Below are 54,155 nucleotides of genomic sequence, written 5' to 3'. Positions count from 1 at the left end.
ATATTGCTCGCCATGGGGGTGCCGTTCGACACTGCGCGCGAAATCGCGAACCGACCGCTTCCCCAGCTGGAAGAAGCCGCGGGTATGTTTTGATGCTAAGTTGACGAAGTGTAAAATTTAAAATAGCTCTCCCGCTGTACGGCGCCGCGCAACGATGGCTGCCGACGGGAGAGGATGCATGTTTTCACTCGGATTGATCCGGGGAATGCCCCTGCGTGCCGTGCTGGCCGCAGCGGGCTTTGCAGGGATTGCGGGGATCGCCGCCCTGGCGGTGCCCGCCCAGTCCGCCACTGGCGACAATACCCCCGCGCCGCGCGATGCGGAACGAATCTATCGTTCCACCTGCGGCTATTGCCATGGCCATAATGTCGGCCCGATCATCCGGGGCAGGGCCCTGCCGCCCGGGGCGATCGAGGCGATGGTCCGCAGCGGCAATGGCGCCATGCCGGCCTTCCGCCCCACCGAGATCACCAATGAAGAACTGGCGGCGCTGGCCAGATGGATCAGCGCATCGAAGGCCGACCCGAAGGAGCATGGGCAATGAGCGCGATTTCCCGCCGTGACGTGCTGCGCGCGGGCGCAGCCGGTTCCATGCTGGTGGCGGCGTCCGGCGCGGTCGCCTCTCCGCTCGACGGGCCGCGCATGTTGCCGCGCGACATGGACAAGGGCGCCTTTGCCGCCGCGCTGAAGGAACTGCGCGCCATCGTGGGCGATGAATGGGTCTTCGCGGATGAGGAGAGCACGATCTCCTATCGCAAGAGCTTCATTCCCGACGTGCGGGGCGAGCATATCCCCTCGGGCGCGGTTGCCCCGGCCAGTGTGGAGCAGGTGCAGGCGATCCTGCGCGTGGCGAACAAATATCGCCTGCCGCTCTGGCCGGTCTCGACCGGCAAGAACATGGGCTATGGCTGTGCCACGCCCGCCAGCACCGGACAGATGGTGCTGGATATGAAGCGGATGAACCGCATCCTCGATTTCGATGCCGAACTGGGCACGATCCTGGTGGAGCCGGGCGTCACTTATCAGGACATCCACGATTATATCGAGGCGAACGATCTGCCCTACTGGATCGACGTTCCAACCGTCGGCCCGATCGTCTCCATGGTGGGCAATACGCTGGAACGCGGGGTGGGCTATACGCCCTATGGCGATCACTTCTTCATGCAATGCGGCATGGAAGTGGTGCTGGCGGACGGCACGATCCTGAAGACGGGCATGGGATCGGTGAAGGATTCCACCACCTGGCAGGCGTTCAAATGGGGGTACGGGCCCTATCTGGACGGGATTTTCACACAGTCGAACTTCGGCGTGGTGACCAAGCTGGGCATGTGGCTGATGCCGCGCCCGCCGGTCTACAAGCCCTTCGTGGTCCGCTATTCCGACGTCGGCGATGTGGCGAAGGCGACCGATACGATCCGGCCCTTCCGCATGAACAACCTCATCCCCAACGGGGTGCTGATGATGGGGGCGCTCTACCAGCTCGCCATGTTCAAGCGCCGGACCGATATTTTCGGTGGCGACGGTCCGATCCCGCTCAATGTCCTGCAGGCCGAGGCGAAGCGCAACGGGCTGGGCATGTGGAACACCTATTTCGCGCTTTACGGCACGGACGAGATCATCGCCGCGACCGAGAAGATCGTGCGCGCCGCCTTCGAGGCTTCGGGCGGCGAGGTGCTGACCGAGGCGGAGATGACCGGCAATCCGTGGTTCGAGCATCACAAGACGCTGATGCGCGGCGGCATGACGCTGGAGGAAATCGGCCTCGTGCGCTGGCGCGGGCTGGGCGGGGCTGTTGCCTTCGCGCCGGTCGCCCCGGCCAAGGGAGCGGAGACACTCGGCCAGACCGCGCTGGCGACCGAGATCATGAACAAATACGGCTTCGACTATGCTCCGGCCTATGCCGTGGGCGGTCGGGAGCTGCACCACATCATCTTCCTGATGTACGACAAGGGCAGCGACGAGGAAGCCCTGCGCGCCGAAGCCTGCATCAACGAGATGATCGACCGTTTCGGCGAGAAGGGCTGGTGCGCCTATCGCTCCGCCGTTTCGACGATGGACCGGATCGCGGCACAATATGGCGAGGCGAACCGCCAGGTGAATGCCCGGATCAAGCAGGCGCTCGATCCCAATCACATCATCGCCCCCGGCAAGCAGGGGATCGCCTGATGTAACGAACAGGCGCTCCCTTTTGGGAGCGCCCGGCGGCCGGAGCGCAGTCCAACCCCCCTTTTCCTGGACTGCGTTCCGGTCGCTTTCCGGCCAGAGATACAGGAGGCTGCATGACCCGCTTCGAAGGCAAGACCGCGCTCGTCACCGGCGGCGCGACCGGCATCGGCCGTGCGAGTGCCACGGCTTTCGCTGCAGAAGGCGCCCGCGTGCTGATCGGCGACATCGACGAGCGGGCGGAGGAAACGGTCGCCATCATCCGCCAGGCGGGCGGGGAGGCCGATTTCATTCGCACCGATGTCGCCGATGGCGATCAGGTGCGGGCACTGGTGGCCGGTTGCCTCAAGCGCTTCGGCGGGATGGATGTGGCGTTCAACAATGCCGGCATCCTGCCCCCGCAGCGCCCGCTTCACGAAGTGCCGGACGAGGAACTGAACGCGGCCATCGATGTCGATTTCAAGGGCGTGTGGTATTGCGTGCAGGCCCAGATCCGCCATTTCCTTGGCGCGGGCGGCGGGGCGATCGTCAACACCGCCTCGGTCGGCGGACTGATCGCGGACCCCAACATGGCCGCCTATTGCGCGATGAAGCACGCCGTTATCGGCCTGACCAAGGGCGCGGCGGTGGAATATGCCCGGCACAATATCCGCGTGAACGCAATCGCGCCCGGCTTCGTGGTCACGCCGATGACGCAGCATTGGGCGGACAGCGCGGAATTCACCTCGGCTTTCTTCCAGCACAATGTCTCGGGCCGCTGTGCCCAGCCGGAGGAGATCGCGGGCACCGTGCTGCACCTGTGTTCCGATGCGGCCAGCTTCGTGAACGGCGCGACCTTCGTGATCGATGGCGGCCAGACGGCACATTGAGAGGAGGGGGCTGGGGCGATGCTGAGCCAAAAAAAGGCGGCCCCTTTGCAGAAGGCCGCCTTTAGAAGTTGAGGCCTGCGCCATTTCTGCCGCAGCCCTTCGGGTCGCACGGTCCTGCTAGTCGGAATATGCCCGGAGAGAAAGGGTGATTTTGTAACTAACGATAAATTTCATTTTTCCTGCCAGTCACTTGCGGTAATAATCCGGGCAGAAATGGCGAGCAAAGAGTGCCTCGCAACCTCCTGAAAAACAGTCGAAGCACGAGACCCGGGTTCTGCGGCCCGCCCAGTTGCGGGGGCTCCCGACGGGCTCTTGATGGCATGTGTGAAATGCAGGGCGGCGATCAGTGCAGCGCCCCGGCAAGCGTGTCGGTGATCGAATTGAAGATATCCACCAGACTGAGCCCGAGATCGGTAAAGGCGATCACGAAGGCGAGCGAAATCAGCGCGGCGATCAGCCCATATTCGATCGCGGTCGCGCCGCTTTCTTCGGCAAGCAAACGGTACATGACAATTCTCCCTGTTCCCGCAGCGAGGTTGCCGGAACAGGGTTAGCCAGCGCTTGCCCGACAGGGTTAAGCGCCGGCCTTCGGCTTGTACGTAGCTGCCCCGTAACTAGCGGCCCCGTCAGGGTTTGCGGGCGGACACCAGCGAGTAATAGCCGCCGCCCGTGCGCTGGGCTTCCACATCCACGAAGCCCGCCTCTTCCAGAATGACGCGGAATTCGGCGAGGCTGTATTGCTTGCCCAGAGTGCCGATCAGCATCAGCAGGCTGAAAGCGGCGGCCTGATAGGGGCCGGTATAATCGTCATCCATCAGGATTTCGTTGAGGAAGATTCTGCCGCCCGAAGGCAGTGCCTCGAAGCTCTTGCGCGCGATGGCGAGGTTGGTCTCCTCGGTCCAGTCATGGAAGACGTTGGAGAAGAAATGCCCGTCCGCTTCGCGCGGCCATTCCTGTTCGAACATGTTTACGCCGGTGGTGGAAACTCGTTCGCTCATGCCCGCTGCATCGACATATTTTGCAGCCTCGAACGCCACTTCCTTCAGGTCCATCAGCACGACCTTGAGCGCCGGGTTCGCCCGCGCGATCTCGATCCCGTAGACGCCCGATCCGCAGCCCACGTCCATCAGGCAGGAAAGCTCGCCGAACACAGGCATCCGCGCGGCGCCGAGAGCGGGGGCCTGGCTGTGCGCCTGCATGAAGGCGGCGATATTGGCGGCCACTTCCTGCGGCATGGTGCCCTGTTCCCAGCCGGCGGGCCGCTGGTCTGTGCCCTGTTCGGGCCGCTTGCCGGTGCGCAACGATTCCATCAGCCGCCCGCGCAGATGCTCGTTCCGGTCGATCTGGCCGAGAAACGCACCCCAGAAGCCCTTTGCCTCCGGATGCAGCCAGGTGCGCGCCGTATGGGTCGCGCGCCATTTGCCCAGCCGCTTCTCGACGAAGCCCAATGGGCACAAGGCGGCGAGATGCATGGCAAGGGCGCGGGCATCGACACCGAGCCTGGCCGCCAGTTCATCCGTGCCCAGCGGCTCGTGCGACAGCGCCTTGAACGTCCCGACCTCGATCGCGGTGTTGACGATGGGCAGGCGGAACTGCGCCAGCCAGGTGTCCCATATCGCGGTATCGTCATTGGTCGGCGGCAAGGCGCTCATCATTATCCTCCCCAGGATAGCTGTGTGTGATCGGCCCCGCTTTATCTGGCGGTGGCGGTGTGATGGGCGCCGGTCAGCGCCGCGCGGCAGAAGCGGGTCAGCGCGGCGAGTGCCTCCTCGCTCATTGCCGGGTCGCGCTCGTCCGGGCCTAGGCGCGCGCGCGGCGGCGGGCCGAGGGCAGCGCCCGCGATGAAGCGCAGGCGCCAGCGCAATTCCTGCCGATCCAGCCCCGGCAGATGCGGGGTGAGCAGGCTGGCGAAGCGGTCCGCCACTTCGGACATGGTTTCCACCAGACGCGCGGCGGTTTCGCCTTCGCCATGGGCGGCGATTTCGTCGAGCACCACCAGCGCGCGGCCGGACGGGGTGAAGCAGGCCGGGGCGAGCAGCGGGCGCAGCCAGCGTTCGAGCAGGATGTCGAGCGGATCGCCCCCGGCCGGGATCGGATCTTCCAGACAGGCCCAGTCTTCCAGCATCGGGCCCATGTTGTGATCGCGCAGATTGGCCAGCAGCATGGCCACCGTGCCGAAGTGATAGGTTATCAATGTGGGATTGAGGCCCGAGACATCGCCCACGCGCCGCATGGTGAGGGCCATCACCCCCTCTTCGATCAATACGCGTTCCGCCGCTTCCAGCAGCCTGGTTCTGGTATCGCCCTGCATGTCCCTCTCGGGCGGCATTCGGTTCGCCGCCTATTCCCTTGCGCTGATTGGACAGATCGGCGAGTTATGCAAATGAATAAGCACCGGGCCGCCTGGCAGAGCCCGCACAGGAGAGAGACGAGAAATGGCAACCATGGCCGATGCCCCCGTTGGCGCGGATGCGCTCGAAGATGGCGCCCGCCAGACCCGCGCACTGATCCGCTTCGTCGATCCGGGCAGGTTCGTCACCCGCCGCTATGTCAGCCAGGGCAAGGAGATGAACACCGGCACCTATTCGGACCATGAAGTGACCCTGCGCGACGGCATGCCGATCCGCGACCATTTCTCGCTGGAAACCCACGGCTTCATGCTGGGCAAGAACCCCAGCGCGGTGCAGGATTTCCACGACAAGGCGCAGGTCGATGCGCTGTATGAGCGCGAGGTGGAAGAACACATCCGGCAGCTGACCGGGGCAAGCAAGGTCTTTGCCCGTGGCTGGATGATCCGCACTTCCGCCGATCTGTCCCAGCGCGCGCAGGAAAAGGTGGCGGGCTATGCCCATACGGGCGGCATCCAGCCCCCGGCGGGCGAGGCGCATGTGGACCTCAACGAGGCGACCGCGCGCCGCATGGCGGAAGCGACCTATGCCCAGAGATGCCCGGATGGCCCTGGCTTCAAGCGCTTCCTCATCAGTTCCTACTGGCGCACCTTCTCGCCTCCGCCGCAGGACGTGCCGCTGGCCGTGTGCGACGGGCGCACCAGCTTTGGCGGGGAGGAGAAATCCAACACCCTGTTCATCGTCGACGATTTTCCCAGCGAGGAAGAGGCCGTGAAGCCGATCCCCGGTGAGGAGCAGATGATGGCGGCCAGCATCTTCTCCCACAATCCGGGCATGCGCTGGTGGTATTTCTCGAACATGCAGACGGACGACGTGCTGTTCTTCAAGTTCTACGACAGCGACCATTCGGTAACCTGGCGCTGCCCGCACACGGCCTTCCGGGATTCGAGCTTTGCGGATGCGAATATCCGCGAAAGCATCGAATGCCGCTCGGTGGCGTTCTGGGAGTAGGGCGGGGCGTAGCCTTCGCGTGGGTGGGGGGAGCCGCCTCCCTGGCTCCAATCCCCGTTCGTCCTGAGCCTGTCGAAGGACACGCGCTGCCATCGGATTTGGGCCAATTCCCCTTGAGCAAATATCTCGCGCATCCTTTGACAGGCTCAGGATGAACGGATGCGGGAAGAGGCTGGTTTAGGATGGCCGTGCCGTCCCCCATGCTTCGTCATTCCCGCGCAGGCGGGAATGACGAAAGCGAGCGGTCTGTGTCCTGCACGATGGACCGCCCAACTTCGCGCGTTCTAGTCGATCGAGAAAATGGACCGGGCGATGTGGCGCACGCCGCCGCCGGCCTGAATCTTGTCGTGCTTGCTGTTGAAGTAATACAGCGTGCCGACCATCCCGTCGCCCGCGTACCAGCTGTTGGGATAGCCCAGATCCCAGCTGCCGCCATCGTCGCGCACGATGATTTCCGGGCTCTTCCGGCCGCCATGACGGGGCTTTTGCGCCTGATAGCAGCCGGGTGCGGTGCGGGTTTGCCCGGCGCGGTCCCCTGGTTTGATCCGCTCGCTGTCGCATATGGCCTGCGCAAAGGACGCCATACTTCACTTGGCGTTCAGCCGGGCGCTGGCTATAGGCGTGGCCATGCTGTTGAACCGACGCCCTGTTCGCCTGTCCGCCCGGCCGTTCATCCTTGCCGGTGCCGCTGTTGCCATTGCGCTTACCGGCGGCTGCGCCAGGGGCGGCGGACAGAAGGATACGGCCTATGTCGCCCGCGACGTGGAAACGCTCTACAGCGCGGCCCGTGCCCGGCTGGACCGGGGCGATGTCAAGCTCGCCGCCGCCCTGTTCGACGAGGTGGAGCGCCAGCATCCCTATTCGCCCTGGGCCCGCCGCGCCCAGCTGATGAGCTCGTTCAGCTATTATGTCGGCCGGAACTACAACCAGTCGATCCAGTCGGCACAGCGATTCCTGTCGATTCACCCGGGCAACAAGGACGCGCCTTACGCCTATTACCTGATCGCCCTGTGCTATTACGAGCAGATCAGCGACGTGCAGCGCGATCAGGCGATCACTCGCCAGGCCAAGACTGCGCTGGAAGAAGTGAATCGCCGCTTCCCCCGCACCGAATATGCCGCCGACGCGCGCCTCAAGCTCGATCTCGTGAACGATCACCTCGCGGGCAAGGAAATGGAAGTCGGCCGCTTTTACGAAAAGACCGGCAAGTGGCTGTCCGCCCAGCTGCGTTTCCAGAACGTGGTCGAAAACTACCAGACCACCAGCCATGCGCCCGAAGCGCTCTATCGCCTGACCGAGACCAGCCTGGCGCTGGGCGTTCCGGAAGAGGCGAAGCGTTACGCCGCGGTGCTGGGCGCGAACTATCCCGGTTCGGTGTGGTATCAGCGCGCCTTCTCGCTGATGGAAGATCACGCCCCCTGGACGACGCAGGTCGCAACTGGCGGCTGAACCGGGCGAGCGGGCGTTCCTGCCTGTTCGTAACCTCTTTCGAAGGCGGTGACGCGGCGCTTTGCATTCGTTAGAACGTAAGGCGAACCATGCTCACCGCGCTCAACATTCGCAATATCGTCCTGATCGAAGGGCTGGAGCTTGCCTTCGGCCCCGGCCTCGGCGTGCTCACTGGCGAGACAGGGGCGGGCAAGTCGATCCTGCTCGATGCGCTGGGGCTGGTGCTGGGCAACCGCGCCGAATCCTCGCTCGTCAGGGCGGGGGAAGACAGTGCCAGCGTCGTCGCCACATTCGAGTTCGGGCAGATTCCCGCTGCGATTTCCGCCGCCCTGTCCGAAGCGGAAGTGGAGGTCGAGCCGGGTGAGCCGCTGATCCTGCGCCGTAGCCTCAAGGCCGACGGCGGATCGAAGGCTCATATCAACGATCAGCCGGTGGGCGTGGCCCTGCTGCGCGAAATCGCACCTGCCCTGGTGGAAATCCACGGCCAGCATGACGATCGCGGTCTGGTCAATCCGCGCGGCCATCGCGCCTTGCTGGACCGTTTCGCCCGCGCCGATGCGGCAGGCGTGGCCGATGCCTGGAATCACTGGCGCGCGGCGGAAGAGAAACTGGCCGAGGCGAAGGAGGCCATCGAGCAGGCTCGCGCCGAGCAGGACCTGCTGCTGGCCCATCTTGAGGAACTCGCCGCCCTCCAACCGGAGGCAGGCGAGGAAGAACGCCTCGCCGAAGCGCGCGCGACGATGCAGAAGGGCGAGAAACTGGCCGGCGATCTGGAAGAACTGCGCCATGTGTGGGACGGTTCGGACAGCGCGCTCGCCTCGCTGCGTTCCGCCGCGCGGCGGCTGGACCGGATCGCGCCCGAACATCCCCTGCTGGCCGAAGCACTGGCCGCGCTCGACCGGGCAGTGATCGAGGCGGGGGAGGCCGAGGCCAGGCTGGAAGCCGCGGCCGAGGCGCTGGTGTTCGACCCTGCCGAGCTTGACCGGATCGAGACCCGCCTGTTCGACCTGCGCGGTCTCGCCCGCAAGCACCGCTGCGAAGTGGACGATCTGCCCGAGCGGATGCGCTCCTTCCGCGCCGCGCTTGACGCGATCGAGGCCGGGGACGAGGCGATTGCCGGGCTGGAAGCGGCCGCGCGCGCCGCTGGGGAAACCTATCGCCACCGCGCCGCCGCTTTGCATGAAATGCGCACCGCCGCCGCCGTGAAGCTGGACGAGGCAGTGGCGAAGGAACTCGCACCGCTCAAGCTGGATGCCGCCAAGTTCCGGACGGCGGTCACGCAATTACCGGAGGATCGCTGGGGCCCCTCGGGCATGGACAATGTGGAATTCCTCATCTCCACCAATCCCGGCGCAGATTTCGCTCCGCTCGCCAAGATCGCCTCGGGCGGGGAGCTTTCCCGCTTTATCCTCGCGCTCAAGGTTGCACTGGCCGAACAGGGCGGGGCGGCGACCGTGATCTTCGACGAGATCGACCGGGGCGTGGGCGGGGCCGTCGCCAGCGCCATCGGCGAACGCCTCGCCCGGCTGGCGAATGGCTCCGATGGCGGACAGTTGCTGGCAGTGACCCACTCGCCCCAAGTCGCCGCGCGCGGGGGCATGCATTACAAGATCGCCAAATCCTCCGAGGGCACAGTGACGCGCACCGGTGTCGTCCTGCTCGATCAGGCAGGCAGGCAGGAGGAAATCGCCCGAATGCTCTCGGGCGCCAAGATTACCAGCGAGGCTCGCGCTCAAGCGGACAGGTTGCTGGAGGGGGTGTGAACTCGTGTCCGGACCGGCACTACCCTCCGGCCCTGTCCTCTGAAGAGGAGGCGGAGCAGGAACGCGTATCGGCTAAAGCCCCTCCTCTTCAGAGGAGGGGGTTGGGGGTGGTGGAGCCACGCGCCGCACTCTGCTCGAGCGCGCTGCCCGGATGCGTTGCGACCCGACTGAGCCGGAACGGCGCCTTTGGCAGCAACTACGTGGAAGCCGCCTCACAGGTCGCAAATTCCGCAGGCAGGCGATTATCGAACACCGGATCGCCGATTTCTTCTGCCCTGCAAAAGGCCTGATTGTCGAGCTGGATGGCAACACGCATGATCGGCCGCGCGACCTCGCGGGCGATGCGGACATTGCTGCACGGTTCGGTTACAGAACCATCCGATTCACGAATGAGGATGTGATGCGGAATATGGAAGGGGTGCTGGTGGCCTTGAACGAGGCGTTGGAAAGCCTGCCGGACCGTTGGAGGCACCACCCCCCGGCCCCCTCCTCTGAAGAGGAGGGGGAGCAGTGAGCATTGACCTCACCGAAGCCGCCAATGAGCTGATGCGGCTCGCCAAGGCCATCGCGCATCATAGCCGGCTCTATCACGCAGAGGATTCGCCCGAGATTTCGGATGCGGAATTCGATGCGCTGGTCCGCCGCAATAACGAGCTTGAAGCGGCTTTCCCGCATCTCATCCGGCCGGACAGCCCTTCGCGGCTGATCGGGGCCGCCGTCGCCGCATCGCCGCTCGCCAAGGTGCGGCATGAAGTGCGGCTGTTCAGTCTCGACAACGCCTTTTCCGACGAGGAACTGGAGGAATTCGTCGCCCGCGTGCGCCGTTTCCTCAATTATCCGGCGGACCAGTCGCTGGAACTGACGGCGGAAGACAAGATCGACGGGCTCTCCTGTTCGCTGCGTTACGAGGAAGGCCGCCTCGTGCGCGCCGCCACGCGCGGCGATGGCGAGGTGGGCGAAGATGTGACTGCCAATGTCCGGCACATTGCCGCCATCCCCGAAACGCTGCGCGGGAAGGCGCCTGCCGTGTTCGAGATACGCGGCGAGGTTTATATGGAAAAACAGGCCTTTGCCGCGCTCAACGCCGCGCAGGAAGAGGCTGGCGGCAAGATCTTCGCCAATCCGCGCAATGCCGCGGCTGGATCGCTGCGTCAGAAGGACGCGAGCGTCACGGCCCGGCGTCCGCTGAGTTTCCTTGCCTGGGGCTGGGGCGATGCAAGCGAGGTTCCGGGCGAGACGCAGTGGGAGGTGATGCAGCAGATCCGCGAATGGGGCCTGCCCGTTTCCCCACTGCTCGGCAGGCATGACGACATGGCCGAATTGCTGCGGCATTATCGCCGGATCGAGGCCGAACGGGCCGAACTGCCTTATGACATCGATGGCGTGGTCTATAAGGTCAACCGGCTGGATCTCCAGCAGCGTCTCGGCTTCGTCGCCAAGGCGCCGCGCTGGGCGATTGCGCGCAAGTTCCCCGCCGAACAGGCTCAGACCACGCTGGAAGCGATCGACATCCAGGTCGGCCGCACCGGCAAACTGACGCCTGTAGGCCGCCTGACTCCGGTGACCGTGGGTGGCGTGGTCGTCTCCAACGTCACGCTGCACAACCGCGACGAGATTGCGCGGCTGGGCGTGCGTCCGGGCGACCGGGTGGTGATCCAGCGCGCGGGCGATGTGATCCCGCAAGTGGTGGAGAACCTCACTCGCGACGATCCGCGCGAGCCCTATCATTTCCCCGATCACTGCCCCGAATGCGGCAGTGAGGCGCTGGCGGAAGAGGGCGAAGTGGATGTGCGCTGCACTGGGGGGTTGATCTGCCCGGCCCAGCGGACCGAGCGGCTCAAGCACTTCGTCAGCCGCGCGGCACTGGATATCGACGGGCTGGGCGAGAAGACGATCGACGAATTCTTCGCGCTCGGCTGGCTGGAAAGCCCGGCGGATATCTTCCGCCTGCGCAAGCGCCGCAGCGAGATTGTCGGGCGCGAAGGCTGGCAGGACAAGTCTGTGGACAATCTGTTGGCAGCGGTGGAAAACCGTCGCTCGCCCGATGCCGCGCGCCTGCTGTTCGGCCTTGGTATCCGCCATGTCGGTGCTGTGACGGCGCGCGATCTGCTCAAGCGGTTCGTTTCCTTGCCTGCCCTGCGCGAGGCGGCTGAAAAGGCCTATGCCGGAGACGAAGAGGCAAAGGCCGAGTTGCTCTCAATCGACGGCGTCGGCCCGGTAGTGGTCGAGGCATTGGGCGAGTTCTTCCACGAGCCGCACAATCGCGAAGTGTGGGACGATTTGCTCAGCGAGCTTTCGCCGCCAGATTACGTGGTGGAAACGAAGGATTCCGCCGTTGCGGGCAAGACGGTGGTGTTCACCGGCAAGCTTGAGACAATGAGCCGCGACGAGGCAAAGGCGCAGGCCGAGAGGCTGGGTGCGCGTGCGGCCGGTTCGGTCAGCCCCAAGACGGACCTTGTCGTGGCCGGGCCCGGCGCGGGATCGAAGCTGAAGAAGGCTGCCGAACTGGGGATCGATGTCATCGACGAGGCGGCCTGGGCCGAGATCGTGAAGGCGGCGGGGTGACTGTACATTCGTCATTGCGAGCGTAGCGAAGCAATCCAGTGCCCGGCGCGTTGCGCCTAGGATTGCTTCGTCGCTGCGCTTCTCGCAATGACGAAAGGGAACTGGGGGAGTGACATGAGCGAAGCAGGGCAGGTGGGCAGTCCCGCCTTCGAGGCCGCGACTTATCGCAAGCTGGCCATGCGGCTCGTGCCGTTGCTGTTCCTCGGCTATTTCGTGGCTATTCTCGACCGGGTGAATGTCGGCTTCGCCAAGCTCCAGATGGCAAGCGATCTGGCGCTCAGCGATGCGGTCTATGGCTTCGGGGCCGGGATATTCTTCATCGGCTATTTCTTCTTCGAACTGCCCTCCAACCTGATCCTCGCCAGAGTGGGCGCGCGTCGCTGGATCGCGCGGATCATGGTCACATGGGGTGCGATCTCGGCCGGATTCATGTTCCTGGGCGATCTGCATTGGGGGCCGGTTCCCGCCTTGCTGGGGCTGACGCAGGCGGAATTCAGTTTCTACCTGCTGCGCTTCATTCTCGGGCTGGCGGAAGCGGGGTTCTTCCCCGGCGTGATCCTTTATCTCACCTTCTGGTTCCCGGCGGCGCGGCGGGCGCATGTGGTTGCCCTGTTCCTCGTCGCGATCCCGCTGGCGAGTGCGCTGGGCGCGCCCTTGTCGGGTGCGATCCTGCAATTCTTCGATGGCACATCGGGCATGCGTGGCTGGCAGTGGCTGTTCCTGCTGGAGGGCATTCCTTCCGTGCTGGTCGGCCTTGCCGTCCTCGCGCGCCTGCCGGATCGCCCGCGTGACGCACCCTGGCTGAACGAGGAGGAGCGCGCTCTGGTCGAGGCCCGGCTGGCACAGGACGAGGCGCGCAAGGCGGACCACGGCCAGCGCCATGCCCTGCGCGAGGTATTCACCGATTGGCGTATCTGGGCGCTGGCGCTGGCGGATTTCCTGCGCGCGATCATCAATAATGCGCTCAATTTCTGGATGCCCACGCTGGTGCAGGAAATCGGGATCGACAAGGCGGATTACTTCAAGGTGGGCGTGGTCACCGCCATCCCATGGAGCCTTGCAGCCGTGGCGATGGTGCTCTGCGCCCGCAATTCGGACCGCACCGGGGAGCGGCGCTGGCACGCCACCGGAGCGCTGCTCGTCTCCATGGCGGGGCTGCTGTTGCTCGCCTTCGCGCAAGGCGCACCGCTGGTGACAGTGACGGCGCTGACCATGATCGCGGCGGGCGCGATGGCGTGGCTAGCGGTGTTCTGGACCCTGCCGACCGCATTCCTCTCCGGCGCTGCGGCGGCGGGGGGCATCGCGTGGATCAATGCGCTGTCGCAACTGGGTGGTTATGTCGGCCCGGACATGCTCGGCCGGGTGCGAGAGGCCAATGGCGGCAACGGGGCGGATGCCTTCCTGCTGATGGCGCTGGCCGCGCTCGTCGGCGCATGGCTGACCTGGCTCCTGGCGGGTGGACCCAAAAAGCGGTCGGCCTGAGGGTTTCCTTCGGCAATCGCCTGAAACCGATCGATGGCGGGGCCGTTGGAGTTGAAACAGGGGCCGACCGGGAGAGTGATGATGGAACTGCATCGTGGACGGCTGATCGATCATGTTCAGCTGGTGGTCGCCGATCTGGAGGCAAGCCGCCGTTTCTACGAGGCGATCTTCAAGGTGTTGAAGGTGCCGGTGGAGAGCAATTCTCCGGATCATTTCTGGGCCGATGAATTGTTCGTCTCCAGGCCCGATGGTCCGGAAGCGGAGGGTGTGTTGACGGGGCGCCATCACCTCGCCTTCCAGGCCGCTGATCGCGGGATGGTGGATGATTTCCACGCCGCCGGTCTTGCTGCCGGTGGAAGGGACAATGGCGGGCCAGGAGAGCGGACGAAGTATCATCCGGGCTATTACGCCGCTTTCCTGCTCGATCCGGACGGAAACAATATCGAGGCCGTGTATCACGGCGAAGCGGAGCGCAGTGCGCCTTCAGTGAGGCTGAATTTCGAAATGCCGCCCGCCTAGGCTGCCTGCGTCTGGTCGGATATTTCCAGAATGTCCGGCGATGAGGCCGCCGCGAGTATTTCGACCACCGGCTCGTGCCCCTTCGCCTGCTTGGCGCGATACATGAGGCGGTCGGCTGCGGCGATCACACTGGTCGGGTCCGGCATGGCTCCTTGCGGCACGATGGCGACGCCAAGGCTCGCGCCGACCTGCCACGGCTCTCCTTCCGACACGGTATCGAGTTCGCGCTGGATGCGGGCGAGCACGTCCATCACCTGATTTTCGGAGCCGGCAGGGAACAGCGCGACAAATTCGTCGCCGCCCATGCGGGCGACCACGTCATCGGTCCGTAAGGCGCGGCGTAGTGCGGCCGCGACTTTCACCAGGCAGCGATCGCCTTCTTCATGGCCAAACCTGTCGTTTACCGCCTTGAACCCGTCGAGATCGAGGAAAGCGGCGGCCACTCCGTTTTGCCAGATGCCGGTAGTATCCAACGCCGTGCGCAGGCGCCGCAGCGTCCCGCGCCGGTTGAGCAGGCCGGTCAGCGGATCGAGTTCGGCATCCAGTTCCGCCGCGCGGCGAGCCGAGATGTCCTCGATCACGGAGACGAAGAAGTCCGGCTCCCCTTCCGCCGTGCGGACCAGCGAGACAGTGAGATTTACCCAGACGATCGAACCGTCATTGCGCAGATAGCGCTTTTCCATCTGGTAGCTCGATGTGCGGCCCGCGAGCAGATCTCCGGCTGCTGCCATGTCCTCATCGAGATCGTCCGGATGGGTTATGCCCTGAAAGCCGCGCGTCATCAGCACTTCGCGGGACCAGCCGGAAATGCGGCAAAAGGCGTCGTTCGCCATGATGAAGCTGCCATCGGGCGCGACATGGGCAATGCCCACCGCTGCCTGATCGAACGTCGCCTGGAAGCGGCGATCCGCCTCGGCCCGGGCGCGTTCCTCGCGGGCATGGGCGTGCCGGCCGATGCCATGCACCACCAGCCAGGCGAGCAATTGCAGCGCCAGCAGGTCGGTATTGGTGAAGGCATCCTTGGTGCGCGAATGGAGCTTGAGCTGGCCGACATAGTCGTCGTGAAACGGAATCGGCGCGGTGATCGAACTGCGCAGGCCTTCTCTGTGCTGCACTGACATGCTGCTGAAGCCGGGGACAGTGCCGGCCGTAGTCGTGCGTTCGCCGACCCTCTTGAGGCTTTCGCCGCAAGCTGCGCGGCATACCAGCTGGTGCTCTTCGCGCAGCTCGATCTCGCCGCCATCGGCGGACGGAACCATGCGCATCGCGCTTTGCAGGACCAGTCTCAAGGACTGGTCCAGATCATCCCCGGCGGCACTGACCGAACTTTCGATCGCGAGAAACTGGCGTGGCCACTGCATCAGGCGGGCCATGTCGTTTCCAATGGTTCCAACAGGTAAAATGGGCTTACGCAGTTCCGCCATAGGCTCCGTCAGTCAGGTTCCACCTCGAACGCTGAGACTAGGGACTTTCGCCTAAGAATATCTAAACAGGGTTTACCATTCGGGGCGGACAGGCGCTTACCAGCGGCGCGACCAGTCCGGCATTCTGCCCGGCCTTGTTGCCCTTACCGATACACCGCCACGCTTGCGCAGCCACAGGATCGACCAGTCGCCATTAACCATGCGCGCGGCAAGGCGGAAGCCCGCCAGACGGCAGGCCCGGCGCACGGCGGGCTCCTGCGTGGTAAGCAATCCGGCAAGCAGCATATGCCCGCCCGGCACGACGGCACGGGCGAAATCGGGCGCAAGCTCCACCAGCGGCCCGGCAAGGATATTGGCGATCAGCAGATCGTAAGGCCCACGCGCGGCGAGCAGGGGGTGGGCCATGCCGTCCGCGATGACCATGGCGAGTTCGCCCCGACCGGCACCAAGCGGAATGCCGTTCAGTTCCGCATTATCGTCGACCACGCCGGCGCAGACCGGATCGATATCGCTCGCGGTCGCAAGGGCGCGGGGCCACAGTTCAAGCCCGGCAAAGGCGAGCAGGCCGGTGCCGGTGCCAATATCGGCCAGATTGCGCACATCGACGCCGCGGGCCTTCATCGCGGTGAGCATGGCAAGGCAACCGGCGGTGGTTGCGTGCTGCCCGGTGCCGAAGGCCTGGCTGGCGGGGATCACGAAATCTTTGACGTCCGGCTCCGTGCTGGCCGGGAAATCCGGCGTGCGGACGTTGAAGCGCCCGGCGCGGATCGGCTCGACACCAAGCTGGCTCAGGGCAACCCAATCCGCTTCGGGCAATTGTTCGACGATCAGTTTCGGTTTGGTCCCGGCGAAAAGCGAGCTGACGGCTGCCTTGTCCGCCGCGGCCGGCTTGCGCGGATACCATGCCTCCAGCACCCAGTCCTCGGGCTTGTCTTCCGCAATTTCGCAGCCTGAAAGGACCACTTCAGGGTCCCAGTCCCACGCATCCTCATGTGCGACGAGCGCGGCCTGCACGGCATCCTTGGGGGCGAAGGCGCTGATCTTCCAGTTCATGGGGATGTGTTCTTTTCGCTTTCCAACCGCTTGCCGAACCGCGCCTTTGCCTGCTCGGCATAGGTGCGGCAGGCCGCGCTATCTTCCATCGTGTCGCCAGCAAGGCGTTCGCGCATCGCGCTGGCAGAAGGATGGGGGGTAATCAAGATGTCACAGGGCAGGGCGCCGATGGCGTCGAGTCCGCGCCGGACATTGGCGACGTAATCCGGATGGTCGCTGAAGCGATATTCGTCGGAGGAAATCGTCGTGGCGCTGTCGGCATAGGCAATGGTCTTGCAGGCGCTGCCTTCGCAGGATTGCCATGTCCAGCTGGACGAGCCGGGCGAATGGGCAGGGGTCGCGTGAATGGTCAGCACGCTGGCCCCGACACTCACCTTATCTCCATCCGTCAGCACCCGATCCACGCGGATTTTCGGGAATTCGGCGTCGCCCTGTGGGTCGATGGGGTTGTGGCGCCCTTGTTCGAAGGCTTCCTTCGCGCTGGCCAGAGCCGCGACCTTTGCGCCTGTCAGACGCTGCATTTCGGCAATCCCGCCCACATGGTCCCAATGTTCGTGGCTGGCGACGATCCATTTCACATCCGCGAGCCGAAAGCCCAGCATGCGGATGTTTTTCGCCACCAGCGGGGCCGCTTCCTGCGTGCCGACATCCACCAGCACCAGCCCTTCCGGGGCAACCACCAGAAGAGCGTTCATGCCACATGTGCCGACCCCATAGGTGTTGCCATAGATGTGGAACGGCGGGGCTGGATCGTTCCATTCCTCCTTGCCTTCGCATTGGGTCAGGAACGCCGAAACAGGCGCATCAGGCAGGGGTGGGAGAGGCGGCTGGGCGTCTGCCGGGAGGGCGCAAGCGGCGGTGAGCGCCAGGGCAGCGGCGGGAAGGGCGATCTTCATGCGGATGGTCACCTGATCGAGAGGGAAGGGTAGCTAGCGGACGTAGCTTGCCCCATTGGCGTCGATCACGGCGCCCGTCATGCTTGGCGGGGCATCCAGTGCACAGAATGCGGCGATTGCCGCGATTTCCTCCGGCTCTGCCACGCGGCCAAGGGGAATGTCTGCCAGCAGGCCCGATCCGCCTCGGGTGGAGAGATAATCTCCTGCCATTGCCGTATCGGTGAAGCCCGGCGCAATCGCGAAGCTCAATATGCCCTGCGCGGCATAGGCGCGGGCGATGGTCTTGTGCAGGGCGAGCATCCCGCCTTTGGACGCGGCATAGTGCCAGTGATCGGGCGAGTCGCCCCGATGGCCTGCGCGGCTGGCGATATGGACGAGTCTCCCCTCGTTCTCGCCTTCCTGCCCCCGTTCCAGCCAGTGCCGCACGGCGTAGCGGGAAAGCTGTGCGGCGGCGGTCAGGTTGATCCGCAAGGTATCTTCCCACCGGTCCAGCCATTCGATGTCGGACAGGCCAATAGGGGCGGGGTCGAAGATGCCGGCATTGTTGACCAGCACGTCGATCCGCCCGCCTGCGCGTTCCAGCGCGTCCTCCCACAGGATCTGCGGACCCAGCGGATCGGCCAGATCGGCGGGAATCGTATCGTCCATGTAATCGCGGCTGGCATGGCAGATGACCCGTGCCCCGCGCGCCTGCAGCAGTTCGACGATCGCCGCGCCGATCCCTCGGCTCGATCCGGTGACAAGGATGACGGGTCCGCTCATGCCTTCTCCTTACGGGCGGACAATGCCGCTCCCGCCGGGCGGTGTCGAGCAATCGATTCCATTGCGGTTTCTGTGGCTCTGGCGCTTGCCACGGCGGGCACAATCGCTAAGGGGATGCGCAGGCTATGCGCCGCTTACGGCGCTGTCCGCCGCGTCGCAGACCTACCGTTTCAGGAAGAACCATGGCCGAACGTCCGCTCTCGCCGCATCTCGGTGTCTACAAGTGGGGCCCGCATATGCTGGTCTCGATCCTCCACCGCGTGACGGGCGATGGCTTCGCCATTGTCGGGCTGGGCGTGCTGCTCTGGTGGCTGGGCGCAATGGCCAGCGGGCCGGAAGCCTATGCGGCCTTCACTGGCCTCGCCACCTCGCCGGTGGGCTATGTCGTGCTGGTGGGCATCAGCTGGGCCTTCTTCAATCATCTGTCTTCCGGCATCCGCCACTTCGTGATGGATATCGGCGCGGGTTACGAGCTTGAGGGGAACCGCGCGGGTTCGGTTCTCTCGCTCGCCTTTGGTGCCATTTTCACTGCCGCCTTCTGGGCGGCTATCGTGCTTCTCTAAGGAAGGCTGATCATGGGTAACGGAACTTCGATCGGGCGGGTGCGGGGCCTCGGCTCCTCGCATGAAGGCGCGCATCACTGGCTGGCCCAGCGCTATACCGCGATCGGCAACCTCTTCCTCGGCGCATGGCTGGTAACGTCCATCGTGCTGCTGCCTGACCTTGAGATGGGCACGGTTTCCGCATGGCTTTCCGGCCCGGTGCCGGGCACGGCAATGATCCTGCTGATCGTCAGCACCTTCTATCACGCGCGCTTGGGCCTGCAGGTCGTGATCGAAGATTATGTGCATGATGAAGGCAACAAGTTCGCCGCGCTGGCCGCGCTTAACCTCGTTGCAGTGGCCGGCAGTGTCTTCGCGATCTTCTGCATCCTCAAGGTCGCGCTGGGAGGTGCCGCCTGATGGCCGACGCAGCTTACAAGATCATCGACCATACCTATGACGTTGTGGTCGTCGGCGCGGGCGGTTCGGGCCTGCGCGCTACCATGGGCAGCGCCGAAGCCGGCCTGCGTACGGCCTGCATCACCAAGGTGTTCCCGACCCGCAGCCACACCGTTGCGGCACAGGGCGGCATCGCGGCCTCGCTGGGCAACAACACGCCCGATCACTGGACCTGGCACATGTACGACACCGTGAAGGGGTCTGACTGGCTGGGGGACCAGGACGCCATCGAATATATGGTGCGCGAAGCGCCGCAGGCGGTTTACGAGCTGGAACATGCCGGCGTGCCGTTCAGCCGCAACGCCAACGGCACGATCTACCAGCGGCCCTTCGGCGGCCACATGCAGAACATGGGCGACGGCCCGCCGGTGCAGCGCACCTGCGCCGCGGCGGACCGCACCGGCCATGCCATGCTGCATGCGCTCTATCAGCAGAGCCTGAAGTACGACGCGGACTTCTTCATCGAGTATTTCGCGATCGACCTGATCATGGAAAACGGCCAGTGCCGGGGCGTGATCGCCATGTGCATGGATGACGGTTCGATCCACCGCTTCCGCGCCCATGCCGTGGTTCTCGCCACTGGCGGCTATGGCCGCTGCTATTACACCGCCACTTCGGCCCATACCTGCACCGGCGACGGCGGCGGCATGGTACTGCGCGCGGGCCTGCCGCTGCAGGACATGGAATTCGTGCAGTTCCACCCCACCGGCATTTACGGCGCGGGCGTGCTCATCACAGAAGGCGCGCGCGGCGAGGGGGGGTACCTCACCAATTCCGAAGGCGAGCGTTTCATGGAACGCTATGCTCCCTCGGCAAAGGATCTCGCCAGCCGCGACGTGGTCTCGCGTTCCATGGCGCTGGAAATCCGCGAAGGGCGCGGCGTCGGTCCGCATAAGGACCATATCTACCTGCACCTCGATCACATCGATCCGGCAGTGCTGGCAGAGCGCCTGCCCGGCATCACCGAAAGCGGCAAGATCTTCGCCGGCGTGGACCTGACCCGCCAGCCGCTGCCCGTGGTGCCCACCGTCCATTACAATATGGGCGGCATCCCCTGTAATTATCACGGCGAAGTCGTGACCATCGGCGCTGACGGCAATCCGGAAACCGTGGTTCCCGGCCTGTTCGCAGTGGGCGAGGCGGCTTGCGTCTCGGTCCATGGCGCGAACCGCCTGGGCTCCAACTCGCTGATCGATCTCGTGGTGTTCGGCCGCGCGACCGGCCATCGCCTGAAGGAACTGGTCAAGCCGGGCACTGCGCATGACAGCCTGCCCAAGGACAGCGCGGACCTTGCGCTGGGCCGTCTGGACCACTTCCGCAATGCCAAGGGCGGCTCGCCCACGGCGGAAATCCGCACCGAAATGCAGCGCACGATGAGCCAGCATGCTGCCGTGTTCCGCACCGACGAGCTGATGGCCGAAGGCAAGGTGAAGCTGGCCGATACCTACAAGCGGATGGAGGACATTCACGTGTCCGACCGTTCGCTGATCTGGAACTCCGACCTGATCGAGACGCTGGAACTGGACAACCTCATTGCCCAGGCGACGGTGACCATGCATTCCGCGTTCAACCGCAAGGAAAGCCGCGGCGCCCACGCGCATGAGGACTTCCCCGAGCGGGACGACAAGACCTGGATGAAGCACACCGCCAGCTGGTTCGAAGGCTGGGGCGGCAAGGGCGGATCGGTGAAGCTCGATTACCGCCCGGTCCACGAATATACGCTGACCGACGACGTCGAATACATCAAGCCGAAGAAGCGGGTGTATTGAGGACGACGCGACTTGCGACAGGAAAGGGCCGGGGCGATTGCTCCGGCCTTTTTCGTTGGGGAACTATTCCGCCGCTTCCAGCCGCGCCATGAAGGCCTTGCGGTTGGGGGTCAGGTCCGCCAGCCGATAGGTGTCCAAATGGGCGAGGAACGCCTCAAGTGCGCCTGACAGGGCCGGTTTCAGCCCGCACACACCATTCACGACGCAATCGGGTGCACCCAGGCCCAGGCAACTGACGAAGCCGTCTAGCCGTTCGAACCGGCGGACCACGTCCCCCACAACGATGTCCTGCGGCTCCTGCGCCAGTTCCATCCCACCGTTGCGGCCGCGCGTGGTGGCGATGAAGCCTTGGGCCTGCAGTTCCTGCGCCACCTTGGCGAGGTGATTGCGCGAGATGTCGAACTGGCGCGCCACATCGTCCACCGACAGGCGGCGCCCGGACACGGCGAGGGCCATCAGGATGCGCAGGGCATAGTCGCTGTGAAGGCTCAACTGCATGAAATAGGTATTTCAGATATTGCTTTTCGAGGCAAGGCGGATAAATAGGAATTATAAATGCCTATTTATGGAGTCGGCGATGACCGAAGCCTCGGTTCAGCAGAGTGGAGCAGTACGGCAAGGCGAGGATTTCGCCCGTGCCGCGCGGGAGGACAAGCGCGCAAGGGCGGAGGCAATCGGCGTCGATGCTGATTACATCGCCAGCTTCGTGGACCGGTTCTACGCCCGTATCCGCAAGGACGATCTGCTCGGCCCGATCTTTGCCGAACGCATTGCCGACTGGGACGAACATCTGGGCCGGATGAAGCGCTTCTGGCGTTCCATCCTGCACAATAGCGGCGAATTTTCGGGCAATCCCATGGTCAAGCACATGGCGATCCCGGGGCTCGATTCCTCCCACTTCGCCCATTGGCTGGACCTGTTCTACGCCACTCTGCGCGAGGACGAGCGCGATCCAGCGGCAACGCGACTGGTCGGCGCGCGCGCGCGGATGATCGCCGACAGTCTGCTCACCGGAATTGAAACGCAGCGCAGCGGCCTTGCCGGGGCGCGAGCCGGAAAGGACCTGCCCCATGCCTGAGAAAACCGAACTCCCGGCCGATGCCCACACACCTGCACCCATCGGGCATAACCGGCCCGCGCGACCCGAAGGCTTCCAACTGCCCATGGCGATCTGGAAGACGATGTTCGCCTGTTACGGCATGTTCTTCACCGGGCTTGCGCTGGCGAGCGGCGGCAGCGGGCCGGCGCGTCTGGTGCTGGCGGTCTCGGGCCTGTTCATCCTCACCTATTTCACTTGCGGCGCCATCCTGGCCCGGCTGGCTGGAAAGGACGCTGCACAGGTCACACCCGGCAAACCGCTCCAGACCATCTACGGCCCGATGAGCGCCGGGGCGGTGTGGGCACAGGTGCTGACCGTGCCGATCGCGCTGGCCTTCTTTGGCATGGCGATCGTGCTGATTGCCGCCTCGGCCGGATTGTGACCCGGACCGTGATGATGTCATCGGAACAGCTGACGCCATCGGAACAGGCGGCAGCCGGGCGAGCGAAGGTGCTGCCGGACGGGACGGCCCCCTATCGCTCGCTCGGCCCTTTCGGACCTGCCGATCTCCCGGCGGGCCTGCTGCGCACGCACAGGCTGGCGGAGGGCGTTTGGGGCCAATTACGGCTTGAGGCCGGCCACGCCGTCTTCGTCTGGGAAGACGGCAGCGGGGAGCGGGAGGATTTGGCCGCTCCGGCGGAACTGGTGGTACCGCCACAGGTTCCGCATCATCTGGAAGTGGAGGGCGACTTCAGCATCGCGCTCACCTTCCACCGCTGACGAACCCCGGGGCCGCTTTCGCCAAGGCGGCTCAGAGGCGCCCTGAAACCTCCCTCACCTCAGGGCGCCTCAACCCTTTTTACGCTGAGAATTTTGATCGGCGCGGCGAGCAACTGGCCCTTGATGAAATCCTCGCCCTTGTCGGGGTCGATGGGCTGGCCATAGATCGCCTCGACCACATCCATCCCGCCGGTCACATGGCCGAACACGGCAAAGCCCGCGCGCAGGTCGGGGTCTTCGGATTTGAGATCGGCGTCCAGCACGGTCACATCGCCCACCATGATGGTGAAGTCCGCCGTGGCGGAACCGGGCGCATAGCGCGCCATGGAAAGCGAGCCGCGCGTGTGGGACAGGCCGGTCTTGTCGGTCGGCTCATGCTCGATCGGGGGCAGGATACGGTCCGGATCGTTCTGCGCGCCGCCCTGGATCAGCCCGTTGGGCTGCTTGCCCCATTCTAGTTTGAGCACGCGGTAGAACTCCGTCCCATCCAGCCGATGTTCGTCTGCATAGCGCAGGAAATTATTGGCCGTGATCGGCGCGCGCTCGGTCTCGACGGCGACAGTGATGGTGCCCAGCGTGGTTTCGATGGCGACGGGCACTGTCTGCCATTCGCGTTCCGGCTCCGCCGCAACAGGTGTCGGCTCGGCAGGCGCGGTGTCTTCCGCCAATGTGGGGGATGCCAGCGCCAGCAGCGGTGCCAGGGTCAGCAGGGCAAGCAGTTTCATCGCCACCTCAGATTTTCACGCGACAGGTCCGCAACGGATTTTGCGCCCATCAGCTTCATGTCACGGATGATCTCGTTTTCAAGGATCGAGACGGCACGGTCCACACCGGCCTGCCCGGCAGCGGCGAGGGCGTAGAGATAGAGGCGCCCACCTGCGACGGCCTTGGCGCCGACGGACAGGGCCTTGAGGATATGGGTGCCGCGCCGCACGCCGCCATCCATGATGACGTCCACCTTGTCGCCCACGGCGTCGACGATCTCGGCCAGCTGGTCGAAAGGCGAACGGCTGCCGTCGAGCTGGCGGCCGCCATGGTTGGAAACCCAGATCGCATCCACGCCGATTTCCGCTGCGCGCTTGGCATCGGCGACAGACATGATGCCTTTCAGCGCGAAAGTGCCGCCCCAATCCTGCCGCAGCTTGTCCGCCGCCTTCCAGTCCATCGACTGGTCCAGCATGGTGTTGAAGTAATCCGCCACGGACGTGGCGACATTGGTGCCCGCCGCCACATGCTTTTCAAGGTTGGGGAGGGAGAACTTCTCGCGGAACATATAGTCCAGCGCCCAGCGCGGCTTGGTGGCGTAGGACAGGAAGCTGGCCGGGGTGATTTTCGGCGGACTGGTGAAGCCGGTGCGCAGGCAGCGTTCGCGCTTGCCGGCCACGATCGTGTCGACGGTCAGCGCAATCGCATCGAACTTCGCCGCGCGCGCCATTTCGATCAGGGCGGCGTTCAGGCCCCGGTCCTTGTGATAGTAATATTGGAGCATCTTGGGCCCGGTAAAGCGGGCGCCCACTTCCTCCACCGAAACGCTGCCCAGGCTGGAAATGCCGAACCACAGGCCGAATTTTTCCGCCACGGCGGCCACGGCGCGTTCGCCCTGCCAGTGGAACAGGCGCTGCAAGGCGGTGGGGGAAAGGATCAGGGGCAGGGGCGTCTTCTTGCCCATCACGGTGACGGAAGTGTCCACCTCCTCCACGCCCGCCAGCACGTTGGGCACGAGGTCGCAATCGTCGAAGGCACTGGTGTTGCGGCGCTTCGTGATCTCGTCATCCCCGGCGCCGTCGATGTAGTGATAGACGGGGAAGGGCAGCTTGCGGTGGGCCAGCAGCCGGAAATCCTCGATATTGTGACAATCGGCGAGGCGCGCGACGCGGCGCGAAGGGGCGTTTACGGACATGGGACGTCAGTTAGCCGGGCGTGGCCGGAATTTCCACTAGGCTGCTGTCCGATCCCGCCCCAGCCAAGAATATGGGCGTGAGCCATCCGGTCGCCCCACGACGCGACCTGTCGCATTGTTCATCTGTGCTTCAGATTACATCTGTAGTCGTATGCTTCGTAACCGCTTGGCAATACGAGGGAGGGACTCGTGGCGGAGAATGATGAGGGCCTGGGTGCAGGCAGGCCCGAACGGATTAGCGAAGCAGAACATGCCGTGATGGAAGCGCTGTGGGAGCGATCGCCGCTTACCGCCGCCGATGTGGCGGATAAGGTAGGCGAAAGCCGCGACTGGAGCCTTGCCACGGTGAAGACCCTGCTGTCGCGCCTGGTCACCAAGCAGGCCGTGGCGACAGAGCCTGACGGGCGCCGTTTCCTCTATCGTCCGTTGCTGGAACGTGCGGATTATGTCGGCGGGGAATCGCGCCGTCTGGTCGATCGCCTGTTCGGCGGTCGCGCCGCGCCCTTGCTGGCCCATCTGGCTGAAGCCGAGGCATTGTCGGAAGAGGACATAGCCGAGATCGAGGCCCTTCTGCGGGAGATCAGGCAATGATCTCCTGGCTCACCGATACGCTGATCTACAGCGGGGCGCTGATTGCGCTGGTGCTGCTGCTTCGTGGCCCCGTGGCGCGCCAGTTCGGGCCGCAGACGAGCTATGCGCTTTGGGCGCTGCCGCTGCTGCGCTTCGTGATGCCGCCGGTTGTGCTGCCCGCCAGCCTCGCGCCCGAACCCGCCGCTGAAACGGTCGCGACCGCTTCCGGTGTGGCCGAACTGGCACCGCTGGCCGAGCTTCCCATGCACTCCGCTTCTTCGGCAATGGCGCAGCCGGTTTCCATGCCCGCCTCGCTGCCCGATTTCGCCCCGCCCTCCGCCCCCGGTTTCTGGGAAAGCTGGAGCCTGGTTCTGGGCAACGCGCTGTTGGTTGCCTGGCTAGGCGGGGCGGCGGCGTTCCTCGTCTGGCGCTGGTGGACCTATTACCGCATGCGCGACTGGCTGCTGGCCGGCGCGCGCCCGGTGGGGGAAGTGGGCCGGATCAGGCTGGTGGAAAGCCCGGCGGTCAATTCCCCCGTGGCCTTCGGCGTCAGCGACAAGGTGATTGCCCTGCCGCTGGAATTCATGGCCATGGAAGACCGCGCGGCGCGCGATCTGGCGATCGAGCATGAGCTTGCCCATCATCGCGGGCACGATCTGCTGGCCAATATCCTCGCCCAGCCGATCCTGGCGCTGCATTGGTTCAATCCGCTTGCCTGGCTGGGCTGGCGTGCCATGCGCCGCGATCAGGAGGCCGCCTGCGATGCGCGAGTGGTCTCTCGCCACGATCCGCAGGTGCGGGCGCAATATGGCCGGGTGATCGCCAGTTTCGCTGCCGGGCCGCGCCTGTCGCTGGCGGCGCCCATGGCCGGGCATCGCAATTTCGGCCCGCTGCTGGGCGAAAAAACGATCATCCATCGTTTGAGGAGCCTCACCATGACGGATGTTTCTCCGCGCCGCCGGATTGCCGGGCGCCTGTTGCTGGCCGGTGCCGTGCTGGCCCTGCCGCTGACTGCCTCGATCAGCTATGCCGAACAGGGCAATCTGCTGCCCGAACCGCCAGCACCTCCAGCGCCGCCGGAAGCTCCGCTCGCGCCCGTACCGCCGGCTCCGCCTGTTCCCCCGGTGCCCGCTGTGCCGCCGGTCCCCGATGCGCCGCATGTGTTCACTTTCCAGAGCCGCCAGACCGATGAGGCAAAGGGCGATGGCACGAAGAGTGAGCACAAGCAGGTCTATGTCTTCAGCCAGTCCAGCGACGAGGCTCCGGGCAAGGTGCGCAGCTTCGTGCTGCAGAGCGATAGGCCGCTGACGGCGGAACAGCGCAAGGCGCTGGAAGAGATGCGCGCGAAAATGGCCGCGAAGGATTGGGACAAGTTCGGCGAGGAATGGGAGCGGCAGGCCGAACAATGGGAGAAGCAGTGGGAAGCCTGGGGCAAGCAGGTCGAGGCCCGCTATGGCAAGCCCGGCTCGCCAATGGCGGTCAATGTCCGCGCTACCGGTTCCGACTTCGGTTGCGACGATGAAGGCAATCCCACCCGTGTTGCCCGCGCCACGGCTAATGGCGCCAAGGCGCAGGCTTTCGTCCTGTGCCGCACCATTGCCGCCAGCGCCAATGGCCGCGCTCGCGCCGCGTTGCAGGAAGCCCGCACCAGCATCGCCCGCGACCGTTCGCTGAATGCCGAAACGCGGGAGGAAGTGCTGGAATCGCTCGACCGGGAAATCGAACGGCTGGAAACGGACAGCTGAACGGCTGAATTCGGCGGGCAGCCTAGTCCTTGGCGTTCTTGACCGCTTCCTGCTGCTGCTTGGCCTGTTCTTCCACCAGTCGCGCCTGTTCCGCTTCCTTCGCCAGCCTTGCGCGCACAGCGTCGTCTGCCGGGCGGGCGGGGTAGCGGCAGCCCTGTTTCAGGCCGATGCCCTTCAGATAGGCGCGGCGCATCACGCCGGCCATGATCGCATCCTGAAATTCGCGTTCATGCTTGTTGGCGCCGGAGATTTCGCGGATCACGCCGCGAAAGGGGATCAGCGCGCCGACGACTGACTTGGCCACGCTGCCCACGGTCATCTTGCGCTCATCGGCAGTGGCGACGTCGAAATCGGGGCCGAGGATGGCGTCCAGTTCTTCCACTGCCACGATGATCCTGCTGCATTTGTTCAGCCCGGCAGTGGCATAGGGATCGGCCTGTGCTGCGAGGAGCAGGGGCGGAATCTCGTCCTTTTCCAGATTGAGGTCTTCGATCGGCGTGACGGCCACGTCCCGCGCGGTCACTTTGTCGTCGGTTATCGGCTTGGGCTCGTCACGCGCGGCGAGCGGAGCGGCGAGGAGGGCGCAGGCGGCAGTGGCGGCGAGTGCCCTAGCGGAGAATATCGGCGAAGGTGTCACAGCTATCTTCGTTTCCTGTTTCGAGCCCTGTTTTCAGCCACTTCATACGCTGCGCACTTGAACCATGGGTGAAGGCGGCCTCCACCGGCCTCCGTCCGGCTTGCTCCATCAACGTGTCGTCGCCGACGGAGTGGGCTGCGGCCATGCCTTCCTCGATGTCGCCTGGCTCGATCCGGGCGCGGTTATTTGCTGCCCAGACGCCGGCATAGCAATCGGCCTGAAGCTCCATCCGCACTTGCAGGGCATTGTCCTGATCGGGGTTCCGCTGCTGCAACTGGCGGATTTGCCGGGCAAGCCCGGTAAGGTTCTGCACGTGATGGCCATATTCATGCGCCATCACATAAGCGCGGGCGAAATCGCCCTTGGCGCCCATGCGCTGGGCCATCTCGTCGAAGAAATCGGTGTCGATATAGATGCCCATGTCGCTGGGGCAGTAGAACGGGCCCATCGCGCTTTGTGCCTCGCCGCAGCCGGAACTGCCGGAGCGGGCATAGAAATTGAGCGTGGGCTGCTCGAACGCGACATTCGCCGCGCGGAATTTGGGCTCCCACGTCTCGTTGAGGCTGGCGAGATGCGCGCAGGCTTCGGTGCTGTACTGGTTGACCGCGCAGCTTTCTTCCACGGTGCGACCGCCTGCCGTCTGTTCCTGCACCTGGCCCTGCTGCGCATCCTGCAATCCGCCCAGCAGCTGCGCCGGGTCTGCCCCGGTGAAATAAGCCACTGCCAGCACAACCAGCACGCCCACGATGCCGATCCCGCCGCCGGGAAGACCGCCGCCCCCGCCGCCGCCCCGCTGGTCGCGCACGCGGATATTGGCCGGGTTGAAGTCGTTGAGGCGCATCGAAGAGGCATTCCCGCTATTGTGCAGTTGCGAAAAAGGGCTGGACCTGCCGCCCGCTTGGCGCGAATTCTGCCACGGCATTCGTCAGGGAGTCGAGCATGTTCCTCAAGGGTAAGCGCGCCGTCGTAACGGGATCGACTTCCGGCATCGGGCTCGGCATCGCCCGCGCGCTGGCGGCAGAGGGTGCTGCGGTGGTGCTCAACGGCTTCGGCGATGCGGAAGCGATTGCGGCGATCCTGCACGAATTGTCGGCCATGAGCGGGGCCGATGCGATGCATGTCCCGGCCGATCTGATGCAGCGTTCCGGTGTGGAAGCACTGATGGAGGCTGCCGGAGAGGTCGACATTCTGGTCAACAATGCCGGGATGCAACACGTTGCCCCGGTAGACGAATTCCCGCCCGAGAAATGGGACGCGATCATCGCGCTCAATCTCACGGCCGCTTTCGACACCAGCCGCATTGCCATTCCGCATATGAAGGCGGCGGGCTGGGGGCGCATCATCAACACGGCCAGCGCCCATTCGCTTGTCGCCTCGCCTTTCAAGGCAGCTTACGTCGCCGCCAAGCACGGGATCGCGGGGCTGACCAAGACGCTGGCGCTGGAACTGGCCCCGTTCGGCACCACGGTAAATTGCATCAGCCCCGGCTATGTCTGGACCCCGCTGGTTGAAAACCAGATTCCCGACACAATGAAGGCGCGGGGCATGACGCGCGAACAGGTGATGCATGACGTGCTGCTGGCAAAGCAGCCGACGAAGAAGTTCGTCCAGGTGGAGGAAGTGGCTGCGCTTGCGCTGTTCCTCTGCCGGGACGAGGCGCAGAATATCAATGGGGCAAATTACTCGATCGATGGCGGGTGGACGGCGGAGTGAATTAATTCGTCATTGCGAGGAGGCGTAGCCTCCGAAGCAATCCAGGGCGGATCGCGCAAAGGCCTTGGATTGCTTCGCTTCGCTCGCAATGACGAGCAATGCGCACCGTTCCGTAACAATATTGCGCAATTCGCCCTGCATTTGATTGGCGCACCCCCTAGCGGTTCTGGCCATGTGCGGTTACATGGGCCGCCACGATTCTCCAGAGGCGAGCGAGCAGTGGCACATTTTGATATCCCGACCGGCCTGACCTTCGACGACGTTCTGCTGCGTCCGGCGGAAAGCGATATCGTCCCCTCGCAGGCTAACACCGCAACCCGGCTTACCCGGGAAATCCGCCTGAACATTCCGGTGATCTCCGCCGCGATGGACACCGTCACCGAAGCCGACATGGCGATCGTCATGGCGCAGATGGGCGGCATCGGCGTGTTGCACCGCAATCTCACCGTGAAGCAGCAATGCGCCGCCGTCCGCCAGGTGAAGCGGTTCGAAAGCGGCATGGTGGTGAACCCCATCACCATCGCGCCCGACGCCACTCTGGGTGAGGCGCAGGCAATCATGCGCGATAACCGCATCAGCGGCATTCCCGTGGTGGAACCCGGCGGCAAGCTGGTGGGCATCCTGACCAATCGCGACGTGCGCTTTGCCGACAATGCGGCCCAGCCGGTGCGCGAGCTGATGACTCATGAGAATCTTGCCACCGTCCGCATCGGCGTGGGCCAGGATGAAGCGCGCAAGCTGCTGCACCAACGCCGCATCGAAAAGCTGCTGGTGGTGGACGATGCCTATCACTGCGTTGGCCTGATCACCGTGAAGGACATGGAAAAGGCCGTGACCTATCCCGAGGCGACGAAGGACAGCGCAGGCCGCCTGCGTGTCGCCGCGGCTACCACGGTGGGCGACAAGGGCTTCGAACGTACCGAGGCGCTGATCGACGCGGAATGCGACGTCGTCATCATCGATACCGCCCATGGCCACAACAAGGACGTGGCCAAGGCAGTCGAGCGGGTGAAGAAGCTGTCCAACGCGGTGCAGGTTGTGGCGGGCAATGTCGCCACGGCCGAAGCGACCAGGGCTCTGATCGACGCAGGCGCGGATGCGGTGAAGGTGGGCATCGGTCCCGGTTCCATCTGCACCACGCGCATCGTGGCGGGCGTGGGCGTGCCGCAGCTGACCGCGATCCTGGAAGCCGCCGAGGAAGCCCGCAAGGCGGGCGTGCCGATCATCGGCGACGGCGGCCTGCGTACCTCTGGCGACGCGGCCAAGGCTCTGGCGGCAGGTGCATCGACCGTGATGATCGGTTCGCTGCTGGCCGGCACGGAAGAGGCCCCCGGCGAGACGTTCCTCTATCAGGGCCGGGCCTATAAGTCCTATCGCGGCATGGGTTCCGTCGGCGCCATGGCGCGCGGCAGTGCCGACCGCTATTTCCAGCAGGATATCAAGGACCAGATGAAGCTGGTTCCTGAAGGGATCGAAGGCCAGGTGCCCTATAAGGGCCCGGCCAAGGACGTGATCCACCAGCTGGTGGGCGGCGTGAAGGCGGCCATGGGCTATACCGGTTCGGCCACGATCGAAGAGCTGCAGCAGCGCGGCAAGTTCATCCGCATCACCAATTCGGGCCTTGCCGAAAGCCATGTCCACGACGTGACGATCACGCGCGAGGCGCCGAATTACCCGACGCGGTGAGCAATTTGATCCTCCCCGAACCGGGGAGGGGGACCATGCGTAGCATGGTGGAGGGGCTGGTGCCTCATCCCGTGCTTTTTCTTGGTCGTGCCCTTCAGCGCGTGCCCCTCCACCGCCTGCGGCGGTGCCCCTCCCCGTGCCGGGGAGGATTCTTGGCATGACCCCCGCCGCACGCGTTCAGGCCGCTATCGACCTGCTCGACCAGATCATCGAAGCCGCGCGCCGCAATGGCGCTCCGGCTGACCGGCTGATTACCGAAGGCTTCCGCCAGCGCCGCTATGCCGGATCGAAAGACCGCCGCGCGATCCGCGAACTGGTCTATGGCGCGATCCGGGCCTGCGGGCCCATGCCGGAAAACGGCCGCGCGGCAATGCTGCGCCTTGCACAAGGCGATCCGGCGATCCACGTTCTGTTCGATGGTTCGGCCTATGGCCCGGCGGAGATCGGCGCGGAGGAAATGCCCGCGCAGGGCGGGATCGCGCCCGAATGGCTGGCAGCGAAGCTGGCCGCGTCCGGGATCGCAGGCGACGACGCGCGGGCGCTGCTGGGGCGGGCGCCGCTCGACATCAGGGTCAACACGCTCAAGGCGTCGCGGGAAATGCTGGAGCTTCCGGTGGCGGGTGAAGAACTCGCCGCTCCCGATGGCCTGCGCCTGCCTGAAGGAACGCCGGTCGATCAGTGGGATGCCTATGCGCGCGGGCAGGTCGAAGTGCAGGACGGCGGCAGCCAGATCTGTTGCCTTGCCGTGCAGGCCGCACCGGGCGAGACGGTGATCGACCTGTGTGCCGGGGCGGGAGGCAAGACGCTGGCGCTTGCCGCCGCGATGGAAAACAAGGGCACGCTGATCGCGGCCGATACGGACCGGGCGCGCCTGTCCCGTCTTGCGCCGCGGGCGGAGCGGGCCGGGGCCGTAGTGGCGGAAACAGTGCTGCTCGATCCGGGCCGTGAACCTGCTGCGCTGGAGAAGTGGCAGGGCAGGGCCGATGCTGTGCTGGTCGATGCGCCCTGTTCGGGTACCGGCACATGGCGCCGCAATCCCGAAGCACGCTGGCGCCTCACCGAAGCGCAGCTGGCACGTTATGTCGAGACGCAGGCGCGGCTGGTGGACATCGCCGCAGATCTCGTCCGGCCGGGTGGGCGGCTGGTCTATGTTACCTGTTCCCTGCTCGACGCAGAGGGCGCAGCGCAGGTGGGGGCGTTCCTGAAACGCCATCCCGACTGGCGCGCCGAGCAGTTGGAACTGCCCGCCGGAACCCCGCGCGGCGGGGGAATCCGCTTGACTCCGTCCGCCGATGGCACAGATGGTTTTTTCATCGCCCGTTTATCGAGGGCATGTTAGGTCCCGTCCCGATGGCTGACCAAGGCCGAAACAGAATGTCCGCGCTCAAGGAGTTCGCGATGCGTTATTTCCCCGCCGCCTGTGCCCTTTCGCTGCTTGTCGCGGTGTCGGCCAGCGTAGGGGAGGCTGGCACCTATCAGCCTGATCCGCGCGCCGCCTCGCTCGTCTCGCAGGGCCGCTCGCAGATCGAGGCGGGCAAGGTGCAGGAAGCGATCGACTCCTTCGAAGCCGCGCTGGCGATCGATCCGGGCTATTCCTCGGTCTATCTCGACCTTGCCGAGGCTGCGCGCCTCAACGGCATGCAGGGCAAGGCAATCCATTATTACCGCTCCGCGCAAGTGCGCGACCCGAGCAATCTCGCCGCGATTTCGGGCGAGGGCGAAGCATTGGTGGAAAAGGGCGCGGTGGAGAAGGCCAAGCGCAATCTCGCCAAGCTGGAATCCATGTGCGGCGCGAAATGCACGGAGACCAAGGCGCTCGCCAGTGCGATCGAGACGGCGCCTGCGCCCAAGGTGCTGACTGCCGAAGCGGTCCAGCCGGAGCCGGTTGTCAGCAATAACTGATTTTCAGTTCGTCATTGCGAGCGAAGCGACGCAATCCAGGGCCTTATGCCCTGGGCCGTGGATTGCTTCGGACCTTCGGTCCTCGCAATGACGAAGGCAGTCGACGTTGCAGCCAAGGGGTAGCCCGGGCCGCAACATCGAGCCTCTTCCTCAAATCAGATCCCTGAACTCTTCCAGCACCGCGCGGTAGACGCGCTTCTTGAAGGGCACGATCACTTCCGGGAGCAATTCCGGATCGATCCATTGCCACTCGCAGAATTCGGGCGGGTTGTGGGCTTCGAGGTTGATCTCGCTATCCAGCCCGGTGAAGCGCATCAGCAGCCAGAACTGGCGTTGGCCGCGATATTTCCCGCCCCACAGCCTGCCAATCAGTTCATCGGGCAGATCGTAGAGCAGTTCTTCCCGGCTGCGGGCAATCAGTGCGGCGCTGGCTTCGGTGACGCCGGTTTCCTCTGCCAGTTCGCGTAGGCCAGCCGTGACGATATCCTCGCCATCGTCCATCCCGCCTTGCGGCATCTGCCAGGCATCGCCTTCCTTATTGTCGATTCTGCGGCCGACGAAAACCTTGCCATCCCCGTTTACCAGCATCACGCCCACGCAGGGGCGATAGGGGAGGTCCCATTGGGATGTAGTCATGCAATCCGTTCCAGCGTGGCCTTGATTGCCCCCAGGATAGCAAGCAGGTCCCCATGAGCGCTAGGGATGGCTTTCCTGATCTGGACGAAACCGTGGATATTCCCGGCAAGTTCCAGATAGGTCACATCGGTTCCCGCCTGGATCAGCGCGGCGGCATAGGCGCGGCCCGAATCGCGCAGCGGATCGAGCGCGGCGGTGGCCAGCACCGTGGGCGGTGTTCCCGCGATGGGGCCAAGGATCGGATAGGCCCGGCGATCGTCGGGATCGAGGGCATAGGATCGGTCGAAGAATTCGATCGTGTCCTTCGTCAGCAGATAGCCCTCAGCGAATTGCGCATAGGATGCATGCGGTGCCAGCGGATCGGCGATGGGATAGATCGGCGCCTGCAGGATCACCGGCACTGCCGCCGGTTCCAGCATCAGCGACTGGGTGACGACGATGGCGAGGTTTCCGCCCGCGGAATCGCCCAGCGGGATCAGGCCGGTCACCTCGCGGCCGAGTTCGGCGGGGCTGGCGGCCAGCCAGCGGGCTGCCGCCTCGCAATCTTCGGGCGCGGCGGGGAAGGGGTGTTCGGGCGCCAGGCGGTATTCCACCGAGACCAGCGGCAGGTCCATTTCTGCCGCGATGGTGCGGCACGTTCGGTCATAGCTGGCGATGTCGCCGGCCACGAAACCGCCGCCATGGATGAAGACCAGCAGCGGCGAAGGTCCGCGCTCGGCCCGTGCGTCATACAGGCGCAGCGGCACCGGGCCTGCCGGGCCGGGCGCGGCAATGTCCTTCACCAGTGCCAGGTCGGGGCCGGGCAGCTGCGCGAATTCCTGCATCGCCGCCATCATGGCGCGGGTCTGCTCGATGGGAACGCTGGCGATGTCGGGGCGGTTCATCCCCGCCACCATGGTGAGGAAGGCGCGCACATCGTCACGCATGAAAGGCTCGCTGGCGTTCATGGAAACTCCTCTCCGGTCTTTGCATCAGGGATAAGGGCCCTGCGCGGGGCTTTCCATACGGATTTTGCCATCCGCTATTTTGACAGGGACAGAAAAACTTGATTGCGACACGCCTTGGTGGGGCATAGGGGCCCCACCATATTGCGAAAAATGGCGCGCTTCCTGCGCCCCGAAGGACAAGACAATGGCAACACTCGCAGCCGAAAAGCCGGTCGCCGCCACTCCCGTTCCCGAAGCGGTGGTCGTGCGTTTCGCGGGCGACAGCGGCGACGGCATGCAGCTCACCGGCGGGCAGTTCACGCTGTCCACTGCGCTGGCGGGCAACGATCTGGCCACTTTCCCGGACTTTCCGGCGGAAATCCGCGCGCCGCAGGGCACTCTGTTTGGCGTTTCGGCCTTCCAGATCAATTTCGGCTCGACCGAGATCGATACGGCGGGCGACGCGCCCGACGTGCTGATTGCCATGAACCCGGCGGCGCTGAAGGTGAACCTCGCCTCGCTCAAGCCGGGCGGGCTGATCATTGCCGACACGGGCGAGTTCACGAAGCGCAATCTCGAAAAGGCGAAGTACGAGACGAACCCGCTCGAAGACGGCTCGCTTGCCAAGTGGGACGTGCTGGCCTTCGACATTTCCGCGCTGACCATGGAATCCGTGAAGCCCTTCGGCCTCGGCAACAAGGAAGCGCTGCGCTGCAAGAACATGTGGACGCTGGGCCTGGCCCTGTGGATGTTCGACCGTGACCGGCAGCCGCTGATCGACTGGCTCAAGGGCAAGTTCGCCAAGGCGCCGACCATCGCCGACGCGAACATCGCCGCGCTGAATGCCGGCCATGCCTATGGCGAAACGGCGGAACTGGCCGGGCCGCTCAAGAAGCTGCACCTTGAAGCCTATCCGCAGCCCGCGGGCCTTTATCGCACCATCACCGGCGCCGAAGCGGTTTCGCTCGGCCTCGTGGCGGGTGCGCAGCTTGCCAATCTGCCGATGTTCTTCGGCGGCTATCCGATCACCCCGGCTTCCGCGATCCTGCACCATCTGGCGCGGCTCAAGGAATTCGGCGTCACTACTTTCCAAGCGGAAGACGAGATCGCCGCGATCTGTTCGGCCATCGGCGCGTCCTATGCGGGCCAGCTGGGCGTCACCAGTTCGTCGGGCCCCGGCATTGCGCTGAAGGGCGAGGCGATGGGCCTTGCGATCATGACCGAACTGCCGCTCGTCATCGTCAATTCCCAGCGCGGCGGCCCGTCCACCGGCCTGCCGACCAAGACCGAGCAGAGCGACCTCTATCAGGCGGTCTATGGCCGCAATGGCGACGCGCCGATGCCCGTCATCGCCGCCCGTTCGCCCGCCGACGCCTTCGATTGCGCGATTGAGGCTTGCCGCATCGCCGTGCAGTATATGACCCCGGTGATGCTGCTGACCGATGGCTATATCGGCAATGCAGCCGAGCCGTGGAAGGTGCCCGATCCCGCCACTTACGAGCCGTTCCCGGTGACTTTCCTCACCGAAAAGAACTCCAAGGACGCGGAAGGCAACGATCTGCTGCTGCCCTTCGCGCGTGACGAGAAGGGCGCCCGCCCGTGGATCAAGCCCGGCACGCCCGGCCTGATGCACCGTATCGGCGGCATCGAGAAGAACCCCGGCACCGGCAATATCGACTATTCGCCCGCCAGCCACCAGACCATGACCGATGCCCGCAAGGCAAAGGTGGATGGCGTGGCCAAGGGCGTTCCGCCGCAGGAAGTCACTCAGGGCAATCCTACCGGCAAGCTCGCCGTGGTCGGCTGGGGCTCCACCTATGGCCCGATCCACCAGGCCGTGCGCCGCGCCCGCGCCAAGGGGCTCGACGTCAGCCAGATTCATGTCCGCCATGTCTGGCCGCTGCCCGCCAATCTGGGCGAGCTGCTCAAGGGCTTCGACAAGATCCTGGTGCCCGAAATGAACACCGGCCAGTTCAAGACCGTTCTGCGCGACCAGCTGCTGGTCGATGCAAGGCCCTTCACCAAGACGAGCGGCCAGCCTTTCACTATCGCCGAAATCGAAGCGGCGATTGAATCCATGCTGGCGGAGTAAGCTCAATGAACGACATGACTCCGATCCAGACCACGCTGAAGGACTGGGAAACCGACCAGGAAGTGCGCTGGTGCCCGGGTTGCGGCGATTACGCGATCCTCAAGGCCGTGCAGCGCACTCTGCCGCAGCTGGGTGCCGACCCGAAGAACACCGTGTTCGTTTCGGGCATCGGCTGTTCCAGCCGCTTCCCCTATTATGTGGAAAGCTACGGCTTCCACACGATCCACGGCCGTGCGCCCGCTTTTGCCACCGGCATCAAGCTGGCCAATCCGGACCTCGACGTGTGGATGGTCACGGGTGACGGCGATGGCCTGTCCATCGGCGGCAACCATTTGATGCATGTGCTGCGCCGGAACGTGAATTTGCAGATCATGCTGTTCAACAACGAGATCTACGGCCTGACCAAGGGGCAATATTCGCCCACCAGCCGTGAAGGCACTTTGTCGCCTTCCACGCCGCTGGGTTCGGTGGACCGCCCGGCCAACCCCTGCGCCTTCGCGCTGGGCGTGGGCGCGCGCTTCGTGGCGCGCGGTTTCGACGTGTCGAAGAACCTGCCGGACGTGCTCAAGGCCGCTCATGCCCATCAGGGCGCAGCCTTCGTGGAAATTTTCCAGAACTGCATCGTCTACAACAAGGACGTGTTCAACGATTTCGCCGCGCCCAAGGGCGGGGAAGATCGCCAGCTCTGGCTGCAGGACGGCCAGCCGCTGCTGTTCGCCAATGGCACCAAGGGCATCAGCCTGAACCGCGACACCTGCAGCCTTGAAGTGGTGGACGTTGTCGATGGCGACTGGGAGGCTGCCGGCGTCACCGTGCACGATGTGAAGAACCGTGCATTGGCGCATATGCTGGTGGAAATGCCCTTCGGCGCGTTCCCGATGGCGCTGGGCGTGATCTATGACGATCCGCGCCCGACTTTCGAAAGCGCCGTGATTGCCCAGAATGCCAAGGCCAGCGAAGGCAAGGTCGCCGATCTCGCCAAGCTGCTTGCCAAGGGCCAGACCTGGACGGTCGAAGCCTCGGACGCCGACCACATCTGACGGGATATAGCGAGCGGCCCTCCTACTTGGAGGAGGGCTGCTCGATCCTGTGCCATTCCTGCATCCGGCTGGCCACCAGCCCCATCAGCAGTGCCCATGCGCCGCCAATGCTCCACCCCGCCAGCACGTCGCTTGGCCAGTGGACGCCCAGATAGATGCGCGAAAAGCCGATAATCAGCGTCAGCCCCACTGCGCAGAGCAGGATGAACAACCGCGTCGAACGCTCCCGGTAATTGCGCGAGACGATGGCGCCCAGCGTCAGGAACACGATGGCGCTGTTCATCGCGTGCCCGCTGGGGAAGCTGAGCGAACTGACTTCTACCAGATGATGCACAACGTCCGGCCGGGGCCGTGCGAACAGATGTTTAAGCGCGGTTCCGGCCAATGCCCCGCTGACTGTGGCGCAAACCATCAGCCCGGCCATGCGCCAGCGCCGATGGAGCAACAGCAGCGCGGTGGACAGGATCACCGCCAGCGTCAGAACAGTCACACCACCCAATGCGGTCAGGTCCACCATGGCGGTGTTGAACCAATGCGGCCCGACCGGCACCGCGTAATCGGGCGGACTGCGCAGGGCCGTGATGATCGCGCGATCGAAACCAAGCGGCTCATCTTCGGTAACTTCATGCGCCAACCCGGCAAAACAGGTGAGCAGCACCGCCACCCCGGCAAAGATCGGTGCGGCTTTCAGGTGCAGATGGTTATCGCGAGGCTGGGCAGAGCTGTTCATCGGTTGTGTTGTGTTCGCCTTGGCATCGGGAATTCAAGGATATTGCATGTTGCGGTTGTTCTGCTGTCCTGCAATTCAACCAGTGCCGGAGTTCATGATATGGCTGTTTCGATACCAGAAATGTCGCCGCCAGCCGCCGAAGATTTGGGCGCTTTGGCCGATTGGGTCGGGCGCTCGCTCCCGGCGAGCTATGTCGATTTTGTGCGCCGGCATGATGGTGCGACACTGCCAGACAATTCGATCAAGACATTGGATAATGAGCTTACAGTTGTGCGGTTCATCCCCGTCTGTGAAGCGACAAGCATGGCTACGAATGTGGAAGGCTTTCCCGTAGCCGTGATCCCCCTTGCCGAGGATGATTGCGGGAATCACTTTTACATCGAGCCGTCGACTGGTGCCGTCCATTTTTGGGATCACGAATTGGATGGACTGGATGAGTTGGTAGCGGAGGACGTCGATGCTTTCGTTGAAAAGCTCATGCCATTTGATGCGCGGGCGGTGGCGCTTGATCCTGGGCAAGTGAAACGTGTCTGGGTCAACCCATCATTCAAGCCTGAATTCTGATCATCTTTGGCGGTCGATCAAGCCTTTCACCAAACTACTTAAGGCTTGGTGCGGGCGAGAGGCGGTGCGGATGCAGTCAAAGCCGTCAGTGCGTATCGCACGACCTAAAGCCGTGAATCGAGCCTGCCCCAAGAAACACTTTCCTACTCTCGCCCTCGCTGCTTTGATGCGTCGGAACGGGGCCGCGCCTGTGATTGCCGGGGAGAAGGTGAGTGAACGAAAAGTCACACGAGGTGTTGCATATCCCCCATGCAAGGCGATGTTATAAAACGATAATCCTCCGAAAAGTCACACAGTTTCACTACCCGTTTTGTGTCACTTTCGCCGGGGCATCCGCATGGACAATCTGACACACAGCCTGGTCGGCGCGCTGCTGGGGCAGGCGGGGCTGAAGCGGAAGACCGGGCTGGCCATGCCGGCGCTGATCATCGGCGCGAATATTCCCGACATCGACGCGACCTGCACGATCTATGGCATCGAAAGCCTCGCCATGCGGCGCGGGCTGACGCATGGCCCCATCGCCTGGGTGCTGCTGCCATTGATCCTTGCCGGGCTGCTCTGGTGGTTCGATCGCTGGCAGGCGCAGCGCGGCAAAAGGCCGGAAGCGCGGCTGCCGGTGCATTTCGGCTGGCTCTGGGCGCTCAGTCTGATTGGTTGCCTTACTCATCCGGCAATGGACTGGTTGAACAATTACGGCATCCGCCTGCTGGAGCCGTTCAGCCACCGCTGGTTCTATGGCGATTCGATCTTCATCATCGATCTCTGGCTGTGGCTGGGCATGGGCTTTGCCGTGACGCTCTCGCTGCGGCGGGAAAAGAGGGGCGGGGAGTGGCGCAAACCGGCGCGGATCGCGTTGGCCATGGTGCTGGCCTATATCGGCGGCAATATCGCCTTAAGCCGCTTCGCTGCCGAACAGGCGCGGATGCACGATCCCTATCCGGCGGTTGCCTATGTCACGCCGGTGCCGCTGGCCTTCTGGCAGCGCGATGTGCTGGCGCAAGGCGCGGATGGCCGATGGTTTCGGCAGCGCTTCCCCAATGGACAGGTCGAGTGGCTGGAGCCGGTCGATAAATGCAACTGGCCTGATGTGGAGCACCTGACCATGAACCGACCCGATCTTGCCGCATTCCTGTTCTGGTCGCGCATGCCGATCGTCACACCTGCCGCGAATGGCAAGGGTATCGAGTTCAACGATGCACGCTTCTTCGATCCGCTGACGCGCGGACGATTCTCGGTGGAGGTGCCGGGAGTCTCCTGCAAGTGACCGCAGCCCAAATCGTCTGGCTGCGCCGCGATCTGCGCCTTGCCGATCAGCAGGCCTTCCACGCTGCGGCCGCCGCCGGGCCGGTGATTCCCGTCTATGTGCTGGATGACGAGACGCCCCGGCATCGCAAGATGGGCGGGGCGAGTCGCTGGTGGCTGCATCACAGTCTTGCCGCTCTGGCACGCGATCTGGAGGCGCGCGGATCGCGGCTGATCCTGCGGCGTGGCCGGTGTGACGAAGTGTTGGCGGCTCTGGCGGCGGAAACCGGCGCGACAGCGGTTCACGCCCTGCGCCATGTCGAGCCGTGGTGGCGCAATGCGGAGCGAGCCCTTGCCGAGGCTTTGCCTGAAGGTGTCGCGTTCGAGCGGCATGATCGCCTTTATCTGATGCCCCCCGGCAGCGTGACGAGCGGGCAGGGCGGGCAATATCGCATCTTCACGCCGTTCTATCGCGCGCTGCTGCTGCATATGCCGCCATCTGCTCCGCTGCCGGAGCCCGAACTTTCCGCGCCAGCTGCATGGCCTGCTTCGGACCGTTTGGAGGATTGGGCGCTGCTGCCGACTCGCTCCGATTGGGGGGCCGGCTTTCGCGAAGCATGGCACTGCGGCGAAGCGGCGGCGCATGCGCAACTGGAAGACTTCGCCGGACGAGTCGCCGCCTATGACGAGGCGCGCAACTTGCTTTCCATCGACGGATCGAGTCGCCTTTCACCGCATCTGCATTTCGGCGAGATTTCGCCCGCGCAGGTGTGGCATCGGCTTGATCGCAAGGGAAACGGCGGTTCCGCCAGTTTCCTGCGCGAAGTGGTGTGGCGCGATTATGCCGCCACGATCCTGCGCCAGTTTCCCGACTATCCCGAGCGCCCCTACAAGCCGGAGTTCGAGCAATTCGCGTGGCGCGATCCGCTGAACGACTCGCAGGCGGCGGACGATCTGGCGGCTTGGCAGCAGGGCCGGACCGGCTATCCCATAGTCGATGCCGGGATGCGGCAGCTCTGGGTCACGGGCTGGATGCATAATCGGGTGCGGATGATCGCGGCCAGTTTCCTCATCAAGCATCTGCTGATCGACTGGCGCCATGGTGAACGCTGGTTCTGGGACACGCTGGTGGATGCCGATTACGGCAATAATGGCGTGAACTGGCAGTGGTCGGCCGGGTGCGGTGCCGATGCGAACATGTTCGGGCGAATCATGGCGCCGCTCACCCAGAGCGAGAAATTCGATTGCGCGGCCTATATCCGCCAATGGGTGCCCGAACTGTCCGGGCTGGATGCGCCCTATATCCACGATCCCGATTCCTACGGGATGCGCCCAAGCGATTATCCGCGAAAACGCGTAGGTCATCGCGAGGGGAGGGAACGGGCGCTGGCGGCCTGGGAAGCGCTCCGAAGCGGATAGGCTGGCGGCTTGCCCAATCGCGACTCGAGAGTCATACTCGAGTCATGTCTGTGGAGGGGATCAGACGAGGCGACATGCTGCTGGAAGGCAGCCACCGGGTTCATACCGGCCCGTCTTTCCTTGCGCGCCTGTTTGCCGGTGGCGGCCACAAGCTGCTGGACGAGTTTGACCGCGGACTCGCGACGGGCAGGCTTTCGGCCCATCTTCCCGATGGAACAACCCGCCAGCTGGGTGGCCGCGCGCCGGGTATCGATGCGGAGATCACGCTGCATGACTGGCGTGCGCTGGTTCGGCTCGCCACTGCCGGTTCGGTGGGTTTCTATCAGGCATGGGACGCGGGCGAATGGTCCAGCCCCGATGAGGTGGCGCTGTTCGCGCTGGTGATGGCGAATGGCGAAGCGCTGGGCGATGCTGGCCGCGCCAAGGGGCCATGGCGCTTCGCCGGGCGGCTGCTTCACTGGCTCAATCGCAATACGCGGGAACGGGCAGAGCGGAACATCCATGCCCATTACGATCTGGGCAACGATTTCTACGGTGCCTGGCTCGATCCGACGATGAGCTATTCCAGCGGGCTGTATTACGATCCGGCGCAGGAGGCGGCGCTGGAGGCTTCGCAATATTCCAAGTGGCAGCGACTCGCGCAGCGGCTGGGCAATCCGGAACATTTGCTGGAGATCGGCTGCGGCTGGGGCGCGCTGAGCAATTACTTCGCCTCGCGCGGGAGCCAGGTGACCGGCATCAGCCTGTCGGACGAGCAGTTGCACTGGGCAGCCTCGCACCAGTCTGGCGCGATAGACTTCCGTCATCAGGATTATCGGGACGTTTCCGGCCAGTTCGACGGAATCGTCAGTGTGGAAATGGTCGAGGCTGTGGGGCGGGAGTATTGGCCCTCCTTCTTCGATTGCCTGGCCCGCAACCTGCGCCCGGGTGGCCGGGCCGCGATCCAGTTCATCGCGATGCGGGAGGAACTGTTCGATGGGTATGCTCACAATGCCGATTTCATTCAGGCCTATGTTTTCCCCGGCGGGCTGCTGATTCGCACCAGCGAGTTCCAGCGCCTTGCCGCCGAACGGGGCCTGTCATGGGAGGATCAGGAAGATTTCGGGCTCGATTATGCCGAAACGCTGAAGGCATGGCGGGTGAATTTCGATCGCGCCGTGGCGGAAGGGCGGCTGCCAGAAGGGTTCGATGAACGCTTCTGCCGCTTGTGGCGCTTCTACCTGATGTATTGCGAAGGCGGCTTCCGCGGCGGCGGAATCACTGTCAGCCAGGCGACCTTGATCAAGCGCTGACGCAGTTCAGATCTGCTTGTAGACCCCGTCACCCCGGAAGCGGGCGACCAGATTGTCATGCACGATGGGGCTGATCAGCTGGGAAAAGGCGCAGCCGCAGATCGCATTGTCCCACCACACGACTTCCGCCTGCAGTGCTTCCAGCCCCGGCAGAGTCAGCCAGCAGAGGGAGCGCGGATACATGCGGTTGATCGCGGTCGCGGAAAATCCGGAGAGCGACAGATCGTGGACCACTGTCTGAAAGCCGCGTCCGCCGGAAACCCGCAATTGGGCGGGGATGGTGATCCGGGTGCGCGGTGCGCAGCGATCTTCCTGCGCGGCGATCTCGTAGCGGGTCGTAACCCTCTCATTGTTCATCGCGGCGGTCTCCCATTACCTGAAAGGTCCACGGGAGGGGCATCCCGTGGTTGAGACAGGATGCGCGATTCTGCTTTATCCGCTCTTTTCGGAGCTGGTTAACCGGCCGGCTGAACTCGTTCACGATGGCAGGTGGGGAAATCCTCCTGCACCAGTGCCACGATCCGGTCTGCCACGACTTCCGGCGCCTTCACCGTCTGCGGATCTTCGCCCGGATAGGCGCGTGCGCGCATCGCGGTGCGGGTCGCTCCCGGATCGAGAATCGCGACGCGGATTTCGGAAATCCGGGCCACTTCCTGCGCATGGCATTCCAGCAGTGCCTCGAACGCGGCCTTGCTGGCGGCATAGGCGCCCCAGTAAGGGCGCGGTGCCTGAGCAAGGCTGCTGGTGAGGCCGATGATCCGCGCATTCTTGCTGCGCTTCAGCATCGGATCGAAGGCCGCGATGAGCGCCTGCGTGGCGAGCACATTGGTAGTGAGCGCCTGATTGAAATAGCGCGGTTCGATCTGCGTCACAGGGCCGAGTTGCGGCAGGAAGGCTGCCGACAGCACCATGATATCCAGCGAATCCCAGCGATTGGAAATGGCCGTGGCGAGGCGGGCGATCGCGTCGGGCTCGCCCAGATCGAGCGGAGCGATCGTGGCGCTGCCGCCAGCCTGGTGGATCGCTTCCTCGACTTCCTCGAGCAGCGCCGCATCGCGGCCGGTGATCACGACATGGGCCCCGGCAGAAGCCAGCGCCTTGGCCGTGGCCGCGCCGATGCCTCGGCTAGCCCCGGTGACGAGCGCTACCTGGCCGTCAAGCGGCTTTGTCCCGAACGCAGTGGCCATCAGGCGACCTTGTTGACCGGCAGGGAAAGCTGCGCCGCTTCGGTTTCGCGACGGGCAAGATCGGTCAGGCTGGTGGGATAGTCGCCTGTGAAGCAGGCGTCGCAATATTGCGGGCAGTCATTGTTGCGCTGCTTGTGACCCACGGCGCGATAAAGGCCGTCGATCGAGACGAAGGCGAGACTGTCGGCCTGGATGAAGTCGCGCATCGCATCGAGATCCATGCGGCCTGCGAGCAGCTTGGAACGTTCGGGCGTATCGACGCCGTAATAGCAGCCCCAGCCGGTGGGCGGGCTGGCGACGCGGAAATGCACTTCCTTGGCGCCTGCATCGCGCATCATCTGCACGATCTTGAGGCTGGTAGTGCCGCGCACGATCGAATCGTCGATCAGGACGATGCGCTTGCCTTCCACGATCAAGCGGTTGGCATTGTGCTTGCGCTTCACGCCGGCATGGCGCGCGCCGTCCGAAGGCTGGATGAAGGTGCGGCCCACATAGTGGGAACGGATGATGCCCAGTTCGAAGGGAATGCCCGATTGCTGGGAAAAGCCGATGGCCGCCGGCACGCCGCTATCGGGGACCGCCACAACCAGATCGGCCTCGGCCGGGCTTTCCAGCGCCAGCTGCACGCCGATTTCCTTGCGCACGGAATAGACGGCGCGGTTATCGAGGATCGAGTCCGGACGGCTGAAATAGACATGCTCGAAGATGCAGGGCCGCGCATTCGGATTGCCGAAGGGACGGTGCGTTTCGAGCGCGCCAGCGTGATCGACGCGGATGAGTTCGCCCGGTTCGACTTCGCGGATGAATTCGGCACCCACGACGTCGAGCGCCACGGTTTCGCTCGCGAAGATGGTCGCATCGCCGATCCGGCCCATCACCAGCGGGCGGATGCCCAGCGGGTCGCGGCAGGCAATCATGCCTTCTGGCGTCATCACGATCAGCGAATAGGCGCCTTCCAGCATGCGCAGCGCGTCGATGAAGCGGTCGAGCATGGTGGGGAAGCGGCTGGTCGCCACGAGGTGGATGATTACCTCGGTGTCCGAGGTCGACTGGAAGATCGCCCCGTTCTTCACCAGATCCTGCTTGAGCGACATGGCATTGGAGATGTTGCCATTATGCGCGATGGCAAAGCCGCCCGAGGCGAGATCGGCGTAGAGCGGCTGGATATTGCGCAGGCCGGAGCCGCCAGTGGTGGAATAGCGGACATGACCCGCTGCGGAGCGGCCCGGCAGTTCGGCCAGTGCCTCGCCGGAGGAGAAGTTCTCCGCCACATGGCCCAGGCCGCGGCGGGAGAAGAACTCGCTGCCGTCGAAGCTGGTGATGCCGGCCGCTTCCTGGCCGCGATGCTGAAGCGCGTGGAGGCCGAGCGCGCAGATCGCCGAAGCGTCTGCCGCACCGATAACCCCGAACACACCGCATTCCTCGTGGAGCTTGTCGTCGCCCGATTCGTCGGACCAGATGTCCCACGGGGTTGCGTCGCGCAGGGAATCGCGTTCGATCATGATTTTTGGGTGACTCGCCAGCCTTGGGAACGCCCTTCGCGCTCCTTCGGGGCCCCAATGGCGATGTTACGCGCCGATTACAAGGGGTGCGACGCAAAGATGGTGGCCAGTGAAACCTGTTTTGGGCGTGGAATGGCTTGCATTTCCACAGGTGCAAAATGCCCGCTTGCCACCCTGCCATCACGCCGCTATTGGGCCGCCTCTGCCTCGCCCCGCAGGAAACTGCGATGGCGCCGGTCGGGGAGTAGCTCAGCCTGGTAGAGCACTGTCTTCGGGAGGCAGGGGCCGGAGGTTCGAATCCTCTCTCCCCGACCATTTAACTTCTAGGGCGCTTCGCGCGGCGCCCGTCATCCACAAACTATCCTGCGGAAGCGTGCTCGGCGCGTTTACCTGCGCGCCTTGCGGGCGTTAGATACGCCCATGGCATCGCATTCCGTCTTGAGCTTCGACGAAACCGTGCATGAGTCGCGGCATCCCGAATGGCAATATCTCGATCTGCTGCGGCAGGTGTGGGAACAGGGCGACCAGCGGGAAGATCGCACGGGCATAGGCACGCGTTCCATCTTCGGGGCGCAGATGCGGTTCGATCTGTCCGAAGGGCGCATGCCGCTGATCACCACCAAGCGAGTCTTCTGGAAGACGGCCACACGCGAGATGCTGTGGTTCCTTACTGGGGAGACCAATATCCGTCCGCTGGTGCTGCAAGGCGTGAAGATCTGGAACGAATGGCCCCACGCCAAATATGTGCGTGCGACCGACCATGACATCGCGCTCGACGATTTTGTCGCCCGCATTGCAGAAGACGAATCATTCGCGGCCGAATGGGGTGATCTCGGCCCGGTCTATGGCAAGCAGTGGGTCGACTGGGCGACGTACGAGCCGAACGGTGACGGTACCTATCGCAAGGGGCAGGGCATCAATCAGGTCGCCCAGGTGGTGGAAAGCCTGAAGACCAACCCCGGCAGTCGGCGCCATATCATCGAAGGCTGGAACGTCGCGGAACTGGACCGGATGGCGCTGCCTCCCTGTCACAAGACTTACCAGTTCCATGTCGCCGGAGATCGGCTGAACTGCCTGCTCTATCAGCGCAGTTGCGACGTGGCGCTGGGCCTGCCGTTCAATCTTTGGTCGGGCGCGGTGCTGCAGCGGATGATTGCCCATCAGGCAGGGCTGGAGCCGGGCGAGTTCGTGTGGATGGGCGGCGATACTCACCTCTACCTCAATCATGCCGATCTGGTTGAGGAGCAGCTGAGCCGTCAGCCGGAAGGCGATCCGCGCCTGGCGATTCTCCGCAAGCCCGATTCGATCTTCGATTACCGGATCGAGGATTTCGAAGTGACCGGCTACGCCCCGCAGGGCGCGATCAAGGCGCCAATCGCCGTTTAGTTCTCAGCGAACGATGGCGGAGTACGTCACACGGCCCATGCCGCGCCGTGCATCGTTGGGGTTCACCAGCCAGCGCAGATGCGTGACGTCCTCGGGCGAGGCAATGCGACTGCCATAGCGGTCGCTCGTCTTGAGCACGCCCAGCTGGCCCCAACTCCTGCCGCCATCGACCGAAACCTGCATTGCATCGGTGCTCGTATCCTGGAACGCGATGCTGCGCGGAATCGGGCTGGTGACGGCAAAGCTCTTGCCATCGGGAGAGGTCTGCCATTCGACCACCATGACAAGGCGGTCGCCGCGCCGAAGCTGGCCGGCAGGTTCGATCCGCCGTTCCACGCGCCCGTCATTGGTGTGGCCGAGCCGCTCGACGAACACCGCGCTATCCAGCGAAATGGGCCTTTTTGCCCCGGCCGGTGTGGCAACCGCGCAGGCGATCAGTGCCGCGCACAGCAATTTCCGCATGAGAATGCCCCCTCATTTGTCTGAGCGGAATCCTCGCAGCGAAGCACCAACATATGGTTAACAGCGCGCTCACCATGGCGATGTGAAAAACCTGTCATCACCCCTGTTGACAGGGGGGGCAGCCTGCCCTAGTGGCGGCGCTCCCCAAGGGGTGCACGCCCAAGAAAACGCGGGTGTAGCTCAGTTGGTTAGAGCGCCGGCCTGTCACGCCGGAGGTCGCGGGTTCGAGCCCCGTCACTCGCGCCACTTGGGGGATTTCCTGGAAAAATCGGAATGAACATCGCCTTCGGGCGCACCGCTTGGCGCGTCTCTGCGCGGTGGAATCCAGTCAGGTTCTGGCGTGGAAGAGGCTCAGCCCCAGCGCCCGGTTTCCATCCAGATCAGGAAGCGCCGAAGGGGCAGCAGCCAGATGGTTCCCAGCACGATATAGATCGGCGTCTGCAGCAATACGTGCAGCATTCCGATCCATTGCGAAGCCCAGGCGACGAACAGTGCGTAGACCGCCAGCGCGATGAGCAGGCCGAGAATCCCGAAGGGGATTCGCAAGGTGGGTTTGCTGCGCATTCAGAAGGGTCCGTAGAGCCGGGTAGGGGTGACGATGGCTTTCAGCGGGGCGTCATGGGGCTCCAGCGGCAAGGAATCGACCTTCTGGACGTCCCACGCCATGCCGATCGCCAGTTTGCCGGGATTTCGGCCCAGCCACCCGTCATAGAAGGCGCCGCCCTGGCCCATGCGCTCGCCTCGCTCCGTAAAGGCAACAAGCGGACAGAACAGCACATCGGGCACGACGATTCGGTTCTCGGACGAAGGCTGGGGACCATAGGGCCCGTCCTCGATGTCGCTTTCGCCCAGGGGATCGTTCCATTGGCGGAAGATCATCGGTGCATCTGGTGTGGCGATCCAGGGCAGGGCGACAACGTGGCCCTGCTCGAACAGGAAGCGCGCATAAGCGAGGGCGGGGGCCTCATCGGGCGTATTGTAATAAAGGCCAATGGTCGCACCCGCGGGAATCAGGTCCAACACGGGATTGGGCGGGCGGCGGAACAGCAATGCGCGGGTGGCAGGATCAAGCGAGGCAGCATGTTCGCGGCGTGCCTTGCGCATAGCGCGGCGCAGGCGCTGCTTTTCCTCGTCGACGGGATTGGTTTCGACAGGGCTCGTCACGCATCCGCTCCGCATGACCGGCGCGAGCCGGAAGGAATCAGGTGACGGGACCACCATGGGCCGGTGCCGGAGAAATCCTCTGACGCCTCACGTCAGGTGGGGACCATATGTGCCAGACCAGGGTCCGGCCAGGGACAGCCCCCATGGATTTGCTTATAGCCTCAGGGATGTTCGATCGGCGCGTACCGGGCAGTACCCGTCATCGCCCTATCTAGGGAAGGGAGCTTCAGCCCTCAAGGCTCTCGGCAAGTTTTTCGAGCCGTTCGGCCAATGCCTCGAACCGCTCGGCGGGCAGGGGCGGGCCATCCAGCGGCAGAGTGGGGGGCGGAACCGCTGCGAGCCGGTTGCGCAATTCATGCGTTTCATCCGCCAATAGCAGGGCCGCGAATAGCAGAGTGCGCGCCTCGTTCTGGCCGGCATTGCCCTTCAGCGTGGCGATCTTGGCCTCGATTGCCTGGCCAAGCCGGGTGATGTGGCCTTCCTGCCCATCCTGGCAGGAAACGGTATAGGCGCGGCCGCCAATGGTCAGTTGAACGTTGCTCATTGGTCCAGCGATCCGATCAGCGCGTCGAGGTCGCGCAAGGACGCGCCTACGCTCGCGCGCAGTTCCTCATGCTTGCGGACAAGCTCAGGGTCGCCTGATGAACGCCGATCGGCCGCAGCGGCCTCTATCCGGCCCGCAGCAGCCTCAATTCGGGCAAGCGCGTGTTCGATACGTTGCCGTTCCATGACCGCTCGCTAGCGCAAACTTCTCCTTCGGCGCAAAAACTTGCTTACGAAAGTTGTGAATTATCCTTCGCCGCAGGACGCTTGTGTCCCATCCGGCACGCCGCATCGACAGCGGGGTGCCCCCGCTTGACGGGGGGGCAGCACTCCGCAAAGGAGGCCCCGCGCCGAATCGTCACAATTCAGCCAGTTTGCAGCGCACCCGCAGGAGCCAGCCAGAATGACCATCGATCCGTCCCGCCTCGCGCCCATGGCAAATGCCATCCGCGCTCTCTCGATGGATGCGGTCCAGGCGGCCAATATCGGCCACCCCGGCATGCCGATGGGCATGGCCGATGTCGCGACCGTGCTGTGGTCCGATTATCTGAAGTTCGATCCCGCCGCGCCGCAATGGCCGGATCGGGACCGCTTCGTGCTGTCGGCCGGCCACGGCTCGATGCTGATCTATGCTCTGCTCCACCTGACCGGTTTTGAACGTCCGACGATGGACGACATCCGCAATTTCCGCCAACTCGGCAGCCCCTGCGCCGGCCACCCGGAAAACTTCCTGCTCGACGGTGTCGAAGCGACCACCGGCCCGCTGGGCCAGGGGCTGGCGATGGGCGTGGGCATGGCGATGGCCGAGCGTCACCTCAACGCCGTTCATGGCGACGATCTGGTCAATCACCGCACCTGGGTGATCGCGGGCGATGGCTGCCTCATGGAAGGCATTAACCACGAGGCTATCGGCCTTGCTGGCCATCTGAAGCTCGGCAACCTGATCGTGCTGTGGGATGACAACAAGATCACGATCGACGGCAAGGTCGATCTCTCTTCCAGCGAGGATGTGCTGGCCCGTTATCGTGCGACCAACTGGCACACCGTCAGCTGCGATGGCCACGATCCGGCCGATATCCGCCGCGCGATCGACGAAGCGCTGGCCGATCCGCGCCCGTCTATCGTTGCCTGCGCCACCGTCATCGGCAAGGGCGCGCCGAACAAGCAGGGCACCTCGGCCGTTCACGGTTCGCCGCTGGGCGCCGATGAAGTCGCTGCCGCCCGCGTGGAACTCGGCTGGGACTATGAGCCCTTTGTCGTACCGGACGATATCCTTGCAGACTGGCGCTCGCTGGGTGCCAAGGGCGCCAATGCCCGCGCCGAATGGGAAACGCGCCTGGCCGCCAGCGCCAATAAGGACGCGTTCGAAGCCCAGCTCGCCAGCGTGGCGGACAAGGCGGGCGATGCGCTGACCGATTATATCCGCGGCCTTGCCAAGGATGCGCCGAAGGTTGCCAGCCGCAAGGCTTCGGAAATGGCGCTTGGTCCGCTGACCGAGAAACTGCCGCAACTCGTGGGTGGTTCGGCCGACCTTACCGGTTCCAACAACACGAAAACTTCGGCCACCAAGCCTTTCTCCGCACAGGATTATTCCGGCCGCTATGTCTATTACGGCATTCGCGAGTTTGGCATGGCTGCTGCCATGAACGGCATGGCGCTGCATGGTGGGATCGTGCCCTATGGCGGCACGTTCCTGATCTTCAGCGATTACGCCCGCAATGCCATCCGCCTGTCTGCCTTGCAGAAGGTCGGCGCGATCTATGTGCTGACGCATGACTCGATCGGCCTGGGTGAAGACGGCCCGACCCACCAGCCGGTGGAACAGGTGATGAGCCTGCGCCTGATCCCCAATCTCAATGTCTATCGCCCCTGCGATGCCATCGAGACGGCGGAATGCTGGGCGCTGGCGCTGCAAACGCCGAATACGCCGTCGGCCCTGGCCCTTTCGCGCCAGAACCTGCCTGCGCTGCGGGGTGAAGGCGAAGAGGAATGGACCCCGGCCTCCAACCGTTCGGCCAAGGGCGCCTACCGCCTGCGCGCTGCCAAGGCGGACCGCAAGGTGGTGCTGGTCGCCACCGGTTCGGAGGTTGCCGTGGCCATCGAGACTGCCGAGGCGCTGGAAGCCAAGGGTATCGGCGCGGATGTGGTTTCCGCTCCCTGCCTCGAACTGTTCGACAAGCAGGATGCGGCCTATCGCAACGACGTGATGCCGCGCGATACGCTCATCGTGTCGATCGAGGCTGGCACGACGCTGGGCTGGCAGGCCTATACCGGCCGCGACGGTATCAATATCGGTCTGGACCGGTTCGGCGCTTCGGCCCCGGCGGAAGTCCTGTTCAAGCATTTCGGCTTCAGCGCTGAAGCCATCGTGCCGCAGATCACGGCAAAACTGGGCCAGTAATTCTAGCTGGCATCGCAAAGGAGCAAACCATGGCGATCAAGGTTGCAATCAACGGGTTCGGACGCATCGGACGTAACGTGGCCCGCGCGATCTTCGAGCGGACCGATCACGATCTGGAGCTCGTCTCGATCAACGATCTGGGCGATGCGAAGGCCAATGCCCGTCTGTTCAAGCATGACAGCGTGCACGGCACTTTTGCCGGCACCGTTGAAGTGGACGGCAACGACCTGATCATCAACGGCAAGCGCATTCACGTGACTGCCGAGCGCGATCCGGCGAACCTGCCGCACGCGGCCAATGGCGTGGACATCGCCATGGAATGCACCGGCTTCTTCACTGACCGTGACAGCTGCCAGAAGCACCTCGATGCAGGCGCCAAGAAGGTGCTGATCTCGGCCCCCGGCAAGAATGTGGACCTCACTGTCGTCTACGGCGTGAACCACGACAAGCTCTCGGCCGAGCACACGATTGTTTCCAACGCATCGTGCACCACCAACTGCCTCGCGCCGCTGGCCAAGGTCCTGAACGACAATATCGGCATCGAACGCGGCCTGATGACCACGATCCACGCCTATACCAACGATCAGAAGATCCTCGACCAGATCCACTCCGACCCGCGCCGGGCCCGCGCTGCCGCGATGAGCATGATCCCCACCACCACCGGTGCCGCCCGCGCCGTTGGCGAGGTTCTGCCCGAGCTGAAGGGCAAGCTGGATGGTTCCTCCGTCCGCGTGCCGACCCCGAACGTCTCGGTGGTGGACCTGACCTTCCAGCCGGGTCGCGACACTTCAGCCGAGGAAGTCAACGCGCTGCTCAAGGCGGCCGCTGAAGGCCCGCTCAAGGGCGTTCTGGCCTATTCGGAAGAGCCGCTGGTCTCGATCGACTATAATCACTGCCCGGCCAGCTCCACCATCGACAGCCTGGAAACGGCCGTGATCGAAGGCAAGCTGGTGCGCGTACTTTCGTGGTACGACAACGAATGGGGCTTCTCGAACCGGATGCTCGACACCGCCGGTGTGATGGCGAGCTTCCTCTGATAGATTGATCGAACCGTTCGTGCCGCGCGCAGTCGGGGCACGAACGGCAATCCTTCTCCGACTGCGCTGTATTTGATTGGCGAGGTAGGTGAGATGGCCGGTTTCAAGACGCTTGACGATGCCGGGGACGTAACCGGCAAGGTCGCGCTGGTCCGTGTGGACCTGAACCTGCCGATGGATGGCGGGCGCGTTACCGACGATACCCGCGTTCGCGCCAGCGCGCCGACCATCCTCGAACTCTCGCAGAAGGGCGCCAAGGTCCTGCTGCTGGCGCATTTCGGCCGCCCGAAGGGACAGCGCAGCTCCACTCAGTCGCTCTCCATGGTGCTCGATGCCGTGCAGGATGTGCTCGGCAAGGAAGTGATGTTCGTGCCCGAAGTTGCCGGGCCGATCGTGGAGCAGGCCATCGGTATCCTGCGCAATGGCGATATCGCCATCCTGGAAAATACCCGCTTCTGGCCGGGCGAGGAAGCGAACGATCCGGAATTCGCCAAGGCAATTGCCGCGAATGCCGATTTGTTCGTGAACGACGCATTCTCCGCCGCGCACCGCGCTCATGCGACCACGGAAGGGCTGACTCATCTGCTGCCGTCCTATGCCGGGCGTGCGATGCAGACGGAACTGGAAGCGCTGGAAAAGGCGCTGGGCAATCCGCAGAAGCCGGTGGCAGCCGTGGTCGGCGGAGCGAAGGTTTCGACCAAGCTGGCCGTGCTCAAGCATCTCGTCGACAAGGTCGATCACCTGATCATTGGCGGCGGCATGGCCAACACTTTCCTCGCCGCGCGCGGCGTGGATGTCGGCAAGTCGCTGTGCGAGCATGATCTTGCCGCGACAGCTGAAGAGATCATGGACGCGGCCGATAGTGCCGGTTGCACGGTGCATCTTCCCTACGATGTGGTCGTGGCCAAGGAATTCGCCGCCAATCCGCCCAGCATGCGCATCTGCAACGTGCATGAAGTGGCTGCCGACGAGATGATCCTCGACGTCGGCCCGCAAGCGGTCGAATCTCTGGGCGATGTGCTCAAGACCTGCCGCACGCTGGTATGGAACGGCCCGCTCGGCGCTTTCGAAACTCAGCCTTTCGACGCTGCGACCGTTGCGCTGGCCAAGACCGCGGCTGCACTGTCCAAGGAAGGCTCGCTTGTATCGGTGGCCGGCGGCGGCGATACGGTCGCCGCGCTGAACCACGCAGGCGTGGCTGGTGATTTCACTTATATTTCAACCGCAGGCGGCGCCTTCCTCGAATGGATGGAAGGTCGCGTGCTGCCGGGGGTTGCCGCGCTGGAAGGTTGAAAAATTACAGCGCTGCAATGCGGCAGGCTTCGCAGCGCCTAAGTTGCCTGCCGATTTTTCCAGGCTGGCGCGGCAAGTCCTGCCAGAAGGCGCCTTCCCGGAACTTCGATAAGCCAATAGCCCGCGTAGCTTGCGAGAAATATCGAAGCGTAACACAGGGCAGTTGCTGCGATCAGGATGGGAATATTCCCAT

58 protein-coding genes and 2 tRNA genes (2 of these 60 running past the window's edge) are annotated in these 54,155 nt (G+C 64.2%); 35 read left to right on the top strand and 25 right to left on the bottom strand.

The window, feature by feature from the left end; translation table 11 throughout:
* From WFP36_RS02965 to WFP36_RS02950, 4 genes are all read left to right on the top strand, one after another.
* Positions 1-93 carry the 3' portion of a TetR/AcrR family transcriptional regulator gene (locus tag WFP36_RS02965; RefSeq protein WP_336977705.1) on the top strand. 561 nt of this gene lie to the left of the window's left edge, so the window shows 93 of its 654 coding nt (coding positions 562-654); its start codon lies off the left edge, out of view; its stop codon occupies positions 91-93.
* Positions 94-178: 85 nt separating this feature from the next.
* Complete coding sequence (locus tag WFP36_RS02960) at positions 179-544, top strand: c-type cytochrome (protein ID WP_336977703.1); 366 nt, start codon at positions 179-181, stop codon at positions 542-544.
* Positions 541-2,166 (top strand): FAD-binding oxidoreductase, encoded by a 1,626-nt coding sequence (locus WFP36_RS02955; RefSeq protein ID WP_336977701.1) that lies wholly within the window; start codon positions 541-543, stop codon positions 2,164-2,166. The genes WFP36_RS02960 and WFP36_RS02955 overlap by 4 nt, the downstream gene beginning before the upstream one ends.
* A gap of 113 nt (positions 2,167-2,279) precedes the next feature.
* Positions 2,280-3,032 (top strand): SDR family NAD(P)-dependent oxidoreductase, encoded by a 753-nt coding sequence (locus WFP36_RS02950; protein ID WP_336977699.1) that lies wholly within the window; start codon positions 2,280-2,282, stop codon positions 3,030-3,032.
* A gap of 343 nt (positions 3,033-3,375) precedes the next feature.
* Here WFP36_RS02950 and WFP36_RS02945 read toward each other — a convergent pair whose 3' ends face one another.
* The 3 genes from WFP36_RS02945 to WFP36_RS02935 all read right to left on the bottom strand — a co-directional run bounded on the left by WFP36_RS02945 (position 3,376) and on the right by WFP36_RS02935 (position 5,361).
* Complete coding sequence (locus WFP36_RS02945; protein WP_336977698.1) at positions 3,376-3,540, bottom strand: Flp family type IVb pilin; 165 nt, start codon at positions 3,538-3,540, stop codon at positions 3,376-3,378.
* A 118-nt stretch (positions 3,541-3,658) separates the two neighbouring features.
* Complete coding sequence (locus WFP36_RS02940) at positions 3,659-4,684, bottom strand: methyltransferase (protein ID WP_336977696.1); 1,026 nt, start codon at positions 4,682-4,684, stop codon at positions 3,659-3,661.
* Between the two features lie 41 nt (positions 4,685-4,725).
* Positions 4,726-5,361, bottom strand: coding sequence for a TetR/AcrR family transcriptional regulator (locus WFP36_RS02935; RefSeq protein ID WP_336977694.1), 636 nt, complete (start codon positions 5,359-5,361; stop codon positions 4,726-4,728).
* Between the two features lie 106 nt (positions 5,362-5,467).
* On the opposite strand from WFP36_RS02935, the gene WFP36_RS02930 reads away from it, so the two are divergent.
* A complete protein-coding gene (locus WFP36_RS02930) occupies positions 5,468-6,391 on the top strand; it encodes a CmcJ/NvfI family oxidoreductase (RefSeq protein WP_336977693.1) in 924 nt (307 codons plus the stop codon).
* Between the two features lie 284 nt (positions 6,392-6,675).
* On the opposite strand, the gene WFP36_RS02925 is transcribed toward WFP36_RS02930, so the two are convergent.
* Positions 6,676-6,975 (bottom strand): hypothetical protein, encoded by a 300-nt coding sequence (locus tag WFP36_RS02925; RefSeq protein ID WP_336977692.1) that lies wholly within the window; start codon positions 6,973-6,975, stop codon positions 6,676-6,678.
* A 43-nt stretch (positions 6,976-7,018) separates the two neighbouring features.
* Between WFP36_RS02925 and WFP36_RS02920 the strand changes: the two genes are divergently transcribed.
* The 6 genes from WFP36_RS02920 (at position 7,019) to WFP36_RS02895 (ending at position 14,169) form a co-directional block, all read left to right on the top strand.
* Positions 7,019-7,840: an outer membrane protein assembly factor BamD gene (locus WFP36_RS02920; protein ID WP_336978689.1), complete on the top strand. Its 822-nt coding sequence runs from the start codon at positions 7,019-7,021 to the stop codon at positions 7,838-7,840.
* Positions 7,841-7,929: 89 nt separating this feature from the next.
* Complete coding sequence (recN, locus tag WFP36_RS02915; RefSeq protein WP_336977690.1) at positions 7,930-9,603, top strand: DNA repair protein RecN; 1,674 nt, start codon at positions 7,930-7,932, stop codon at positions 9,601-9,603.
* 151 nt (positions 9,604-9,754) lie between these two features.
* Complete coding sequence (locus WFP36_RS02910; RefSeq protein ID WP_419716608.1) at positions 9,755-10,117, top strand: endonuclease domain-containing protein; 363 nt, start codon at positions 9,755-9,757, stop codon at positions 10,115-10,117.
* Positions 10,118-10,149: 32 nt separating this feature from the next.
* On the top strand, positions 10,150-12,168 hold the full coding sequence (gene ligA / locus WFP36_RS02905; protein ID WP_419716616.1) for an NAD-dependent DNA ligase LigA: 2,019 nt from the start codon (positions 10,150-10,152) through the stop codon (positions 12,166-12,168).
* A gap of 114 nt (positions 12,169-12,282) precedes the next feature.
* Entirely contained in the window at positions 12,283-13,650 is a 1,368-nt protein-coding gene (locus tag WFP36_RS02900) for an MFS transporter (RefSeq protein WP_336977686.1), read from the top strand.
* 81 nt (positions 13,651-13,731) lie between these two features.
* A complete protein-coding gene (locus tag WFP36_RS02895) occupies positions 13,732-14,169 on the top strand; it encodes a VOC family protein (RefSeq protein ID WP_336977684.1) in 438 nt (145 codons plus the stop codon).
* Here the strand turns inward: WFP36_RS02895 and WFP36_RS02890 are convergent.
* The 4 genes from WFP36_RS02890 to WFP36_RS02875 form a co-directional block, all read right to left on the bottom strand.
* The gene (locus WFP36_RS02890) at positions 14,166-15,542 is read right to left on the bottom strand and encodes a GGDEF domain-containing protein (RefSeq protein ID WP_336977682.1); all 1,377 of its coding nucleotides are present in this window, start codon (positions 15,540-15,542) and stop codon (positions 14,166-14,168) included. The two genes, WFP36_RS02895 and WFP36_RS02890, sit on opposite strands and share 4 nt — an antisense overlap.
* A gap of 147 nt (positions 15,543-15,689) precedes the next feature.
* Positions 15,690-16,646: a 50S ribosomal protein L11 methyltransferase gene (locus WFP36_RS02885; protein ID WP_336977680.1), complete on the bottom strand. Its 957-nt coding sequence runs from the start codon at positions 16,644-16,646 to the stop codon at positions 15,690-15,692.
* Positions 16,643-17,542, bottom strand: coding sequence for a subclass B3 metallo-beta-lactamase (bla, locus tag WFP36_RS02880; RefSeq protein WP_336977678.1), 900 nt, complete (start codon positions 17,540-17,542; stop codon positions 16,643-16,645). Before bla ends, WFP36_RS02885 begins: the two co-directional genes overlap by 4 nt.
* Before the next feature lie 33 nt (positions 17,543-17,575).
* Entirely contained in the window at positions 17,576-18,304 is a 729-nt protein-coding gene (locus tag WFP36_RS02875) for an SDR family NAD(P)-dependent oxidoreductase (RefSeq protein WP_336977676.1), read from the bottom strand.
* 182 nt (positions 18,305-18,486) lie between these two features.
* Here WFP36_RS02875 and sdhC point away from each other — a divergent pair, with 182 nt between their 5' ends.
* Genes sdhC through sdhA form a run of 3 tightly spaced genes read left to right on the top strand, consistent with a single transcriptional unit; the run spans position 18,487 to position 21,074 of the window.
* Positions 18,487-18,867 carry a succinate dehydrogenase, cytochrome b556 subunit gene (gene sdhC, locus WFP36_RS02870; RefSeq protein ID WP_336977675.1) on the top strand — a complete coding sequence of 127 codons (381 nt, stop codon included), beginning with the start codon at positions 18,487-18,489 and terminating at the stop codon, positions 18,865-18,867.
* Between the two features lie 12 nt (positions 18,868-18,879).
* The gene (gene sdhD / locus WFP36_RS02865) at positions 18,880-19,266 is read left to right on the top strand and encodes a succinate dehydrogenase, hydrophobic membrane anchor protein (RefSeq protein WP_336977673.1); all 387 of its coding nucleotides are present in this window, start codon (positions 18,880-18,882) and stop codon (positions 19,264-19,266) included.
* Positions 19,266-21,074, top strand: coding sequence for a succinate dehydrogenase flavoprotein subunit (gene sdhA, locus WFP36_RS02860; RefSeq protein ID WP_336977671.1), 1,809 nt, complete (start codon positions 19,266-19,268; stop codon positions 21,072-21,074). Before sdhD ends, sdhA begins: the two co-directional genes overlap by 1 nt.
* Before the next feature lie 63 nt (positions 21,075-21,137).
* Here the strand turns inward: sdhA and WFP36_RS02855 are convergent, their stop codons facing one another.
* A complete protein-coding gene (locus WFP36_RS02855) occupies positions 21,138-21,572 on the bottom strand; it encodes an RrF2 family transcriptional regulator (protein WP_336977669.1) in 435 nt (144 codons plus the stop codon).
* A gap of 79 nt (positions 21,573-21,651) precedes the next feature.
* On the opposite strand from WFP36_RS02855, the gene WFP36_RS02850 reads away from it, so the two are divergent.
* From WFP36_RS02850 to WFP36_RS02840, 3 genes are read left to right on the top strand one after another with little or no spacing between them, the layout of a single operon-like run.
* On the top strand, positions 21,652-22,152 hold the full coding sequence (locus WFP36_RS02850) for a group III truncated hemoglobin (protein WP_336977668.1): 501 nt from the start codon (positions 21,652-21,654) through the stop codon (positions 22,150-22,152).
* Positions 22,145-22,555 carry a hypothetical protein gene (locus tag WFP36_RS02845; RefSeq protein ID WP_336977666.1) on the top strand — a complete coding sequence of 137 codons (411 nt, stop codon included), beginning with the start codon at positions 22,145-22,147 and terminating at the stop codon, positions 22,553-22,555. Before WFP36_RS02850 ends, WFP36_RS02845 begins: the two co-directional genes overlap by 8 nt.
* Positions 22,556-22,566: 11 nt before the next feature.
* Complete coding sequence (locus tag WFP36_RS02840) at positions 22,567-22,893, top strand: TehB-like domain-containing protein (RefSeq protein WP_336977665.1); 327 nt, start codon at positions 22,567-22,569, stop codon at positions 22,891-22,893.
* Between the two features lie 59 nt (positions 22,894-22,952).
* Here the strand turns inward: WFP36_RS02840 and WFP36_RS02835 are convergent, their stop codons facing one another.
* Together WFP36_RS02835 and WFP36_RS02830 are read right to left on the bottom strand one after the other, a co-directional pair.
* Positions 22,953-23,618 carry a peptidylprolyl isomerase gene (locus WFP36_RS02835; RefSeq protein ID WP_336977663.1) on the bottom strand — a complete coding sequence of 222 codons (666 nt, stop codon included), beginning with the start codon at positions 23,616-23,618 and terminating at the stop codon, positions 22,953-22,955.
* Positions 23,615-24,793, bottom strand: a complete 1,179-nt coding sequence (locus WFP36_RS02830) for an alpha-hydroxy acid oxidase (protein WP_336977661.1) — start codon at positions 24,791-24,793, stop codon at positions 23,615-23,617. Before WFP36_RS02830 ends, WFP36_RS02835 begins: the two co-directional genes overlap by 4 nt.
* Positions 24,794-24,982: 189 nt before the next feature.
* Here WFP36_RS02830 and WFP36_RS02825 point away from each other — a divergent pair, with 189 nt between their 5' ends.
* A complete protein-coding gene (locus WFP36_RS02825; protein ID WP_336977659.1) occupies positions 24,983-25,384 on the top strand; it encodes a BlaI/MecI/CopY family transcriptional regulator in 402 nt (133 codons plus the stop codon).
* A complete protein-coding gene (locus WFP36_RS02820) occupies positions 25,381-27,108 on the top strand; it encodes a M56 family metallopeptidase (RefSeq protein WP_336977658.1) in 1,728 nt (575 codons plus the stop codon). Before WFP36_RS02825 ends, WFP36_RS02820 begins: the two co-directional genes overlap by 4 nt.
* A 22-nt stretch (positions 27,109-27,130) precedes the next feature.
* Here WFP36_RS02820 and WFP36_RS02815 read toward each other — a convergent pair whose 3' ends face one another.
* Together WFP36_RS02815 and ypfJ are read right to left on the bottom strand one after the other, a co-directional pair.
* A complete protein-coding gene (locus tag WFP36_RS02815) occupies positions 27,131-27,745 on the bottom strand; it encodes a hypothetical protein (RefSeq protein WP_336977656.1) in 615 nt (204 codons plus the stop codon).
* Entirely contained in the window at positions 27,717-28,586 is an 870-nt protein-coding gene (gene ypfJ / locus WFP36_RS02810) for a KPN_02809 family neutral zinc metallopeptidase (protein WP_336977654.1), read from the bottom strand. The genes WFP36_RS02815 and ypfJ overlap by 29 nt, the downstream gene beginning before the upstream one ends.
* Before the next feature lie 98 nt (positions 28,587-28,684).
* Between ypfJ and WFP36_RS02805 the strand changes: the two genes are divergently transcribed.
* From WFP36_RS02805 to WFP36_RS02790, 4 genes are all read left to right on the top strand, one after another.
* Positions 28,685-29,458: a 3-hydroxybutyrate dehydrogenase gene (locus tag WFP36_RS02805; RefSeq protein ID WP_336977653.1), complete on the top strand. Its 774-nt coding sequence runs from the start codon at positions 28,685-28,687 to the stop codon at positions 29,456-29,458.
* Positions 29,459-29,677: 219 nt separating this feature from the next.
* Entirely contained in the window at positions 29,678-31,144 is a 1,467-nt protein-coding gene (guaB, locus tag WFP36_RS02800) for an IMP dehydrogenase (protein WP_336977651.1), read from the top strand.
* A 157-nt stretch (positions 31,145-31,301) separates the two neighbouring features.
* Complete coding sequence (locus tag WFP36_RS02795) at positions 31,302-32,483, top strand: RsmB/NOP family class I SAM-dependent RNA methyltransferase (RefSeq protein WP_336977649.1); 1,182 nt, start codon at positions 31,302-31,304, stop codon at positions 32,481-32,483.
* Between the two features lie 59 nt (positions 32,484-32,542).
* Positions 32,543-33,046: a tetratricopeptide repeat protein gene (locus WFP36_RS02790; RefSeq protein WP_336977648.1), complete on the top strand. Its 504-nt coding sequence runs from the start codon at positions 32,543-32,545 to the stop codon at positions 33,044-33,046.
* A 150-nt stretch (positions 33,047-33,196) separates the two neighbouring features.
* On the opposite strand, the gene WFP36_RS02785 is transcribed toward WFP36_RS02790, so the two are convergent.
* Entirely contained in the window at positions 33,197-33,682 is a 486-nt protein-coding gene (locus WFP36_RS02785) for an RNA pyrophosphohydrolase (protein WP_336977646.1), read from the bottom strand.
* Complete coding sequence (locus tag WFP36_RS02780; protein ID WP_336977645.1) at positions 33,679-34,629, bottom strand: alpha/beta hydrolase; 951 nt, start codon at positions 34,627-34,629, stop codon at positions 33,679-33,681. Before WFP36_RS02780 ends, WFP36_RS02785 begins: the two co-directional genes overlap by 4 nt.
* A 184-nt stretch (positions 34,630-34,813) precedes the next feature.
* Here WFP36_RS02780 and WFP36_RS02775 point away from each other — a divergent pair, with 184 nt between their 5' ends.
* Entirely contained in the window at positions 34,814-36,700 is a 1,887-nt protein-coding gene (locus WFP36_RS02775; protein WP_336977644.1) for a 2-oxoacid:acceptor oxidoreductase subunit alpha, read from the top strand.
* A 5-nt stretch (positions 36,701-36,705) separates the two neighbouring features.
* Positions 36,706-37,740 carry a 2-oxoacid:ferredoxin oxidoreductase subunit beta gene (locus WFP36_RS02770; RefSeq protein WP_336977642.1) on the top strand — a complete coding sequence of 345 codons (1,035 nt, stop codon included), beginning with the start codon at positions 36,706-36,708 and terminating at the stop codon, positions 37,738-37,740.
* A 22-nt stretch (positions 37,741-37,762) separates the two neighbouring features.
* Here WFP36_RS02770 and WFP36_RS02765 read toward each other — a convergent pair whose 3' ends face one another.
* The gene (locus tag WFP36_RS02765) at positions 37,763-38,470 is read right to left on the bottom strand and encodes a phosphatase PAP2 family protein (protein WP_336977640.1); all 708 of its coding nucleotides are present in this window, start codon (positions 38,468-38,470) and stop codon (positions 37,763-37,765) included.
* Between the two features lie 99 nt (positions 38,471-38,569).
* On the opposite strand from WFP36_RS02765, the gene WFP36_RS02760 reads away from it, so the two are divergent.
* The 4 genes from WFP36_RS02760 (at position 38,570) to WFP36_RS02745 (ending at position 42,987) form a co-directional block, all read left to right on the top strand.
* Positions 38,570-39,034, top strand: coding sequence for an SMI1/KNR4 family protein (locus WFP36_RS02760; RefSeq protein ID WP_336977639.1), 465 nt, complete (start codon positions 38,570-38,572; stop codon positions 39,032-39,034).
* A 337-nt stretch (positions 39,035-39,371) separates the two neighbouring features.
* Entirely contained in the window at positions 39,372-40,298 is a 927-nt protein-coding gene (locus WFP36_RS02755) for a metal-dependent hydrolase (protein WP_336977637.1), read from the top strand.
* Positions 40,295-41,695, top strand: a complete 1,401-nt coding sequence (locus WFP36_RS02750) for a cryptochrome/photolyase family protein (protein ID WP_336977636.1) — start codon at positions 40,295-40,297, stop codon at positions 41,693-41,695. The genes WFP36_RS02755 and WFP36_RS02750 overlap by 4 nt, the downstream gene beginning before the upstream one ends.
* Before the next feature lie 44 nt (positions 41,696-41,739).
* Positions 41,740-42,987, top strand: a complete 1,248-nt coding sequence (locus tag WFP36_RS02745) for a cyclopropane-fatty-acyl-phospholipid synthase family protein (protein ID WP_336977634.1) — start codon at positions 41,740-41,742, stop codon at positions 42,985-42,987.
* Between the two features lie 6 nt (positions 42,988-42,993).
* On the opposite strand, the gene WFP36_RS02740 is transcribed toward WFP36_RS02745, so the two are convergent.
* The 3 genes from WFP36_RS02740 to purF all read right to left on the bottom strand — a co-directional run bounded on the left by WFP36_RS02740 (position 42,994) and on the right by purF (position 45,676).
* Positions 42,994-43,344 (bottom strand): PilZ domain-containing protein, encoded by a 351-nt coding sequence (locus WFP36_RS02740; protein ID WP_336977632.1) that lies wholly within the window; start codon positions 43,342-43,344, stop codon positions 42,994-42,996.
* Between the two features lie 98 nt (positions 43,345-43,442).
* Positions 43,443-44,174: an SDR family NAD(P)-dependent oxidoreductase gene (locus WFP36_RS02735; protein ID WP_336977630.1), complete on the bottom strand. Its 732-nt coding sequence runs from the start codon at positions 44,172-44,174 to the stop codon at positions 43,443-43,445.
* On the bottom strand, positions 44,174-45,676 hold the full coding sequence (gene purF / locus WFP36_RS02730; RefSeq protein WP_336977628.1) for an amidophosphoribosyltransferase: 1,503 nt from the start codon (positions 45,674-45,676) through the stop codon (positions 44,174-44,176). Before purF ends, WFP36_RS02735 begins: the two co-directional genes overlap by 1 nt.
* 238 nt (positions 45,677-45,914) lie before the next feature.
* Between purF and WFP36_RS02725 the strand changes: the two genes are divergently transcribed.
* Together WFP36_RS02725 and thyA are read left to right on the top strand one after the other, a co-directional pair.
* Positions 45,915-45,991 (top strand) — tRNA-Pro (locus WFP36_RS02725).
* A gap of 105 nt (positions 45,992-46,096) precedes the next feature.
* On the top strand, positions 46,097-47,062 hold the full coding sequence (gene thyA, locus WFP36_RS02720; protein WP_336977627.1) for a thymidylate synthase: 966 nt from the start codon (positions 46,097-46,099) through the stop codon (positions 47,060-47,062).
* A 3-nt stretch (positions 47,063-47,065) separates the two neighbouring features.
* Here thyA and WFP36_RS02715 read toward each other — a convergent pair whose 3' ends face one another.
* Positions 47,066-47,524 (bottom strand): hypothetical protein, encoded by a 459-nt coding sequence (locus WFP36_RS02715; RefSeq protein ID WP_336977625.1) that lies wholly within the window; start codon positions 47,522-47,524, stop codon positions 47,066-47,068.
* A 169-nt stretch (positions 47,525-47,693) separates the two neighbouring features.
* Between WFP36_RS02715 and WFP36_RS02710 the strand changes: the two genes are divergently transcribed.
* Positions 47,694-47,770: transfer RNA gene (locus tag WFP36_RS02710), tRNA-Asp, on the top strand.
* A 105-nt stretch (positions 47,771-47,875) separates the two neighbouring features.
* Here WFP36_RS02710 and WFP36_RS02705 read toward each other — a convergent pair.
* The 4 genes from WFP36_RS02705 to WFP36_RS02690 form a co-directional block, all read right to left on the bottom strand.
* Positions 47,876-48,088 (bottom strand): DUF2842 domain-containing protein, encoded by a 213-nt coding sequence (locus WFP36_RS02705; RefSeq protein WP_336977623.1) that lies wholly within the window; start codon positions 48,086-48,088, stop codon positions 47,876-47,878.
* The gene (locus tag WFP36_RS02700) at positions 48,089-48,688 is read right to left on the bottom strand and encodes a 5-formyltetrahydrofolate cyclo-ligase (RefSeq protein WP_336977621.1); all 600 of its coding nucleotides are present in this window, start codon (positions 48,686-48,688) and stop codon (positions 48,089-48,091) included. It abuts the gene before it with no gap.
* Positions 48,689-48,914: 226 nt separating this feature from the next.
* Positions 48,915-49,232 (bottom strand): cell division protein ZapA, encoded by a 318-nt coding sequence (locus tag WFP36_RS02695; protein ID WP_336977620.1) that lies wholly within the window; start codon positions 49,230-49,232, stop codon positions 48,915-48,917.
* Entirely contained in the window at positions 49,229-49,417 is a 189-nt protein-coding gene (locus WFP36_RS02690; protein ID WP_336977618.1) for a hypothetical protein, read from the bottom strand. Before WFP36_RS02690 ends, WFP36_RS02695 begins: the two co-directional genes overlap by 4 nt.
* Positions 49,418-49,634: 217 nt before the next feature.
* Here WFP36_RS02690 and tkt point away from each other — a divergent pair, with 217 nt between their 5' ends.
* The 3 genes from tkt (at position 49,635) to WFP36_RS02675 (ending at position 53,962) form a co-directional block, all read left to right on the top strand.
* Positions 49,635-51,632, top strand: coding sequence for a transketolase (gene tkt / locus WFP36_RS02685; RefSeq protein WP_336977617.1), 1,998 nt, complete (start codon positions 49,635-49,637; stop codon positions 51,630-51,632).
* Between the two features lie 29 nt (positions 51,633-51,661).
* The gene (gene gap / locus WFP36_RS02680) at positions 51,662-52,669 is read left to right on the top strand and encodes a type I glyceraldehyde-3-phosphate dehydrogenase (protein WP_336977615.1); all 1,008 of its coding nucleotides are present in this window, start codon (positions 51,662-51,664) and stop codon (positions 52,667-52,669) included.
* Between the two features lie 93 nt (positions 52,670-52,762).
* Positions 52,763-53,962, top strand: coding sequence for a phosphoglycerate kinase (locus WFP36_RS02675; protein WP_336977613.1), 1,200 nt, complete (start codon positions 52,763-52,765; stop codon positions 53,960-53,962).
* A 38-nt stretch (positions 53,963-54,000) separates the two neighbouring features.
* On the opposite strand, the gene WFP36_RS02670 is transcribed toward WFP36_RS02675, so the two are convergent.
* Positions 54,001-54,155, bottom strand: the 3' portion of a protein-coding gene (locus WFP36_RS02670; RefSeq protein WP_336977612.1) for an acyltransferase family protein. 937 nt of this gene lie beyond the right edge of the window; only the last 155 of its 1,092 coding nucleotides appear in the window; its start codon lies beyond the right edge, outside the window; the stop codon is at positions 54,001-54,003.

The sequence above is a fragment of the Fulverythrobacter fulvus genome, assembly GCF_037154085.1.
In the GTDB taxonomy this organism is placed as follows: Bacteria; Pseudomonadota; Alphaproteobacteria; order Sphingomonadales; family Sphingomonadaceae; genus Andeanibacterium; species Andeanibacterium fulvum.
The sequence above is the reverse complement of the archived record's forward strand: the minus strand, read 5'-3'. Positions and strand labels throughout refer to the sequence as shown.

Coding starts and splice junctions, on each gene's coding strand:
- WFP36_RS02960 (WP_336977703.1), top strand. CDS start 179: ATGTTTTCACTCGGATTGATCCGGGGAATGCCCCTGCGTGCCGTGCTG.
- WFP36_RS02955 (WP_336977701.1), top strand. CDS start 541: ATGAGCGCGATTTCCCGCCGTGACGTGCTGCGCGCGGGCGCAGCCGGT.
- WFP36_RS02950 (WP_336977699.1), top strand. CDS start 2,280: ATGACCCGCTTCGAAGGCAAGACCGCGCTCGTCACCGGCGGCGCGACC.
- WFP36_RS02945 (WP_336977698.1), bottom strand. CDS start 3,540: ATGTACCGTTTGCTTGCCGAAGAAAGCGGCGCGACCGCGATCGAATAT.
- WFP36_RS02940 (WP_336977696.1), bottom strand. CDS start 4,684: ATGAGCGCCTTGCCGCCGACCAATGACGATACCGCGATATGGGACACC.
- WFP36_RS02935 (WP_336977694.1), bottom strand. CDS start 5,361: ATGCCGCCCGAGAGGGACATGCAGGGCGATACCAGAACCAGGCTGCTG.
- WFP36_RS02930 (WP_336977693.1), top strand. CDS start 5,468: ATGGCAACCATGGCCGATGCCCCCGTTGGCGCGGATGCGCTCGAAGAT.
- WFP36_RS02925 (WP_336977692.1), bottom strand. CDS start 6,975: ATGGCGTCCTTTGCGCAGGCCATATGCGACAGCGAGCGGATCAAACCA.
- WFP36_RS02920 (WP_336978689.1), top strand. CDS start 7,019: ATGCTGTTGAACCGACGCCCTGTTCGCCTGTCCGCCCGGCCGTTCATC.
- recN (WP_336977690.1), top strand. CDS start 7,930: ATGCTCACCGCGCTCAACATTCGCAATATCGTCCTGATCGAAGGGCTG.
- WFP36_RS02910 (WP_419716608.1), top strand. CDS start 9,755: ATGCGTTGCGACCCGACTGAGCCGGAACGGCGCCTTTGGCAGCAACTA.
- ligA (WP_419716616.1), top strand. CDS start 10,150: ATGCGGCTCGCCAAGGCCATCGCGCATCATAGCCGGCTCTATCACGCA.
- WFP36_RS02900 (WP_336977686.1), top strand. CDS start 12,283: ATGAGCGAAGCAGGGCAGGTGGGCAGTCCCGCCTTCGAGGCCGCGACT.
- WFP36_RS02895 (WP_336977684.1), top strand. CDS start 13,732: ATGGAACTGCATCGTGGACGGCTGATCGATCATGTTCAGCTGGTGGTC.
- WFP36_RS02890 (WP_336977682.1), bottom strand. CDS start 15,542: ATGGCCCGCCTGATGCAGTGGCCACGCCAGTTTCTCGCGATCGAAAGT.
- WFP36_RS02885 (WP_336977680.1), bottom strand. CDS start 16,646: ATGAACTGGAAGATCAGCGCCTTCGCCCCCAAGGATGCCGTGCAGGCC.
- bla (WP_336977678.1), bottom strand. CDS start 17,542: ATGAAGATCGCCCTTCCCGCCGCTGCCCTGGCGCTCACCGCCGCTTGC.
- WFP36_RS02875 (WP_336977676.1), bottom strand. CDS start 18,304: ATGAGCGGACCCGTCATCCTTGTCACCGGATCGAGCCGAGGGATCGGC.
- sdhC (WP_336977675.1), top strand. CDS start 18,487: ATGGCCGAACGTCCGCTCTCGCCGCATCTCGGTGTCTACAAGTGGGGC.
- sdhD (WP_336977673.1), top strand. CDS start 18,880: ATGGGTAACGGAACTTCGATCGGGCGGGTGCGGGGCCTCGGCTCCTCG.
- sdhA (WP_336977671.1), top strand. CDS start 19,266: ATGGCCGACGCAGCTTACAAGATCATCGACCATACCTATGACGTTGTG.
- WFP36_RS02855 (WP_336977669.1), bottom strand. CDS start 21,572: ATGCAGTTGAGCCTTCACAGCGACTATGCCCTGCGCATCCTGATGGCC.
- WFP36_RS02850 (WP_336977668.1), top strand. CDS start 21,652: ATGACCGAAGCCTCGGTTCAGCAGAGTGGAGCAGTACGGCAAGGCGAG.
- WFP36_RS02845 (WP_336977666.1), top strand. CDS start 22,145: ATGCCTGAGAAAACCGAACTCCCGGCCGATGCCCACACACCTGCACCC.
- WFP36_RS02840 (WP_336977665.1), top strand. CDS start 22,567: ATGATGTCATCGGAACAGCTGACGCCATCGGAACAGGCGGCAGCCGGG.
- WFP36_RS02835 (WP_336977663.1), bottom strand. CDS start 23,618: ATGAAACTGCTTGCCCTGCTGACCCTGGCACCGCTGCTGGCGCTGGCA.
- WFP36_RS02830 (WP_336977661.1), bottom strand. CDS start 24,793: ATGTCCGTAAACGCCCCTTCGCGCCGCGTCGCGCGCCTCGCCGATTGT.
- WFP36_RS02820 (WP_336977658.1), top strand. CDS start 25,381: ATGATCTCCTGGCTCACCGATACGCTGATCTACAGCGGGGCGCTGATT.
- ypfJ (WP_336977654.1), bottom strand. CDS start 28,586: ATGCGCCTCAACGACTTCAACCCGGCCAATATCCGCGTGCGCGACCAG.
- WFP36_RS02805 (WP_336977653.1), top strand. CDS start 28,685: ATGTTCCTCAAGGGTAAGCGCGCCGTCGTAACGGGATCGACTTCCGGC.
- WFP36_RS02795 (WP_336977649.1), top strand. CDS start 31,302: ATGACCCCCGCCGCACGCGTTCAGGCCGCTATCGACCTGCTCGACCAG.
- WFP36_RS02790 (WP_336977648.1), top strand. CDS start 32,543: ATGCGTTATTTCCCCGCCGCCTGTGCCCTTTCGCTGCTTGTCGCGGTG.
- WFP36_RS02785 (WP_336977646.1), bottom strand. CDS start 33,682: ATGACTACATCCCAATGGGACCTCCCCTATCGCCCCTGCGTGGGCGTG.
- WFP36_RS02780 (WP_336977645.1), bottom strand. CDS start 34,629: ATGAACGCCAGCGAGCCTTTCATGCGTGACGATGTGCGCGCCTTCCTC.
- WFP36_RS02775 (WP_336977644.1), top strand. CDS start 34,814: ATGGCAACACTCGCAGCCGAAAAGCCGGTCGCCGCCACTCCCGTTCCC.
- WFP36_RS02770 (WP_336977642.1), top strand. CDS start 36,706: ATGAACGACATGACTCCGATCCAGACCACGCTGAAGGACTGGGAAACC.
- WFP36_RS02765 (WP_336977640.1), bottom strand. CDS start 38,470: ATGAACAGCTCTGCCCAGCCTCGCGATAACCATCTGCACCTGAAAGCC.
- WFP36_RS02760 (WP_336977639.1), top strand. CDS start 38,570: ATGGCTGTTTCGATACCAGAAATGTCGCCGCCAGCCGCCGAAGATTTG.
- WFP36_RS02755 (WP_336977637.1), top strand. CDS start 39,372: ATGGACAATCTGACACACAGCCTGGTCGGCGCGCTGCTGGGGCAGGCG.
- WFP36_RS02745 (WP_336977634.1), top strand. CDS start 41,740: ATGTCTGTGGAGGGGATCAGACGAGGCGACATGCTGCTGGAAGGCAGC.
- WFP36_RS02740 (WP_336977632.1), bottom strand. CDS start 43,344: ATGAACAATGAGAGGGTTACGACCCGCTACGAGATCGCCGCGCAGGAA.
- WFP36_RS02735 (WP_336977630.1), bottom strand. CDS start 44,174: ATGGCCACTGCGTTCGGGACAAAGCCGCTTGACGGCCAGGTAGCGCTC.
- purF (WP_336977628.1), bottom strand. CDS start 45,676: ATGATCGAACGCGATTCCCTGCGCGACGCAACCCCGTGGGACATCTGG.
- thyA (WP_336977627.1), top strand. CDS start 46,097: ATGGCATCGCATTCCGTCTTGAGCTTCGACGAAACCGTGCATGAGTCG.
- WFP36_RS02715 (WP_336977625.1), bottom strand. CDS start 47,524: ATGCGGAAATTGCTGTGCGCGGCACTGATCGCCTGCGCGGTTGCCACA.
- WFP36_RS02705 (WP_336977623.1), bottom strand. CDS start 48,088: ATGCGCAGCAAACCCACCTTGCGAATCCCCTTCGGGATTCTCGGCCTG.
- WFP36_RS02695 (WP_336977620.1), bottom strand. CDS start 49,232: ATGAGCAACGTTCAACTGACCATTGGCGGCCGCGCCTATACCGTTTCC.
- WFP36_RS02690 (WP_336977618.1), bottom strand. CDS start 49,417: ATGGAACGGCAACGTATCGAACACGCGCTTGCCCGAATTGAGGCTGCT.
- tkt (WP_336977617.1), top strand. CDS start 49,635: ATGACCATCGATCCGTCCCGCCTCGCGCCCATGGCAAATGCCATCCGC.
- gap (WP_336977615.1), top strand. CDS start 51,662: ATGGCGATCAAGGTTGCAATCAACGGGTTCGGACGCATCGGACGTAAC.
- WFP36_RS02675 (WP_336977613.1), top strand. CDS start 52,763: ATGGCCGGTTTCAAGACGCTTGACGATGCCGGGGACGTAACCGGCAAG.